Here is a 46806-nt window from a genome sequence, read left to right on the forward strand (position 1 = left end):
GGGGGGGGCCCGACGAGACTGAACGCCAGCACCCCCTCACCCTAGCCCTCTCCCGCCCTCACCCCGACCCTCTCCCGCGAGGGGAGAGGGGGATAGTCATGTCTTTGGCACAACGCGACTGACCCTTGCATTCCGGGCGCCCCCGCGCCAATTCTTGCTACATCATGAACGCTCCCACGCTGCGCCCCGGATCCGAAAGACTGACGGCGGTCCTCGGCCCGACCAATACCGGCAAGACGTATATGGCCATGGAGCGGTTGCTGGGCCACCGGTCGGGGATGATCGGTTTTCCGCTGCGGCTCCTTGCCCGCGAGAATTACGACCGGGCGGTGAAGTCGCTGGGACCGGAGGCTTGCGCCCTGGTGACCGGCGAGGAAAAGATCGTGCCGCGCGGGGCGCGATATTTCTTCTGTACCGTGGAATCGATGCCGCTCGACAAGCCGGTGGCCTTCGTCGCGGTCGACGAGATCCAGCTGGCGGCGGACCCGGAGCGCGGGCATATTTTCACCGACCGGCTGATGCGGGCGCGGGGGCTGGACGAGACCATGTTCATGGGGTCGGAGGCAGCGACCCCATGGGTCAGGCTGCTGGTGCCGGGGATCGAGATCGTCAACCGGCCGCGKTTTTCGACACTCACCTATGCCGGCACCAAGAAGATCACGCGCCTGCCGCCGCGTTCCGCCATCGTCGCCTTCTCGGCCGCCGACGTCTACGCCATCGCCGATCTCATCCGCCGGCAGCGCGGTGGGACCGCGATTGTCATGGGGGCGCTGTCCCCGCGCACGCGCAATGCCCAGGTCGATCTCTATCAGGCCGGCGAGGTCGATTACCTGGTGGCGACGGATGCCATTGGGATGGGCCTCAACATGAATGTGGGCCATGTCGCCTTTGCTGCCCTGCGCAAGTTCGACGGGAGGTCGATGCGGGCCTTAAGCCGCGCCGAGATCGGGCAGATCGCGGGCCGTGCCGGGCGGCACATGACCGACGGCACCTTCGGCACCACGGCGGATGTGGGACCGATGGACCCCGACCTCATCGAGGCGGTGGAGGCGCACCGCGTCGATCCCATCCATTTCCTGATGTGGCGCAATGCCGAGCTCGACTTCCGCTCGGTGGACGGTTTGCTGCGCAGCCTTGATGCGCGCTCGCCGCATCCGGGCCTCGTGCGGCAGCAGGAGGCCATCGATCATCAGTCCCTCGCCGCCCTCGCCCGCGACGAGGAGATCCGCACGCTGGCACAGAGCAAGGCGCGCGTCATGCTGCTGTGGGAAGTCTGCCAGGTGCCGGATTTCCGCAAGCTGATGACGGATGCGCATCTGAAATTGCTGGGGCAGATCTTCCGGCATCTGGCCGGCGGGCGCGGCCTGGCGCTGGGCCGCATCCCCACCGACTGGATCGCCGACCAGATGCAAAGGCTGGACCGGGTCGACGGCGATATCGATCATCTCACGCAACGCATCGCCCACATTCGCACCTGGTCCTATATCGCCCAGCGTGGCGAGTGGCTGGGCGACGCYGGTCATTGGCAGGGCCGCGCGCAGGAGATCGAGGACCGGCTTTCGGATGCGCTCCATGACGCGCTGACGCAACGTTTTGTCGACCGGCGCCACGCCGCCCTGCATCGCCGCATGATCGATGGCGGCAAGCTCGACAGTGCGGTCGGCGCGGATGGCATCGTCACCGTCGAGGGCCATGAGGTCGGGCAGCTGAAGGGGCTCGATTTCTGTCCGGCGGTGGACGCGAATTCCGAGGAAGCACGGCCGCTGCTCGCGGCTGCACGCCGCGTGCTAGGCCCAGCCTTGCGCATCCGTGTCGCCGAACTGGTGGCCAGTCCCGATGGCGATTTCAAGCTGTCGCCGGACGGGCTGATCGGCTGGCGCGAAACACAGCTGGCGCGCCTGGTGCGCGGCGACCAGCCCTTGCGGCCGATGATCGAGCTGAAATCCATCGACCTCATCGACGGGCGGCAGCGCCACGCCATCGACCAGCGCTTGCGGCATTGGCTGGACCGATTGCTGCGCCACCGCCTGCACCCGATCTATCTCGCCCAGGCCGCCCGGCTGGAGCCGGCGGCGCGCGGCCTGGTCTATCAGCTGAGCGAGGGCCTCGGCGCCTTGCCGCGCGAGGCCGTGCGGGCACAGCTTGCCGCCCTCACGGGTGCCGACCGCAAGGCGCTTGCCGCCCTGAGCGTGCGCCTGGGTGCGGTCACCATCTGGATGGGGCGTCTTGATGACCGGCGCCAGCGGCGGCTCCTGGGCCTGCTGGCAGCCCTCTGGCATCGGCTCGCCATCGATGCCGAGGGCAAGCCCGATCCAGCACGCCTCGATGCCATCGGCCTTGCCGCCTGGCAGATGGCTGGCGGCAAGTCTGTTGTCGCCGGCCGCGCCTATACCTTCGGCGAGCTGGAGCGCCTTGCGCTGCAGCTGCGCGAGGCGGCGACGGCAAAGACACTGAGTGCCGACGAAGCCAATGCCCAGAAGTTCAACATGAGCCCCGAGGAGCTGGGCCAGACGATGCGCCTGCTGGGCGTGCGCGCCACGCTGCCGGGCGGTGTGCGGGCGAGGCAACGGCCCAAGCGCGGCAAGCCACAGACCGTGTCATCCAAACCCTTGCGCCCACAGCATCAAGTCCCATTGGCGAAACTCGACCCCAACTCGCCCTTTGCCGCCTTGTCGGTGCTGCAGGAGCGGCTGCTGGCGCGCGATGCGGTCCCGGCGCCGCAAAAGCCGGGCAAGCGCCGGCGGCGCAAGAAGCGCCCGGCAGCGCCGGCAGGTGAACCAGCATGAGCGAGACGCAGCGCATCGACAAATGGCTATGGTTCGCGCGCTTCCTGAAGTCACGCAGCCTTGCCACCACGCTGGCTGCCAGCGGCAGGATCCGGGTCAACGGCACGGTCATCGCGAAGGCGCACAGCCAAGTGAAGGAAGGCGACGTGCTGACCTTTCCGCTGGGTCATCATATCCGCGTCATCAAGGTGCTGGCACCGGGCACGCGGCGTGGTCCCGCCCCGGAGGCGCAGGCGCTTTATGAAGATCTGTCGCCCCCGCCGCCACGGACCAAGGGCGTCACCGAAGTACAAGGCGATCCGCCACAGCGCGATGCCGGCGCCGGGCGCCCGACCAAGCGTGAACGCCGCGCGCTCGATGAGCTGATGGGCGACGATGGGACCGGTGACGATTAAACACAAAAAATTGGCCTATCGGGGGCGTCGGAATTAGGCGCAAGGCCGCCGTGCGTGGCATGCTGTTGCGCCACCCTGAACCCTATGCTAGCAACCCCAGCGACCGATTTATTATTGGCGACCCGCCGTCTTCAGGAGCAGCCGTTATGGCCTATGTCGTTACCGAGGCATGCATCAAGTGCAAGTATATGGACTGCGTCGAGGTCTGCCCGGTCGATTGCTTCTATGTCGGCGAGAACATGCTGGTGATCCACCCGGACGAATGCATCGATTGCGGCGTCTGCGAACCGGAATGCCCGGCCGACGCCATTCTGCCCGATTCCGAGGCCGGAACCGACAAATGGCTGGAGATTAACCGCCAATACGCCGCCGAATGGCCGAATATCACCCGCAAGGGCGAAGCCCCGGCCGATGCCGACGAGTGGAAGGGTGTCGCCGACAAGTTCGAGAAGCATTTCAACCCGGAACCCGGCAAGGCCTGATTGGGTCCAAGCTCGACCTCTAGGATTTCGTTCATAGATTCGGGTCATTCCGGACCAGGGTGATTCTGGGCCAGGTTTCCAGGCGGCTCGACTCCGGGCAAAAACTGATATTCACTTTTTGTTTCTAAGATTATAGTCCTATTGCGCTGCTATGTCGCGCTTGCGATTCCACATTTTGATGCCCACCTAAGCCACGACGCTACAGCCGGTGGTTAAAGTCACTGCGCGCAGCGCATAACTGCCTTTCCTTGAATTCCAGCCCAGTTTTTGGTATAAATCTGGGGAAGGTCGTTGGGGCGGAATTCGTTGGAAAGATTAACCTTTTCACGCCCGTCCAAACCTAAAAGTTAAGATCGAACCAGACTCGGAATCTCACAGGACCCGGGAAAGGTTTGTTGCGGCTTTGAGTCAGGAATTATGACGCTTCAGGGTCCCGCGCGAAGGACCCGATCGAGAAAATGCCGGGTGCGCTGCGGCGATGGCTCGGCAGCAGGCAGTTAGGTGGAGCAACGCCCCCAGATTTGAGGTCGTTGAGCAGTGTGACCCAAGTTTTGTTTTGATACCGGGCGAGGATGCCCCCCATTCGATTTCACCGGGGCGGATGGCCGGATAGTGACGTGAATCAGGATCGGATGACATGGAGCTGGATGTGATCGACAAAGCGAAGAAGGCAGTGGCCGCCAAGGACAAGGATCTGGGTTTCCGCAAGGGCGATTTCGTTGTCTACCCGACCCACGGCGTCGGCAAGGTCATGGGCATCGAGAGCCAGGAGATTTCCGGCCACAGCCTGCAGGTCATCATCATCCTGTTCGACAAGGACCGCATGACGCTGCGTGTGCCGGTCGCCAAGGCCAAGAATTCCGGCCTGCGGAAGCTGTCGAGCAAGAAGGTCATGGAAACCGCGCTGCAGACCCTCAAGGGCCGTTCCCGCGTGAAACGCGCCATGTGGTCGCGCCGCGCCCAGGAATATGAAGCCAAGATCAATTCCGGCGACCCGGTCTCGATCGCCGAGGTCGTGCGCGATCTGCATCGCAATGCCGACCAGCCGGATCAATCCTATAGCGAACGCCAGATCTATCAGGCCGCTCTCGACCGTCTGGTGCGTGAACTGGCCGCTATCGAAGGCATGGACGAACAAGCCGCCACCGAGCGCCTGCATCAGGTGATGAAGGCCGCGTAACCCGCGCCCTTCAGTCGACAAGCTCTCTCCTCAGAGAGGCTCCCCGAGCGGCATGACCGCTAACGACGGATGGTTCCCGGATCCCCTTCCGGTCCATCCGTCGGGGGTGTTCCCTCTTTTGCGCCGCCCCCTCTTCGCACCGCCCCCTCTTCGCGCCGCCCGGGGCACCTTTGCGCTTGAAACGGGCCGGTTTCCGCCAGCGATTACCCAGCCCGCCAGCCACCGCTCACATTCTGTTGCGGTGACCGTCATCACAGGCGGGCCACAAGCGCCGAACCAGCGGTGTGCGCCACCCGACTACTTGTCAATGCGATCACGCAGCAACCAAGTAGCCCGGGAGTTTCCCTATGCTCGAAGATCCGACCAAACGCCTGATGGACCTCAATGCGCTCGATGCGTCCCTCTATGCCGGGCAGATCTATCGCCAAGTCTATTACAGCACCACCCAGGGCAGCGATGCCGCCAACGTGCTCAACGGCGAATCCCATGCCAATGCCATCTATGGCAATGGCGGCAACGACACGCTGAATGGCCTGGGCGGCAACGATCTTCTGGACGGCGGTACCGGCAATGACAAATTGGATGGCGGCACCGGCAACGACAAGCTTTTTGGTGGTGACGGCAACGACACGCTGACCGGCGGCGCCGGTGACGATTATTTCGATGGCGGTGCCGGCTACGACAAGATGGACGGTGGTGCCGGCCATGACACGGTCGACTATTCGAAATCGACCCACGGCGTCTATATCCAGATGAACGGCAGCACCTTTGGCGGCAACGACCAGGTGAGCAATATCGAGGATCTGATCGGGTCCGATTTCGACGACGACATCGACGGCAACAGCAGCAACAACGTCATTTCGGGCGGCAAGGGCAATGACAATCTCGGTGGCGGCGACGGCAATGACACGCTGTCCGGCGGCGAAGGCAACGACTATCTGTTCGGCCAGGGTGGCAACGACACCATCAATGGCGGCGTCGGCGACGATCATATCCATGCTGGCAGCGGCAACGATGTGGTGACAGGCGGTACCGGCCACGACACGTTCCATTGGCAGGTCGATGCGGTGGTGGGAAATGACGTGATCACCGATTTCGATCCGCTGCAGGATGCGCTTGAACTGCTCGATCCCTACGGTGCCGGGTCGCCCAATGTCTTCGTCGGTTCCTCGGCCGATGGCGATGTGATGTTCAGCTTCAATGGCGGCACCGTCGAACTCAACGGCGTGCAGAACCAGGGCTGGTCCTCGGTCCAGGATCTCCAGAATGCCGGGTTCAACATCGACTATACCGTGGTCAACTGAACCCGCTTGCAGCTTGCTTAAGGCACCCCGGCCGGGAAACCGGCCGGGGTGTTTTTTGGCCGAGTGTTTCCAGCTGGGCGTCATCATTCTGTCTTGCATGCTATGATCCGGCATCACGTCCCCGAGTCGCCTTGTCGATCAGCCGCATGCAAGAACGAGACAAATTCGCCATCCTGAAGAAACCCAGCCGCATCTGGGCGATTTCCCCCGTGCATGGCGACATGGCGCGGCTGCGCGCCCTCCACGCCTATCTTGCCGAACAGTTCGACCCCGGCGACCGCATCGTCTATCTGGGCGGGTTCCTGGGGCGGGGCCCGGACGTTACCGGCACGATGGRTGAGATCATCACCTTCCGCCGCCAGATCCTGGCGCGGCCCATCATGTTCGCCGAGGACATCGTCTATCTGCGCGGCCAGCAGGAGGAGATGTGGAACAAGCTGCTGCAGCTGCAATTCGCGCCCAACCCGCGCGAGGTGCTGCCCTGGCTCCTGCAGCAGGGTGTGGGACCAACCATCACCGCCTATGGCGGCGATCCGGCGGAGGGCATCATCCATTGCCGTGAAGGTGCCTTGGCCATCACGCGCTGGACCAATTCGCTGCGCGCCGCCCAGCAGGCGCGGCCCGGCCATGCGGCCCTCATGTCCTCGATCCGGCGTGCGGCCTATACCGACGATCTGGGCCTGCTCTTCGTTCATGCCGGGCTCGACCCGGAACGGCCGCTCTCGGCGCAGGGCGACAGCCTGTGGTGGGGCGGCAGCGCCTTTGGCGCCATGGACCATCCCTATGGCCAGTTCCTCAAAGTGATCCGGGGTTATGACCGCCAGCATGCGGGGCCAGCCATGAGCGCCTTCACCATGACGCTTGACGGCGGCTGCGGTTATGGCGGCAAGGCGCTGGCAGCCCTCCTCGACCCCAAGGGCGAATTGCTGGATCTCGTCGAGGCTTGATCAACGCCGGTAGTCGGCATTGCTTCAGGGAATCGATGGCCGATTTTTCCGTCTCTCCGCAAGACAGCATTTATTTATGGTTACCAAATATGGTTACCAAAATTTAACCGGCTGCGCGGCACTCTCAACTCACATTCATGTCAGGCGTTGGGCCGGTGATTGACAAGATTTTTGCCATCGATTGTATTAGATTCAGTCGTTCTAAATTTGATGCGGCGCTATGCTTCACAGGTATCTCCGCAGGTGTTTCCAATGACTGCCCGACCTGAAGATTGCTGCCGTGTATCGCTTCTCCTTGAGCGCTGCGACCACTTGTTGAGGATGAAGCATGCCGACCCCGTTCAATAGCAGCTCCGTCTCCAATGTCGCGCTTGTTGGAGATGACAGGATCGACGCCCTCATCGCCGGCACGCGCTGGACCAGCAACACGATCAGCTACAGTTTTCCGACCATCGGTTCGACATGGGACACCAACCAATATAAGGCTGGCTTCCAGACGCTCGAGCCGTTCTCGAGCGGCTACCGCGGACTGACGACCGGCGCGGAACAAGACGCCTTTCGTACTGCGCTCGCGGCCTTCTCCAACGTCGCCAACATTACCTTCAACGAAGTCACTGAAACGTCGAGCTCGGTCGGTGACATCCGCGTCGCGTTCAGCAGCTATCCGGGCAATTTCGGCGCAGCAGCCTGGGCCTACTATCCCAGCGGCTCCTCCATCGGCGGCGACATCTGGATCGATCCCACTTACGCACCGAATCTCGACTTGGAGCCGGGTGAATTCGGCCTCTCGACGATGATCCATGAGCTGGGCCATGCGCTTGGCCTGTCTCACCCTTTCAATGACGGCGAGGGCGGCGGCGAGGTCTTTCTCAACGGCAAAGAGAACAGCCAGATGTATTCCATCATGGGATACGATCTCAGCCCCTATGCTACGATCGAAGCCTCCGGCCTGATGCTCTATGACATCCTGGCGATCCAGGCGATCTACGGCGCCAACACGACGTTCCATGACGGCGACGACAATTACAGTTTCAGCAATTCCGAGGAAACCCTGCAGACCCTCTGGGATGCCGGCGGTGTCGACACCATCGACGCGTCCAACCAGATCCGGTCCGTCATCATCGATCTCCATGCCGGCTCGTTCAGCTCGATCGGCATCAAGAACAATGCCCAGACGGCCGTCAACAATCTGGCGATCGCCTTCGGTGTCACCATCGAGAATGCGACCGGCGGCACGGGCAACGACAAGCTTTATGGCAACGATGTCGCGAACATTCTGACCGGCGGTAAGGGCAACGATTTATACGTCGCGAACACGTCCGACACGATTGTCGAGCTTGCGGACGGTGGCATCGACACGGTTCAGTCTGACGAAGACATGACATTGGTCGACTATGTCGAAAATCTTACCCTGACCGGAACCGCGCATGCCGGCGTCGGCAATGCGCTCAACAACATCCTTATCGGGACGACCAACGCCGACGATCTGGACGGCGCCGAGGGCAAGGACACGCTGCAGGGCGGCAAGGGCGACGATCTTTATCGCCTCGATCTGGTGAACGCCGCCGGCATGGCGGTGGTGGAAGACATCATCATCGAGAGTGCCAGCCAAGGCCATGACAGCGTGGAAATCCGCAGCAGCGGCGATTTCGACCTTGCCGCCGCGACCTGGACATTGGCCGCCAATGTCGAGGCCGTCGATGCAACAAACAGCGGTAACAACAAGCTCAACCTCATCGGCAATGCGCTCGTCAACGAGATGACCGGCAACGATGCCGACAATCAGATCGACGGTGGTCTCGGCAACGACATGTTGCAGGGCCTAAAGGGCGACGACACATTGCTCGGCGGCGCCGGTGACGATTCCCTGGATGGCGGGGCCGGCAACGATGTTCTGGATGGCGGGACCGGCAACGATACCTTCGCCGGTGGCCTCGGTGACGATACCTATCTCGTGGACAATCTCGGCGACAAGGTCCAGGGCGAAGACATTGCGGACGGCAATGATGCCGTGAAATCGTTCGTCTCCTACACGCTCTCGGACGGCGTCGAAGATCTTTATCTGTTGGGCACAGCGCTCACAGCAACCGGCAACAGCAGTGCCAACAAGCTTTATGGCAATGACGGCGCCAACCTCATCGATGGTGGTACCGGCATCGATGAGATGGCCGGTGGCAAGGGGGCTGACACCTATCTGGTCGATGACACGAATGATGTGGTGGATGAATCCATCGCCGGTACCGCCGGCGGCATCGACACGGTAAAAAGCTCGGTGAGCTATACTTTGAGCCCGACCGGTTTCGTCGAGAATCTGATCCTGACCGGCGGCAACAGCAACGGCACGGGCAACGATCTCAACAACGTCCTCACGGGCAGTGCCGGGGCGAACATTCTCCTCGGCGGCAAGGGCAACGATACCCTCAACGCCGGCGCCGGCGATGATGATCTGGATGGCGGCATTGGCATCGACAAACTTGCGGGCGGTGCCGGCAGCGACCATTATATTATCGACTTGGCGCTCGCCGGCACGGTCGCGAAGCTGGAGGACAGTGTCATCGAAGCCGCTGGTGGCGGTGATGCGGACGAGATCCAGCTCCGCGACCTTCTCAACCTCAACCCGACCGGCACGACGGTGCTGACCTTGGCCGCCAATGTCGAGAATCTGGATGCGTCGGCTGTCGGATTGACGCGGCTCAATCTCATCGGCAACACCGCCAAGAACATCATCACCGGCAATGACAGCGACAATGTGCTGGATGGCGGCGCTGGTGACGATGCGCTCAAAGGCGGCAAGGGCAACGACACGCTCAAAGGCGGCACGGGCAATGACGCGCTGACCGGGGGCGAAGGTGATGATACCTACATCGCCGGGGATTCCGATACGCTCACGGAAGGCACCAATGAGGGCGACGATACGGTGCTGTTGACCCTGACCAAGGTCGGCAGCTTCGACCTCAACGGCAATCTCGCCGAGATCGAGCATGTGACGCTGCTGGGGAATTTCGCCGGTGATGTGACCGGCAGCGATGCCGACAACAAGCTCACCGGCAATGCCATGAGCAACACGCTGGATGGCGGCAAGGGCGACGATATCCTGGATGGCGCCGCCGGCAACGACACGCTGATCGGCGGCGATGGCGACGATTCCCTCAAAGGCGGCGCCGGCAAGGACGTCATGCAGGGTGGCGATGGCGACGATATTTATTATATCGACACGCTTGGCGAGACGGCCGACGAAACAGCTTCGGACGGGAAGGACACGGTCGTCACCACGCTGCTCACGACCGGGCATTTCGCGGGCGTTGAGAACTATACCTATAGCGGGACGTCCGCCTGGACCTTTAGCGGCGATGGCGCGGACAATATCCTGACCGGCGGCAGCGGTGCCGACAAGCTGACCGGCGGTGTCGGCGTGGACACGCTCAAAGGCGGCCTGGGTAGCGACACCTATGTCATCGACGATGGCGATGATCTCATCTTCGAGGCTGACGGTGCCGGTACGGACAAGATCCTGACCAGCGTCAATCTGGATCTCGGCACCAGGTTCGCCGGCCAGAAAATCGAGAATGTCGTCGTCACCGCCGGCAGCAACGTGACGTCGCTCATCGGCAACGACCTCAACAACAACCTCAATGCCGCGGTGCTGGTAAGCGCCATCGCCATCACGCTGAGCGGCGGCGACGGCAACGATACCCTGACCGGGGGGGCCGGCAAGGACACCCTGGAAGGCGATGCTGGCAAGGACATGCTGCTGGGTGGCGCTGGCGACGATGAACTGACCGGCGGCAGCGGAATCGACAGTTTGAACGGCGGTGCCGGCGACGATGTTTATCATGTCAATCTGATGGTCTCGGGCACCCTCGGCAAACTGGAAGATACGCTGACGGAAGCGGCGGGCGGCGGGAATGACACGATCATCCTGCATGATCCGATTGTTTCGGAGCCCACCGGCATCACGACGCTTACTCTGGCTGCCAATTTCGACAATCTGGATGCCAGCGACAGCAATTGGACCAAGCTCAACCTTACCGGCAATGCGCTCGACAATTTCCTGACCGGCAATGATCATAACAATGTGCTGGATGGCGGCGGCGGCAACGACACCCTCTATGGCAATGAAGGCAATGACACGCTGAAGGGCGGGATCGGCAATGACACGCTCTTTGGCGGCATCGGCGACGATGTCATGACCGGCGGGGCGGGCAAGGACACCTTCGCCTTCGACGCCTTCGGCGAGGGTGATGACAAGATCACCGATTTCAACAAGCTTGAGGACAAGCTGTCCTTTGCCGATGCGCTTGATGCGGACCATGACGGCAATATTCTGGAAGATTTGCTTTTGCTAGCTGCGACCTTCAATGACAAAGGCGCCGGAAGCGATGTCGTGGTCGATTTCGGCAATGGCTCAACGCTGACATTCGTCGGGATCGGAACGGCAAATCACAGCATCAACAGCTTCGACGATCTGGTCAACGATCCGGCAACACAGCTTGTCACACATCTGCTGTAGGAAACGGCACGTCTATTCCAGCCGATAGATCTCGGTCGCCGTCGTGCGGCCTGGCAGGGTCTCTTCACCGAGCGCGGTCAACGCGATATCGGGCGGCAGGAGCTTTGCTGCGTCGGCACTGAGGCTGACGATGACCGAGCGCGTGCCGTCATCGACTTCCTTGCCGAATTGTTCGAGGCGCTGGGCGATGTTCACGGTGTCGCCGACCAGCGTGTAATTGATGCGCCCCGGCGCCCCGATATTACCGGCGATGGCCCGGCCGCTGTGGATGCCGATGCGGATGCGCACGGGTGCGAGGCCCTTGCGGGCGCGCCTGGCATTGTCGGCGGTGAGGCGTGCGCTGATGCGTTGGGCCGCGCGCACGGCACGGAGCGCATGATCCTCCTGCGCTTCCGGCGCCCCCCAGAAGGCCATGATGGAATCGCCGATATATTTGTCGATGCTGCCCCCTTCCGCCCCGATGTGGCTGCCCAGCAAGGTGAAATGCCGGTTGAGGAAGGCCGCGAGACGCCGCGGACTGAGGCGCTGCGAGATGCCGGAAAAGCCGACGATGTCGGTGAACAGCACCGTCACCTCGACCTCGCGCGAGGCCAGCACGTCGCTGCTGGTCGAACTCATGAGATGCGGCACCAGCGATTGCGGCACATAGGTCGAAAACCAGCCAAGCCCGCTACGCATGCTGTTATAGGCATTGGCGGCCACATCGATTTCGCGGAAGCGGCTGCGCTGCAATGTCGGCGCACCACCGAAATCGAGCTCTGCCAGACGGCGTGTCGCATCCGCCAGTGAATGCATGGGATAACCGATGCGGCGCCCAAGGATCAGGGCGAGGATGACGGCGATGAAGATGACGGCAGCTGCACCGTAGAGAGTCAATTCCAATTTCTCGAACACACTGGCCACCACGGAAGATCGCAGATAAACGCCGATCGTTAGCGGCTGGCCGATGAGCTCCGGAAAATGCTTGAAGATGATAAGGTACTGGTCGCCGCCCACCGTGACGTCCTGCTCCTGGAACGCCGAATTCAGCCGATTGGTCGGCGTCACCGTTCGGGCCAGCGATGGATCGAACTGTGCCAAGACCGGGTCGTTGATTTCGTCGAAGCGCGGCAGCGGGCGATCTTCGCTGAGATGGAAATCGCCGCCAAACAATTGCCGGTGCGAAAACACCATGCCATTTTCACCGAGTACGAAGGGCGTGGTTTCGGGCCCACTGCGATCCTTCAAGTTTTGGGATATCTGAGGCAGTGACACCACAGCGGTAAAGACCCCAATCAACTCGCCCTTGTGACGCACCGGTGCCAGTGCCGACATCACCGACTTGTCGAGTTCGGGAATGAAGATGGGAGTGCCCCAGATCGGGTCATGCGCCACAGAGCCCAGCAGCAGCGCCCGCCGATAGCCAGCCTTGCGCAAGCCGTCATCGATCCGCGCAACATAGAGCCTGCCGTCGAGCTGTCGCGCCGCTTCCACGACGGTGAGGTCGGGGTGGATGAAGCTCACCCCTGTCAGCTGCGGCGAAGCGGCGAGGGAACCCATCAGCAAATCGGAAAGGCGCTGATTGTCGTCCACCGCGACCTGGCCACTGGCCACATAACCAGACAGGAAGCGCACTTGCTCCAGCGCCGGGTCGAGCTCGCCTTCTAATGACTTCTCAAGATTGGTGATCTCCCGATCGACCAATATGTTGAGCAGGTCCGTGGTGTTTTCAATGGCGATGTAATTGATCACAGCAGCGACCAACGCAATCGCCAGCGCCGCGAGGCCGCCGAAGGTCGCGGCGAGCACCAGCCAGATCGGGTAGCGCCAAGCCGTTGGGTCGGATACGCGTGCCATGCCGCACTCTATCGCACGGCACCTAGAAAATGATCAATAGGAGACGATCTTCACCAATTGCCCGGCCTGCAGGGGCTGGCCCTGGTCCAGGCGGTTGATAACCTTGAACCAATCGACCTTGGCCTCATCGACCTGCATGTTGGCAGCGAGGCTTTCGATCGTATCGCCCGCCTTCACCGTGACGATCCGGATGCGCTTGGCCTTGTAACCGCCGGCCTCGGCGGCCGTGATCTGGCGGAAGCTGTTGGCCGTGGCGCCGAACTGCGCATCCTGGCTGTTGAAGCCCTGCGAGGGGGCTGCGAACATGAAGCGAAAGACATGGTTGTCCGGGAAGCGCACGGCGATGAGGCGGATGGTTGCCGGCTGTTCGTTGATGGTGCCGTGGGCAATGCCGGTCGCCGCTTCCATGCCGTTGATGTTGATGCGTTGGGCGTCGGTGATCTTCGCCTTGGGATTCCACTGGGTCTGCACATAGTCGACGAGATCGCCCACCGTGCCATCCGCCATATCGAAGATCATGCCGGCATTTTTCGATTGGCCGATGACCGCCGTCGCCGTGTTCTTGAGCTTGAAGCCCGGAGGTGCGGTGAAGGCAAATCGCAGGCCTGGATGGATGAAGTCGCGACCCTTGACGACGCCTTCCTGCGGGTTGTCACCCCACATGATACCGTCAATCTTGGTCAGGAATTCATTGCGTGCGATCATGGCGCCGGGCACCGGCGGGCCGGCCTGGTTGATCGCCTGCTGCACGCGGTCCGCGGTCTGCGGGTGGGATTGCTTCATGCTGTAGGTATCGGCCGCGGCCTCGTTGCCGGCGAGACGCGCCTCAAGATGCGTGTCGGCATTCAGTGCACTGAGGAACGTTGCCATCGCCTGCGGATCATAGGTCGCGCGCTTCAGATAGCGGACACCCAGTGAATCGGCTTCGAACTCCTGGTCCTGCGAATATTTGCCGAGATAGTCGGCGGCGACTTCGTTGCTGACGGCGCCTGCCATCTGCGCACCCTGGTCGCCGCCGAGAATAGCGCCCAACAGGGTGGCAATGGTGGCACCCACCTGCGCCTTCTGCTGCTGGCCCATGCGTTCGGCGGTGTGGCGGGCATTCACATGGCCGATCTCGTGGCCGAGCACACCGGCCACTTCAGCCTCGTTGACGGCAAGGCCCAAGAGACCGCGGGTGATGTAGACATAGCCGCCCGGTAGGGCGAAGGCGTTGATTTCGGCCGAATCGAGGACGGTGAAAGTATATTTGACGTCTTGCCGTTCGGCGGTTGCCGCCACGAACTGGCCGACGCTGTCGATATAGGTGTTGAGGGCCGGCCTCTCGGCGTAGGCACCGCCGAATTCCGCGAGGATCTTGGGATGCTCCTCGGCACCAATCTGGTTTTCCTGCGCTTCGGTGACACTGGTCGAGAAGGTGCGGCCCGTGGCCGGGCTGGTTGCCTGCATGCAGCCGGAAAGCAGCAAGGCTGTACCGGCAAGAAGGAACGTGGGAAGGAAAAGCGTGCTGCGCATGCGGGCTGGCTCCGGGACCGATTCCAATGGACTCATCGGCCGGATACTAACGCGGCGCCTGCCGCGATTCGGTACCTTTTTTGACGGTCCCAGCCGAACCAACGTCACAAATGCGCGATGGTTCCAGGCCGCGATGGGTCCGGGCCTTGTGAGCCGCCGGGATCGGCATGCTATAACGGCGGGCAGACCCACACGGGCCAGCCAGACCTCATCATCCCGCCAGGACATTCCGGAATCATGCCGCCCAAGGATCTTTACCCCGACATCGCACCCTATCGGACGGGGGAGCTTGCGCTCGACGAACCCCATCTCATGTATTTCGAGGAAAGCGGCAACCCGGACGGCGTGCCGGTGGTGTTCCTGCATGGCGGTCCCGGGGCCGGTGCCAATGCCAGCCATCGCCGGTTTTTCGATCCCAAACATTACCGCATCATCATTTTCGACCAGCGCGGCAGCGGCCGCTCGAAACCGCTGGGCGAGATAAAGGCCAACACCACGCCCCTCCTCATCGAGGATATGGAGCGGTTGCGGCGCCATCTCTCCATCGATTCCTGGTTTGTTTTCGGCGGTTCCTGGGGATCCACCCTGGCGCTGGCCTATGCCGAATTCCACCCGGACCGGGTGCGGGGCCTGGCGCTCCGCGGCATTTTCCTGTGCCGGAAGTCGGAAATCGACTGGTTCCTCTATGGCCTCAAGGAACTGGCGCCGGAGGCCTGGCGCCAGTTTTCCGGCTATATCCCGGAGGCGGAACGCCATGATCTGCTGGCGGCCTATCACAAGCGCCTGATGCATGCCGACCCCAAGGTGCATATGCCGGCGGCCCGCGCCTGGAGCATTTATGAGGGCAGCTGCTCGACCCTGTTGCCCAGCCCCGAGACGGTCCAGGCCTTTTCCGGCGATACGCTGGCCCTGGGCCTGGCGCGCATGGAAGCCCATTATTTCGCCAACAACATCTTCCTGCCCGAGAACTTTCTTCTCGAGAATATCGACCGGATCCGCAAGATCCCGGCCTTCATCGTGCAGGGTCGCTACGATCTGGTGTGCCCGATCCGCTCGGCCGATGATCTATCCCGCCTGTGGCCGGAGGCGCGCTATACCGTCGTGCCCGATGCCGGCCATTCGGCCATGGAGCCGGGGACCAGGGCGGCGCTGGTCCAGGGCATGGAACGTTTCAAGGAACTGGGCTGAGGCCGCTTTCCTCCCTCTCCCTTTAGGGGGAGGGCCGGGGCGGGGGCGACGTCCGTTTCGCCCTGTGAAAAATATCACCCATGCCCCCACCCTACCCTCCCCCTAAAGGGAGAGGGTTTATATCTGGCCAAGTTCACGGAACCACATTCCCGGCGGCATGGTTAAGACGGGATGCGCGCGGGCGCATGCGGCGTCACGGCATTCACGCGATGTTGTAACGGGTGCGCCCGGTCTACCCCTTGCAAAATCTCCGGAAAATGGCGATTTTGCATTGCAGTAGCCGAGCGGGCAGGGATGTCGTGAAAACCCGGGCGGCGGATGTGAAACAGGCAATCAATCGGGCAATCAATCGGCCGGGGCCGGGCGCCGCCATATTGGCATGCGCACAGCACCACCGGGATGGCGTTCGGGTTCGGGACAGACATGCGTTTCAGTAACTGGCTCATCGGCCTCGCGGTCGCTGCCATGGTCGCCGCGGCGTGGTTCGTGATGAACCCGACCATCGATGCCGATCCATTCCAGGGCGACCTCAGGGGCGTCTCTTATTCCGCCTGGCGGCAGGACCCGACCTCGCTCGCCAAGCGCGATCCGACGTCCGAAGAGATCCGGCAGGATCTGCAATTGGTGGCAGGCCAGGCGCGCTCGATCCGCACCTATGAAGCAACCGGCATGTCGCAACGTATTCCGGCAATGGCCGCGGAACTGGGGCTCAACGTCACCGCCGGTGCCTGGATCGATACCGATCTCAAGAAGAATGAGGAAGAGATCGCCAGCCTGGTGTCGATCGGCCACGATGTGGGCGGCGTCAACCAGCTGATCGTCGGCAACGAATTCCTGCACCGGTACCGCATGAACCGGGACCGTGTCGTGGAGCTGTCCCGGAAGGCCAATCCGGCCCTCAAGGAGGGCGAGACCGATCCGCAATTCAAGGAAGGTTATGCCGATCCGGAACTGAAGGCGGAACTGATCGGCTATCTGCGCCGTGTGCGCGCCAGCAGCGATTTGCCCGTCTCCACCGCCGAGCCGTTCGACATCTGGCTCAACAATCCGGACCTCGCCAATGAGACGGATTACATCGCCATCCATATCCTGCCGTTCTGGAACGGCATCAGCATTGACCAGGCGATCAAGTGGACGCTCGACCGCTATCACACGGTGCAGGAGAAGTTTCCCGACAAGCGCATCCTCATCGCCGAAATCGGCTGGCCGAGCGAAGGTCTCACCCGCTCGACCCTGCCGGAGGAAGGCCCGGAATATCAGGGCAAGGGCGGTGCCGTGGCCTCGCCCGTCAATCAGGGCCTGTTCCTGCGCAAGTTCCTGCTCGAAGCCAAGAAGGCTGACATCGATTACAACGTGATCGAGGCCTTCGATCAGCCGTGGAAGATCGCAGTCGAAGGTGGCGTTGGTGCCTATTGGGGCCTGTGGAACGCCGACCGGCAACCCAAGCCCGCCCTTCAGGGCAACCTCATCAACTTCGCCAACTGGCCGGCCTTTGCCATCGCCTCGGTGGTGATCGGCCTGCCCTTCGTGCTGTTTCTCATGCGCACCGAACTGGGCATGAAGCGGCGCGGCCGTTTCTTCGTGGCACTGCTGGGTTATGGCGGCGTGCTGACCGGTGTCCTCATCTACGCCCAGTACAGCCAGCTTTACCTCACCCTCTACGACATCATCGCCATGGTCGCCGTGGCGCCGGCGGTGTTGCTGCTCTTGGCCATCTTCCTCATCGAGGGGCTGGAGATGGCGGTCAATCTGTGGTTGGGACAGACCAAGCGCAGCCTCATCCCGCCGCCCATCCACAGCAGCTGGAAACTGCCCAAGGTATCGGTGCATGTGCCCTGCTATAACGAGCCGCCCGATATGATGATCGAGACCATCCAGGCACTGGAGAAGCTCGACTATCCGAATTTCGAAGTCCTCATCATCGACAACAACACCAAGGATGATGCTGTCTGGCAGCCGGTCGAGGCTTATATCAAATCATTGAACCGGCCGAACTTTCGCTTTTTTCATCTGCCGAAATGGCCGGGCTTCAAGGCGGGTGCGCTCAACTATGCACTCACCGAAACGCATCCCGAGGCCGAGATCATCGCCACCATCGACAGCGATTATATCGTGCGCGCGAGTTGGCTTTCCGACCTGGTGCCGCATTTCACCACGCCGCAGGTGGCACTGGTGCAGGCGCCGCAGGATTACCGCGACGGCCATGAAGACCTCTTCAAGCGCATGTGCTTCTGGGAATATGCCGGTTTCTTCTATCTCGGCATGAAGAGCCGGGACGAGAAGAACGCCATCATCCAGCATGGCACCATGGCGCTCATCCGCCGCTCGGCGCTGACGCAGGCCGGTGGCTGGGCAGAATGGTGCATCACCGAGGATGCCGAGCTGGGCCTTCGCTTGTTCGAAGCGGGACACAAGGCGGTCTATACCGAGAAGAGCTATGGCCGCGGCCTGATGCCGGACAGCTTCGACGCCTTCAGGAAACAGCGCTATCGCTGGGCCTATGGCGCGATGCAGATCCTGAAAAGCCATTGGCGCGACCTTCTGCCGTTCCGCGGCAAGAGATTGGAGCCGGCACAGCGCTATCAGTTCCTGGCAGGCTGGCTGCCCTGGATCGCCGATGGCTTGCAGATCTCGTTCATTGCACTCGCCATCGCCTGGACCATCGGCATGATCGTGTGGCCGCAATTCATCGCACCGCCGCTCACCGTCTATCTCTTCGTCACCATCGGCATGTTCGTGTTCAAGGTCGGCAAATCCTTCTGGCTCTATGCCCAGAAAGTGCCGTGCAGCCTGCTCGACAATATCGGCGCGTCACTCGCGGGCCTTGCCCTCTCCTACGCCGTCGGCAAGGCGGTGTGGCGCGGCATCTTCACCTCGAACCTGCCATTCCATCGCACGCCGAAGATGGAGAACGCACCGGCGGCCCTGCGTGGCCTGGTGGCGGCGCGCGAAGAGACCGCGATCTTCCTGGCGCTGGTCGGATGCGGCATCTGGACGCTTGAAGAGCGCAGCCTGGAACCCGCGGCCTTCCTCTGGGCCATCCTGCTGTTCGTGCAGTCCCTGCCCTTCTTCTCGGCACTGGTTCTGTCCATGATCAACGCCCTGCGCATCGGCCAGCGGCCAAGCAGCCCAGAGACGTCGTTGACCGCAGCCCTGGCCGTGGCCAGCGGTGCGGCACCCGATATCGAGACCGCAGCTGAAGCCAAAGAAGCCGCATAAAGGAAATTGGATGCTGCGCCCGCTTGGTCTTGACCAGCTCGGTTTGAAGCTGTGGGGATTGCCGCTGCTGCTGGCGATCATGCTGTCGATCGGTTTCTGGGCCTGGCTTGGGCGCAGTGTCGACCTGCCGCCGGCACCCGAGCCGAAGCTCCATTGCGTCAGCTACACGCCGTTCCGCGGCGACCAGACGCCTTACGATCGCAGCCTGATGATCCCGCCATCGCAGATCGACGAGGATCTGGCGCAGCTGCAGCCGATCACCGATTGCGTGCGCATCTATGCGACCGATCAGGGGCTCGATCAGGTGGTGCCGCTGGCCGAAGCCCGCGGCATGCAGGTGCTGCTCGGCATCTGGATCAGCAGCGACCCGCTCAATTTCGAACCGCAGATCGACAAGGCCATCGCCCTCGCCAACGCGCATCCCAAGGCGGTGAAGGCGATCATCGTCGGCAATGAGGTGCTGCTGCGCGGCGAGCAGAGTGGGGAAGCGCTGGCCGCCCTGGTCAAGCGCGTCAAGGCTGCGACCAGCGTGCCCGTCACCTATGCCGATGTCTGGGGCTTCTGGCAAAAGGCGCCGCAGGTGCTGGTGGATTCCGTCGACTATCTCACCATCCACATCCTGCCTTATTGGGAAGATGATCCAGCACCTTCGAGCGATGCCGTCGTGCACATCGAATATGTCATGGAGGAAATGCAGCGCCAGTTCCCGGGCCACCGGTTGATGATCGGCGAGACCGGCTGGCCGTCGGCCGGCCGCGCACGCGAAGATGCCATTCCCAGCATCGTCGACCAGGCCCGCTATCTGCGAGATTTCCTGGTCTACGCCAAGGCCCATGATCTCGATTACAATTTCATCGAAGCGTTCGACCAGCCCTGGAAGCGGCATCAGGAAGGTGCCGTCGGCGGCTATTGGGGCCTGTTCGACGGCGCGCGGCACGCCAAATTCGATTGGTTCAAGCCGGTCAGCAATCACCCGAACTGGCCCTATCTTGCCGGTACCGGGATTCTGATCGGTCTGCTGGCTCTGGCCCTTGCGCGGCCGCCGGCGCGGAATCTGCGCGATGCATTCGGCTTTGCGTTCGGTGCGTTCGCCGGCGGTGCACTCATCGTACTCGCGGTCGATCGGGCACTGCTTATCGCCGTCACCAGGATGGATTATGCCGTTGAGGGCGGGCTGGTGCTGCAATCGCTGGCGGTGCTGCTGCTGGCCTTGCGTGCGGATGCGGGCCTCGCCACGGCGCCGCTCGGCCAGGCGGTTTCCTGGCTGATCGCCTTCCGCACGAGACCGGTGCCGTTTGTTGCTTTGCTGCGCCTGGCCGTGTTGCTCGGCGCGGCGACGGTCGCCCTGGCACTCGCCTTTGATAGCCGCTATCGCGGCTTTCCGCTGGCAACCTATGCGCTGCCGGCCTTTGCCTTCCTGCTCCTGCAGATGCGCGACCGCCGCTGGCTGCGGCCGATCGACGATGGCCGTGAGGAGCGGGCCTTGTCCGTGATCTTCATCGGCTGCGCGCTGTTCATCGCCTGGAACGAAGGACCGCTCAACTGGCAGGCGCTGTCCTGGTGCGGCCTGCTGCTGATCTTCGCCTTCAGCATTGCGGGCGCGTGGCATGGGGCATTCCGTTCGCACTCAGCAGATCAGCGTGTCGCCAGGCTCTGACCGATCCGCGCCCAATCGGACGACCAATAGATAAAGGCGGCGCGACCGATCACATCCTGCGCCGCAACGGTGCCAAAGTTTCGGCTGTCGAGCGTATGGTCGCGATTATCGCCAAGCACGAAATAGCTGTTGGTCGGCACTGTAACAGTCAAATCGTCGTACTGCGTAGGACCCGGCCTGAGCCGCTTGATTTCGTGAACGGCGCCGTTTGGCATGGTTTCGAGAAAAAGCGGGAAACCCTTGCCCCCTTTTTCTTTCAGTGGAGCGGGGGTATCAAACCCATGAGCCGAGAGACGCATGCCGACGTTATTGATCACCAAATTGCCGTCATAGAATGAGATTCGATCCCCCGGCAGGCCGACCACCCGTCTAGCCCAATTTGTTCCGTCGCGCTGGAAGATGACGATATCCCCGTAGGTGATGTCCTGCCGGAAGCGCGGTGCCGTCGCCGCGTAGAACACGTCACCTACCCGCAGGGAAGGTTCCATGCTGCTGGCCGGGGTGTCGAAGGGTCGAATGACATTGGTATGAGGCAGCCAGGTCGATTGAAAATATGACAATCCCATGGTGCCAATGATGAGAAGAAAATAAGCCCACCAGGGCGGTGCCGCCAGCACCTGGCCTGCGGCCCGGCGCGCGCAATGCCAGGTATCAATAAGGCAGGTGGTGGTGATGGCGAGCTGCGTCAGGCAAAGACCGATCACCCGCAAGGGTGTCGGCCAGACGAACAGGAAGGGGCTGAAGCAGAGTCCAATCGCAACCGACCAGCAGATCATCCAAAAAAAGGCGCGCGGCGGATGTCGGGCATAAAGCTGGCCAAGACCCGGCACAACCAGGCTGAGCAGCAAGGCCAGCCACCGTCGCGGCGGCCGCACAGGTTCTGCCAGCGTCGTGGATCCGCGCGGTGCAAAAGCGTCGTCGGACATCACCAATTGTCACTATTGATTGAAATTTGCCCCGCAACGCTAACTGCTAGTGCCGCCCCCGTCAAATTTAGTGCGTCAATTTTTGRGGCGTCCGTTTCTTATGAAGTCAGCGCCGGACCAAGCGCATCAGCGCGAGCAGGAAACCGAAACCAGCTGGGCCGGCATTGTAGAGCACCAGGCCGGCGGCGCCGGCGGCGATGCCCAAGGCGATGGCGGGGCGCCAGCCGAACAGGATCGCCAGGGTGCCGCCAGCCAGTGCCGCCCAGCTCCAGCCATTCAGGAAATTGAACTGGATCACCCAGAGGCGCGGGGCGCAGAACCAGGCAGGATCGCTGCCTTGGCACATGAGGCCGGTCGGCGTCGATTCGATGAGGCCATAGCGCACGTAGAAACCGGCCCCCAAGGCGGCCAGGGCCAGAATCATCCAAGGGCCGAAGCGGCGCAGTATGGTTGAGACCGGCGACACGGATGATGTGCCAGGGGCGGATTGGGTTGGCGAGGCGTTCATAGAGAGTCGGGCCTTTCCGGCAGGATCGGTCGATTGGCCACAGTGGCCGCTGGTTTTAACGCCGGCCATATGCCGTCGGCAAGCGGTCCGAATGACTTACAGCGTTCGTCGTTCATCCTCATAGACCACGCAACCGATGAGATGGGCGATCGTTCCCCCGCCGCCAGCCGCGTTATCTCCGGCAAGAGGCAGCAGGATGACCTTATAGGCGATGTGATCCTTGATGCGCGCCTCCCATAGCAAGGTGGCACTACGCACATAGATGCGACAGGCCATGGCATCATGATATTGGCGTTCGATGTCGGCGAGATCCTGAAGAGAGCCGAATTTGTCGAGACAGTCCCCAGCGCGCACCTTTTCCCGGGCGGTAATTTCAGCGCCCAGCAGACGGAACCGGAAGCGGATGCGCGCGACCTCCTGATCTGCCGGCAGGATATCGACGAGAAACAGGCTGGGCAGCAAGGCGGCGGAGATGGCGACCGGATCGAGATCGCGGCGGGCGGGCATTCGCCCCAACCGTGCCGCCAGATCCTGCCAATAGCCGAGAAAGGTCGCCCAGCGACGGTCCGCGTGACCGGCGACCCAGGACGCTGTGTCCGGATCGATCTCAAGAGGCTGAAACGCTGTCACCTGCGACATTGATTCCTGGCAAACGCGCGCACTGCCGACGCCACGGCAACTCGATGATAGCGCAACACCGGCAGCCGCCACGAGGAAATCTGGCGCTCAATCCGGCTGTTCTATAAATGATAGAAAACAAACCACTATTGACATTGTGATAGAAAACTAGCGAAACTTACCCAAGCGCCGAGACAATATGGCGGCAACAGGGTTGGCAATGGGGACGGAGAGACATGCGCGATTCGGTGCGTGAGCGGCTGAGCGCGTCCTTGACGCGCGCCACCAAAACGGAAAAAGCCATCGCGAGCTTCATGCTGGCCAATCTCAATGGCCTGCCCTTCGAGACGGCAGCGACGCTCGCTGAAAAAGTCGGCGTCAGCGAGCCGTCGGTCGGGCGCTTCTGCCGTGCGATCGGCTATCAACATTTCAAGGATTTGAAAGCCGACCTCAAAGCCGATATCGGCGACAAGCCCTGGCTGATCGGCGACCGGCTGAAGGATTACCGGGAGCGCAGCCGCAAGGGCGACGATGAGCTGGCGCGCGGGCTGGAAATGGAGATCGCCTCTCTGGTCAGCAATTACGAACTGGCCCACAGCAAGGAATGGAAGCGCGCAGTCAAGCGGTTGGCGCGTATTCCGGATATCTATGTGACCGGCTTCCAGACCGAACGGGGCCTGGCGCAATTTTTCGTCAACCAGCTGCAATATCTGCGTGGCGGCGTGCATCTCCTGGATCTGGCCGGCGGCAATTTTTCCGAGGTGCTGCTCGCCGATCCGCGCAAGGTCAGCCTGGTGATGATCGAGGGGCGGCGCTATTCGCGCCTTGCCCGGCTGCTCGCCACTGAGGCAAAGGCCGCCAAGATACCGTCAACCCTGATCACCGATCCCTATTGCGATTGGGGCCGCGACCTGGTCGACGAGATGTTCGTCGTTCAGACCGATATCAACCAGTTCTGGGATGCGACGGCGCCGGCCGCCAGCCTGATCTCGCTGCTCATCAACAGCATCTTCAACGAGCTCGGCCCATCGGTTGAAGCGCGCATGAACAAGGTGTCGGCGCTCTATTCCAGATTTACCGGCTATGTCGGCGATACGTCCGGACCTCTTCCGTAAGACGCATCACCACCCGGCTCATCCCACTTTCCAAGAACGACCAGATAATAATTAAACAGCAAAATGGAGGCTTTCTTGAAACAGCAGTTGCGCAAAGCATTCCTCATCGGCGGGACGGCGCTGATGACCCTGGCCGGATCGGTCTCGATGGCCTGGTCGCAGGAAGCGACCTTCGTCATGGCCACCAACGAAGTCGGTGCCCCCACCTATAACCCGGTCAAGGGCGCGATGCTGAACATCGCCACCTCGCTGATTTTCGACCGGCTGGTGGTGCAGGATGCCGATCAGAGCTTTCATCCGCACCTTGCCGATTCCTGGGAAGAAGCGCCGGACGGCATGCAGTGGATCTTTCATCTGAAGAAAGGCGTCACCTTCCATGACGGCGAGCCGTTCAACGCCGCTGCCATCGCCGCTTGGATTCCCGATTTTGCCGGCACCGATAACGAGTATCTGGTGGGCGCCATCGACAAGGTGGAAACGGTCGACGACTACACCGTGAAGTTCGTGATGAAGCATCCGGAACCCAATCTTCTGTTCAACCTTTCCAGCGTGTTCATGGGTATTCCGGCGCCCAAGGCCTATAAGGAGCTGGGCGATAATTTCGGCGTCACCGCCGCCATCGGTACCGGCCCCTACAAGCTGGAAAGCTTCGCTGTCGGCCAGGAAACCGTGCTGGTCCGCAACGAGGATTACAAATGGGGCTCGTCCCTGTCGGACAATAAAGGCCCGGCCAAGATCGAGAAACTGACCTTCCGCGAGATTCCGGAAGAATCGACGGCCTTCCTCGAATTGAAGACCGGCGGCGTCGACCTGCTCCTCGGCGTGCCCACTGATTTCCTAGGGGAGCTGAAGGCGGAACCCAATGTCTCGGTGCTGACCTTGCCAGGTCTCGATGTGGCCTACATGCCGATCAACGTAACCCAAGCACCTTTCGACGATATCAAGGTGCGCGAAGCGACGGCGTTTGCCATCAACCAGAAGGAAATCCTGGCCAGCATCTATGGCGGCGTCGGGTCGGAAGCGCATAACTTCCTGATCAGCGCACTGCCTGAGTCGAAGGTCGATCCCAAATACGAGATCAGCTATGACCCGGCGCGCTCGGCGAAACTGTTCGACGAAGCTGGCTGGAAATTGGCCGACGACGGCATCCGGGTGAAGGACGGCAAACCCTTGACCGTCAAACTGTGGACGCAGTCAGACACCGAATTCAAGCGGCTGACCGAAGCAGTCCAGGCGCAGTTGAAGGCGGTCGGCATGAATGCCGAGATCACCGTCTTTGATTCCAGCGCCATCAAGGATCAATACAAGAAGAATGAGCACCAGCTGGCGGTGCGTTCCTACAATTGGAACAATGCCGACATCCTCGACTGGTTCTTCAGCGGCGAGCGTTTGGGCTATCCCAACATCTCGATGTGGAACGATCCGAAATCCGAAGAGCTCGACAAGATCGCCCTCACCGGCTCGAAGACGGTCGATGAGCGCATCGCCAACTTCAAGACCTATCACGAATACCTGCTGTCGCAGTTCGTCTTTGCCCCGATCTACCAGCCGGTGCAGAACATCGGCTACAACAAGGAACGCCTGAAACTGCCGGAAGCCATCCACTCCACCCAGATCGATTCGGTGTCGATCATGGATATGGAAGTGGCTGAATAAGAGTCGGACGGCACGGTCGATTTGTCACCAAGTCCGTCATTGCCGGACTTTTTAGAGAACAAGAGACTGTGTCAACGGTAGATGGGAGAAGACCGGGATGCTGAGCTATATCGTCAGGCGGCTGTTGCTGCTGATCCCGGTCTTCTTCACCGTTTCCATCATCATTTTCGCGATCATTCACCTAGTGCCGGGCGACCCGATCGACAATTTGCTGCGCATCGGCTCGACGCCGGACCAGAAGGCCGTGATCACCGCGCGCTATGGGCTGGACAAGCCACTGGTCGAACAATATCTCATCTGGCTGGGCAAGATGGCGCAGGGCGATCTCGGCGATGCCATCGTCATGCGACGGCCGGTCTCGGCACTGCTCGCCCAGAATATTCCCTTCAGTCTGCGGCTGGGCGGCAGCGCCCTGCTCTTTTCGACACTGCTGGGCATCGCGGCTGGCACGCTGGCCGCGATCTATAAGGACAGCAAGATCGACCAGGGCGTCATGGCAGGCATTCTGCTTGGTTCGACCGTCCCCAGCTTCTGGCTGGGACTTCTGCTTATCCTGCTCTTTTCCGTGCAACTTGGCTGGCTGCCAGTTTCCGGCGCCCGCACCTGGCAGGCACTCATCCTGCCGGTGATGACCATCGGCCTCGGCGGCACGGCCCTGGTCGCGCGCGTGACACGCATTGCCATGCTGGAGACGGCGCAGAAGGATTTTGTACTGCTGCTCCATGCCAAGGGCCTGCCGGCACGGCGCATTCAGCTTCGTCACGTGTTGCGCCACGCCTTGATGCCTGTGGTCACGATCCTCGGCCTGCGCATCGGCTGGATCCTGGGCGGCGCCGTCACGGTCGAATTCGTCTTTGCCCGGCCGGGCCTTGGCACGCTGCTGATCAAGGCGCTCAACCAGCATGACTATCCGGTCATGCAGGGTTGTTTGCTGATGCTGGCCATCGCGGTCATGCTGGGGACACTTGTCGGCGATCTGGTGCAGGCAGCAATGGATCCTCGTGTGCGGCACGCCATGTCATGAGCATGACCATGATTGCCACACCCGGTTCCTGGGAGAGTTTCCGGCGCAGCACGGCCGGTAAGGTCCTGCTGACGTTGAAAGGCGGCATTGCCGGCGGATTCCTGCTGGTCGTCGTGCTGGTGGCGCTGCTCGCCCCCTGGGTCACACCCTATCCCTATGACGTGCAGGATTTGAAGATTGCGAGCCAGGCGCCGAGCCTGCTGCATTGGTTGGGGACCGACGAATTCGGCCGTGATGTGCTTTCGCGCATCATGTATGGCGCGCGCATCTCGCTGTCAGTCAGCATCACGGCGATCAGCGTCTCGGTCCTCATCGGTATGACCCTGGGTGCTGCCGCCGGTTATTTCGGCGGCATGTTCGACCGGCTGGTGACGGCAGCGGTCGACCTTTCCTGGTCGTTTCCGGAAATCCTCATCGCACTCATCCTGGTTGCCATCATCGGGCCGGGCCTTCATTCCACCATGCTGGCGATCGGCATTGCCTATCTCGCCCAGTTCACGCGCCTCACCCGCGCGCAGATCCTGGGCCTCAAGAACGAGACCTATATCGAGGCAACCCGCAACCTCGGCGCCAGCCACAGCCATATCGTGTTCCATCATCTGATGCCCAATGCCCTGGCGCCGGTCATTGTCTGCGGCATGCTGGCGACGGGCGATGCCATCATCCTGGAAGCGACCCTCGGCTTCTTCGGCCTGGGCGCACAGCCGCCGATGCCGAGCTGGGGCGCCATGATGAGCAGTGGGACAGCACAGATCTTCAAGGCACCCTGGATCATCATCTTTCCGGGTCTTGCCGTCGCCATCACCGTGATCATGATCAATCTCTTCGGCGATGCTCTCATCCGCGCCCTCGATATCCGCGCCAAATTGCGGGAGGGCTGAGGCTATGGCCCTTCTCGACGTCACCAATCTCAGCATTGATATCCATGGCATCCGGCCATTGGACGGCATTTCCTTCCATGTCGACAAAGGCGAGATCCTGGGGATTGTCGGTGAATCCGGGTCAGGCAAGTCCTTGACCGCTTTGTCCGTCATGGGATTGCTGCCACTCATCGGCGGGCGCATCGAACGCGGTGCAATCAATTTCGACGGCATCGATCTCACCACCCTGCCGGAGCAGGATTTCCGCAGGTTGCGGGGGCGGCGCATTGCTTTCATCACGCAGAACCCGATGACCTCGCTGGATCCTGTGATGCGCGTCGGTGCGCAGATCGACCAGGTGTCGCGCCTGCATCTGGGTCTCGATGCCAAGGCCGCTCAGGCGCGCAGCATCGAGATCATGGAGAAGCTGCGCATGCCGGAGGCAGCGACGCTTTATCATCATTATCCACACCAGCTCTCTGGCGGCATGAAGCAGCGCATCGTCATCGCCATGGCGCTGGCGGCGGATCCAGACCTCATCATCGCCGACGAGCCGACCACCGCCTTGGACGTCACTATCCAGGCGCAGATCGTCGATCTGCTGGTGGAACTGGTGCGCGACCGGGACCTGGCTCTCATCCTCATCACCCACGACATGGGGGTGGTGGCACAGACCTGCGACCGGGTAGTGGTGCTCTATGCCGGCCGTGTCGCGGAAAGCCACGATGTGCAGGCGATCTTTGCCAGCCCCCGCCATCCCTATACCAAGGCGCTCATCCACTGCATCCCGCGGGAGGAAACACCGCCCGGCAGCCTGACCGGTATCCCGGGCGCGGTTCCCAGCGTATCTCATTACCCGGCTGGCTGCCGCTATCACCCGCGCTGTGCCCAGGCGGGTGACCCCTGCAGCCGCATGGTCCCGCCGTTAGACCATCCCTCCAGCGGTGGCGAGATTGCCTGTCATTTCCCTGATGCCGTGGGAGGTGCACATGCGTGATCCCTCTCTCGTGGAGTTGCGTGGCCTTGGCAAGCGCTTTGAAAGCCGCAAGGGATTGTTCGGCAAGATGCGCAGCATGATGGCAGTAAGCGACGTCAACCTCGACATCCCGCGGGGGAAAGTGACCGGCGTGGTTGGCGAATCGGGTTGTGGCAAATCGACACTTGCCCGGCTGGTGCTGCGGCTGCTGGAACCCAGTTCCGGCAGCATCATGTTCGACGGCACCGATCTCCACCGCCAGCCAGGTCCCGCCCTGCGGCGCCTGCGCCGGCGCATGCAGATGGTGTTCCAGGACCCCTATTCCGCGATCGATCCGCGCTACAGCATGGCGGATGCCTTGCTGGAGCCGTTCAAGATCCAGGACATCAAGCTCGGTGCTACTGAGGCCCGCGCGAAGGTCGAGGTCCTGCTCGCCATGGTCGGTCTCGGTGCGCAGATGGCGTCGAGCTATCCACATCAATTGTCCGGCGGCCAACGTCAGCGCATCGGCATTGCCCGCGCCCTCGCCTTGGAGCCGGATTTCCTGGTGCTGGACGAGCCCACCGCCTCACTCGATGTTTCGATCCAGGCACAGATCATCTCGCTTTTGGAAAAGCTGCAGGCCGATCTCGGCCTCACTTATCTTTTCATCTCTCATGATCTCGGCCTGGTGCGCTATTTCTGCGACCGTATCGTGGTGATGTATCTGGGCCGTGTGGTTGAGATCCTGCCAGATCCGAAGTCCGCCCCGCGGCACCCCTATACGCGGACCCTGCTCGAGAGCAATTTTGCCCCCGATCCGACCAAGCGCCGCACGATCCAGCGGCTGACGGGGGAGATCGCCAGTGCTTTCGATCTGCCGCCGGGCTGCGCCTTTGCCGCGCGCTGCCCGCATGCAGACGGCACGTGCCGCAGCGAGCGGCCGGAGCTCATCACCGATACAGGCGGCCATGCAAGCGCCTGCCACCACCCCCTCTGAGTTGGAGCCATCATGACCTTTACCGTGCTCACCGCCGAATTCGCCCATGAAACCAACACGTTCAACAAGAACCTGACCGAATATCATTCCTTCATGGACCGCTATGGCTTCTTCGGTGCCGAGGCGATCAAGGAGCGCGGCAGTGCCAATACTGAGCTTGCTGGCTTCCTGGAGACCGGCCGCAAGCATGGCTGGGAGGTCATTCATGTGCTGAGTGCTTCGGCCGAGCCCGCGGGCTATGTGACGCGCGACGCTTTTGACCGCCTGGCAGGACAGATCGTCGAGGCGGCAAAGGCAAACAAGGACAAGCTCGGCGGAATCCTGCTGGGCCTGCACGGCGCCATGGTGACGGAATTCAACCAGGATGGCGAAGGCGAGCTGCTAGGGCGCTTACGCGCCGTCGTCGGCCCGGACCTCCCCATCGCGATCACGCTCGACCTCCATGCCAATGTGACGCCGGCGATGTGCGCGCTGGCCAATATCATCGTGTCCTACAAGACCTATCCGCATATCGACATGCGTGAGCGGGCCATCCAGGCCGGCGAGATCCTGCAACGGGCCATGAAGGGCGAGATCAAGCCACGGACACTCCGCGTCCATCGGCCGATGCTGGACGAGGCCAATGGCGGGCGCACCGATATCGGCCCGATGATTCAACGTATCGCCCAGGCCGTCACCTATGAGCGGGAACCTGGCGTGTTCGCAGTCAGCATCAATGCCGGGTTCGGCAACGCCGACATTGCCGATGTCGGCCCCACCGTGCTGGTCACCTATGATGGCCGTGATGAAGTCAAACACCGCGCTTTTGCAGAAAGCATCGCCGAGGACATGTGGGAAAAACGCTTCGAGGTCCTTAACAATTATATGCCGGTCGAAGAAGCAGCCAGCATCGCCAAAGCCTATACTCGTACCTTTGGGCCAATCATCGTCGCCGACTACGCCGACAATCCGGGTGGTGGCGGCTATGGCGATTCCACCAATCTGCTGGCAGCGTTCCTGGCGGCGGGGCTGACCGACGCCGCGTTCGGGCCGATCGTCGACCCGGAAACAGCACAGCTGCTGCACCGTCATAAGGTCGGCGACAAGGTCGCGATGAAACTGGGCGGCAAGACCGACCCGCGCTTCGGCGGTGCCCCGCTGGATGTGACGGGCGAGATCAGGCTGATCAGCGACGGGTCTTATGTCGGTGACGGACCGATGGTGGGCGGCCTGCGTCTCTCTTTTGGCCCCTCCGCGGTGATCCAGCTGGGCGGCATCGAGGTGCTGGTCGTGACCGAACCGGCACAGATGCTGGATCTGCAGCAATTCCGTGCCTTCGGCATCGATCCCGCGGCAAAGACCGTGGTCGGCCTCAAATCCATGCAGCATTTCCGTGCCGCCTTCGAGCCCATCGCCGGCAAGGTAATCGTCTGCGACAGCGGTGCGCTCTGCACCACCTATTACGACCGCCTGCCCTATCGCCATGTGCCGCGGCCGATCTATCCGCTCGATAAGCAGATGGCGCGGTGACGACCATGGCCACAACCTATCAACTGCCACATCACCTCGCCGCCAAGGGCGCCCATCTCGCCATGGATGGCCATGATCTGGTGGATCTTGCTACAGAACATGGCTCGCCACTCTTCGTCTTTTCAGAACGGCGCCTGGCCAGCAACGCGGCGGGCTTCCTGAAAGCCGCTCGTAGCGGGCATCCGCGCGCGCGCATCTTCTTTGCCAGCAAGGCCTGTTCCAATTTGCATGTACTGAAGGTCATCCGTGGCCAGGGCCTCGGCGTCGAGGTGAATTCCGGCGGTGAATTGTGGAAGGCCCTCGCCGCAGGCTTTGGCCCCGACGAGATCGTCTTTAACGGGGTCGCCAAGATGGTGCCTGAACTGGAGCAGGCCATCCGCCATAATATCCAGTCGATCAATGTCGATTCCGCCTTTGAACTTGCCCGCATTGCCGAGGTGGCGACGCGGCTTGGCAAGCTGGCGCGCGTGGCCTTGCGCGCCGTACCGGGGATCGGCGGCGGGGCCACCGCCGGGATCCAGACCGGCTCCGACAGCAGCAAGTTCGGCATGACGCTGGAGGAGCTCAATGCTGCCATCGACATCGCCCGTGCCTATCCGCAGGCGATCGATGTCGCCGGCCTTCACATCCATATCGGCAGCCAGGTCCTCGACCTCAGTGATTTCGAGAGCGGTGTCGGCTTTACCGCACGCCAGGCCAGAGACATGGCAGCAAGGCTGGGGAAGCCCCTGCGGCACATCAATCTTGGCGGTGGCTACCCGATCGACTACACCCACCAGCGGCCGGGCTCGAACAACGCAGATGGTTTCGACCTCAGCGCCTTTGCCGCAGATCATCCAGCGGCAGATATGATGCACACGGTGGCCGCACGTGCCTCCAAGGAAGTGGGAACCGAGACCGAGATCTTCTTCGAGCCAGGCCGCTCGATGGTAGCCGATTGCGGGCTGCTACTGAGCCGCATCGAAAGCCAGCGCAGCCGCCGCGACATGCCCTGGCTCTATCTCGATGCCGGCTACAATCTGCTGATGGATTCGGCGGCTGTGCGTTGGTACTACCATATGCTGAATGCCAGCCGCATGGACGTGCCGGCCGAAACACCGTTCCGGATGGTCGGCCCGCTCTGTGATTCCGCCGATTGCTACTTCGATGTCGAAGGCGAATATCTGTGGAAGTCGGTTGAGGCGAAGCTGGCCGGCGCATCCGGTGTGACACCGGAAATTCTGGCAGACTTGCAAAGCAAGATCGTGCGCCTGCCCGGCACACGCAATCTGCCCGCCGCCACGGCACCCGGCGACCTCATCGCCCTCCTCGACACCGGCGCCTATTCCCTCGAGGAAATGTTCCAATATTGCGGTCGCCAACGCGCCAAAGCGATCATGATTGGGACAGATGACCGGATCGTCACCCTGCGCGAACGGGACCGGCCGGAGGATCTGCTGGATCCGGCGGAACGCCGCGTCGCGGATTTCAAGGCAGCAGAATAGCAATCACGCTTCATCAAAAGAAAAGGGGCGGCCCGAAGGCCGCCCCGATAGATCAATCGCGATTTGCGATCTCCTAGACGACGTCCAGCCCGACCTCGATGGCAACCTTGATGTTGCCATTCTGGTAGATCGAGTAGGTGTGCGACGCACCCGTCACATCGTCCGTGTAGTTGAACGTATCGGGTGTCCCGCCAGCGGCGCCGTTGAGATCGGCGATCTTGGCGAAGCCGGCACCGATATCGACGTTGTCGGTGTTGCCGGTACCGTTGTCGCCGATCACGAACAGGTCGATCTGGTGGTTGGTGCCACCGACATTGACCGTCACCGGGTTGGAGTCCAGCACGTCCGCCACATTAATAACCACCGTACGGTTGCTATTATGGTTGGTGTCACCGAGGTCGACCATCTCGACATTGGCAAACTGCGCATCCGAGCCGACATTGTCGAATGTGAAGGTCGAGGCCGTGGTCTGGACCCGGTCGAAACCGGTGCCGCCATCGACCAGATGATCTACCGCGTCGAACACCAGGGTGTCGTTGCCGCCACCGCCGATCAGGTAATCGGCACCGCCATTGCCGGTCAGCGTTTCATTATCAGCATCGCCGATGATGATTTCGGCATTGGCACTGCCGACCAGGCTCGTGCCCGATTCATAGGTGACCGTGGCGAGGACATTGTCGGCCGTCCCGCCATTGCCATCCGAGAGATCGTAATGGATGCCGGTTGCCTCGCCATCGGCCACGAAGACCGAGTGGCTGGTATCGGTGTCCAGGTTGAAGGTTACCGTGCTGCCGGAATGTGCCGGGACGGTGTCGTAATCGGAAGCATCGAAGCCAGAAGCCGTGTCGGCATCCGTGATCGCCAAGCTGCCTGGTGTTTCGGCATCGGTATCGTTCTTGAGCAACCAGGCGTCCTGGATGATGACATTGCCGGTGTCGCTGGTGAGGATGAAATCCGCACCGCCGACCGGGTTGCTGTTGCCAACCAAAGTGACCGTATCCGAACCACCGGACGCAGCGGCATTGCCAACCAAGTCGGTATAAGCCGTGCCGACTGTGACCGAACCCGAACCGTTAAAGTTGGCTTCCTTGGTGAAGGTCGCCGTCCAGGTCTTGCCGGTCGCATCGACACCGAAGTTCTGGGTAAGCCCAGAGATCGTGCCATGGGTCGTGGTGATGTCGCTGGCATCGAAGTTCGAGACCAGTTCGCTGAAGACGAAGCGGACTTCAGAGGTTGGGTCTGCGTTGTTCAACGAAGCATCGACAATGTTGACCGCGACCGTCGGGTTGCTGCGGTCGATCGAGACCGTATCCGAACCGCCCGAAGCCGCGGCGTTGCCGACCGGATCGTTCCAGCTGGTGCCAACCGTCACCGAGCCGTTGGCGGAAACACCGTCCGTGGCCGTGAAGGTTGCCGTGTAGGTCTTGCCGGTTGGGTCGATACCAAGGTTCTGCGTCAGGCCGGAGACAGTGCCATTGCTGGCAGTGATATCGGCTGCCGTGAAGTTGCTCGGCACTTCGCTGAACACGAAGCGGACTTCCGAGCTGGTATCGCCATCGTTGAGCGAGGCATCGACGATGTTGACCGCGACCGTCGGGTTGACGCGGTCCACGGGCACCGTATCCGAGCCGCCAGCACCCGCATTGCCAACCGCATCGGTATAGCTGCCGTTGAGCACCGATACCGTGGCGTTGCCTTCGAAATTGTCGGCAGCGTTGAAGGTTGCGGTCCAGGTCTTGCCGCTGGGATCGCTGCCCAGATCCTGGGTGAGGCCCGTCACCGTGCCACCCACGACGCCGACATCCACCGCCGAGAAGCCAACCGGGACTTCCGAGAAGATGAAGGTCACGACCGAGCTGTTGTTGCTGTCGGTCTGCGACGCGTCGACGATGTTGACGGCAACCGTGGGGGCCGTCGTGTCGATCGTAACGTCATAGTTGGAGGACGGTGCCGAGGTGGTGCCCAAGGTCGCCGTGGCGTTGAAGTGATGATCCGTACCATTGGCCAGCGCCACCGTGGTGAAGGTCCAGTTGCCGAGACCGTCCGAAGTGGCGTTGCCGAGGAAAGTCACACCGTCATAGATCTTGACCAGCGACCCGGCGTCGGACGTGCCGTGCAGCACGAGGACCGTGTCGTCGGTCGAACCGTTATCCGGCACCACGCCCTGGATCGAGCCGACATTGTCGTCGATCGAGGTGATGGCAGGCGGTGCCACCACATTGTGGATCGTAATGACCAGATCCGCACCACCCGGGATGGTGTTGGCATTGTCGCTATCGGTGCCACCCGCGGCGTCATGGTCGCCATCGGAATCCTTGGTCGTGTAGTGGAACTTCACATCGGTGTCGGCAGCGACCGACCCCGGTGCCAGGCTGTAGGCGCCGGTGTCGAAGTTGAAGGTCATCTTGCCGAAGCCGGTATCGAAGCTCACCAGATGGCCGTTGACGACCACATTGGTGCCACCGATCGCCGTGACGTTCGCAGCGACACCATTCCATGAGAAGGTGACGTCGAAGGCGTTGTTGGCGCTGTCGTAGACGAAGCTGTCGACGAAGGTCGTGCCGGTGCCAGCCGCATCCGGCGTGGTGTGCAGTACACCCGTATCACCAACACCCGATGTATCGACACCGGTCAACACGTTGCCGGCGATCGGCTGATTGGCGATGGTGCCGACCAGGCGGTCCGCAAGGGCCGTGGCGTCGTTGACATAGAGCACCTGGCCGTCCGGCGAGTCATTGCCATCGGGGTCGGCGACGTCCTTGAGGTCGCTGTCCGGGTTGGCTTCATTGCCGCCGATCCCGTCACCGACCGCAACCGCATAGACATGGTCGATATCGTTGGCCGGGTTTTCGAGGAACGCGTCCCAGGTATCCTTCTGGCTCTGGGTCAGATGGTTGCTGCCGTCACCACCGATGGTAGGATTGCCATCCGAGAGGAAGTAGACGACGTTCTGGGCACCCGGGATCTTGCCTGCCGCGACCCAGGCGTCATCTGCCGTTTCCACTGCCGCCTGATAGTTGGTGTAATCCTGCGGGTTAAAGGTGTTGATCTCAGTGATCGCCGCCGCAACGCTGCTCCAGGCGAGCTGGATCTCGGCACCGGTCGTGAACGACACGATGGTGACCTTGACTTCGCCCAGGGCGTCATAGGCATTGAGCAGCTGAATGAGTGCCGCCTTGCAGAATTCGAGACGCGACTGCGTGCCCGCCGTATTGGCATCTGCGTCGTCGGCCATCGATCCAGAGACGTCGAGGATCACCATGATATTGGTGTCCTGCGTCACGTTCTCATTGCTTGCATTGGCGTCGTTGTAGTTGATCGGCGCGAGATCGTTCACCGTGGCGATGTGGAGAACCGCCGTATCTGTGTCGCCGTCAGCGTCTTTCAGCGTGTAGGTCACGTTCATCGTGCCGGCAGCGCCCTCGGTCTGGGTGAAGGCGTACGAACCGGTCGCGTTCATGCTCATCGTGCCGTGGCCCGGGATATTGTGAACCGCGCCATTGGCGGCATAGTCGATGCCGTCGATGGTGAACTTGGTCACTTCGCCCTGCGGGAAGCTGCTCTTGACGTCGGCGCCCGAACTGTCGTTGGCCGTCACATTGCCGGTGATCGGCGTACCTGTCGTGACCACGGCATTGTTGTCATCCACCGCATCCGGACCATCATCCTTGAACACCAGATTCTGGCCGATATTCAGTGTCGCGATGGCACTATCGCCATCCTTGTCCGTAATCGTCGCTGTCAGCTTCACCAGGGTGTCGCTGCTCAGCGTCTTCGATTCGTCCGGATTGGTCGTCGGATGTACGACGGCACGGATCTGATCGAGCGTCACATTGCCGGAACTGTCCGTCACCACCGTGAATACCAGCAGGTTGGTGGTCGCCGTGCGACCCTCGACCGTGCTGCCGTTCATGACCAGATTGACCGCTTCATTCGTCGCCGTGTCGACCAGGCCAGAGGCGCCGGCCGTCACACTCAACGCGTAAGTGGTCGTCCCAGCACCGTCCGCCCCGTAGATCGGCGTGAAGGCTGAGGCAAAAGCCTGCGTCGCATTGGTGGCAAGGATCGTCTCGTCCACCGTCAGCGTGTTCTCCGTCCCGGAGAGCGTGATCGACGGGCCATCATCCTTGAACACCAGATTCTGCCCGATGTTCAGTGCCACATTGCTGGTGTCGCCATCCTTGTCCGTAATCGTCGCTGTCAGCTTCACCAGGGTGTCGCTGCTCAGCGTCTTCGATTCGTCCGGATTGGTCGTCGGATGTACGACGGCACGGATCTGATCGAGTGTTACATTGCCGGAACTGTCCGTCACCACCGTGAATACCAGCAGGTTGGTGGTCGCCGTGCGACCCTCGACCGTGCTGCCGTTCATGACCAGATTGACCGCTTCATTCGTCGCCGTGTCGACCAGGCCGGAGGCGCCGGCCGTCGCACTCAGCGCGTAGGTCGTCGTGCCGGCTGCATCCGCCCCGTAGGTCGACGTGAAGGCTGAGGCAAAAGCTTGTGTCGCATTGGTGGTGAGGATTGTCTCGTCTACCGTCAGCGTTGCTTCCGTCCCAGAGAGGGCGATCGAGGGACCATCATCCTTGAACACCAGATTCTGGCCGATATTCAGCGTCGCGCTGGTGCTGTCGCCGTCCTTGTCCGTGATTGTTGCCGTCAGGCGGACCAAAGTGTCGGCGTTGAGCGAAGTCGGCTCGTCGGGATTGTTGGTCGGATGCACCACCGCTCGGATCTGATCGAGCGTCACATTGCCCGAACTGTTCACTGTCACCGTGAACACCAGTTCGTTGCTGATCGCCGTCCGGCCTTCCACCACGCCGCCATTCATGCTCAAGACGACTGCCTGGTTGCTCGCCGTATCGATCAGACCAGAGGCACCGGCCGTGACAGCGAGCGCATAGGTGGTTGTGCCCGCAGCATCTGCCCCGTAGGACGAGGTGAACGCTGTCGCAAAGGCCTGCGTCGCGTCGATGGCAAGGAACGTCTCGTCCACCGTCAGCGTGTTCTCCGTCCCGGAGAGGCTGATCGCCGGACCGTCGTCCTTGAAGATCAGATTCTGGCCGATGTTGAGCGCCGAACTGGTGCCGTCGCCGTCCCTATCCGTGATCGTCGCCGTCAGCTTGACCAGTGAGTCGGCACCGAGTGTCACCGAATCGTCCGGATTGAGACTGTTCGGATGGACCACGGCACGGATCTGGTCGAGCGTCACATTGCCCGAGCCGTCCGTCACCACCGTGAACACCAGCAGGTTGCTGATCGCCGTGCGGCCCTCGACCGTGCTGCCGTTCATGACCAGATTGACCGCTTCGTTCGTCGCGGTGTCGATCAGGCCAGAGGCACCCACCGTCACGCTCAACGCGTAGGTAACTGTGCCCGCACCATCCGCCCCGTATTCCGACGTGAATGCCGCTGCGAAGCTCTGCGTTGCATTGGTCGTCAGAATGGTCTCGTCCACCGTCAACGTCAGGCCGGCATCCGAACCAGCTGTGACCGTCGGCGTGTCATCGTCGACATCGACCTGGAAGTCATGAACGGTACTTTGGTTGTTCGAGTTGGTTGCCGTCACCGTGATGGCAAAGCCAAGATTGTCTTCGAACGACGTCTGCGTTCCGGCGACATCCGGGTTGTCGTGGCCCGGATGCTGGATCGGCTGCAGCAGGTTGACGGTGAGCAGGCCGCCATTGGTGATATCGATCGTAAAGATGGGGGTCGCCCCACCAGCGACAACACCGCCGACGACGTCCGCATCGGCATAGCCGGTGAGCGTCTTGCCGCCATTGGTCGCAACCACTTCGATTTCGTCACCCGAGATCGTCTTCAGCAGATTGCCGTTGCTGTCCTTGAGGAAGCCGTTGCCGTCGACAGAGCCCACCGCAAGGGTGAAGCTGCCGCTGGCGGGACCACCCCAATCGACGACCAGCTGCTGCTGCCAGATGGATTCAGAGTTGCGCGAGCCAGCGCCGTCCGGATCACCCAAGCCTGCACCGCTGTCGCCGCTGTCCTGATTGTCGTCGCCGTTGCTGGCTGCCTCGCCGGTCTGCAGTTGCAGACCATCCTCGTCGACCTTGGCATCCGTGACTGTGAAGGACGGATTTTTGGACACCGCCAGGGCAACGTTAAAGGTCGCCGTGTCGCTGTCATTGTCGCCGTCGGTCAGCGTGTATGTGAAGGTATGCGTGGTGGCCGAGCCGGCATAGTTAGCCTGGTCGAACGACCAGGACCCATCGGACCCCTTGACGACCAGCTGGCCACCGGTCGCGTTGATGACGATGTTGCCATTGACGTCCGGCGTATAGTCGGTGCCGTTCCAGGTGATCTTGCTGATCGCCCCGCCATCGGCACCGAAACCGTCACCGTTCGACAGGAGATTGCCGGATACCTCGGCGCCGGCCACGAGCGAGCTGATCACATAGGTGCCTTCGCCCACCGCCTTCGGACCGTCGTCCTGGAAGCTGATGCCAAGTGCGTTGGCGCTGGTGGCGTCAGTATAATCACCGTCCTTGTCGGTGACGTGTTGTACAACACTGATCGCAGCGGCCCCCGTCAGGGACAGGCTGTCATCATGGGCAGCACCCGGGCCACCATCGACGGTGTGCTCAAGCGTCGCCGCCTGGGTCACCGTGACCGCACCCGTTGCCGGATCGATCTCGACCGTGAACGCCTTGGTGCCGGCAGCCGTGCCTTCGTGGCCTTCGAATTTGGTGTCGGAGATCTTGACGAGGATAATCTCGTTGGCAGCACCTGAATGGCCGGTCAGCCACATGCCGGTCTTGGCACCGTCGGTGGCCGAGAGCTTGTAGCTGGTCGAATCCAATCCATCCGCACCGCCGTTGGGCGCGTTGAACAAGGCCTGGACCGCCGCCGCATTGATCACATTGGGATTGATCCCGTCATTGCCGCTGCCGGTACCGTTCGATTCGTCCAGAATGACGCTGGCCGTGACACCGTTCACGGCGCTCGCCTTCGGACCATCGTCCTGGAAGCTAAGGCCAAGCGCGTTGGCGCTGGTGGCTTCGCTAAAATCGCCGTCCTTATCGGTCACATGCTGCACGACACTGATCGCAGCAGCCCCCGTCAAGGACAGGTTATCATCATGTGCCGCACCCGGGCCGCCGTCTGTGGTGTGCTCGAGTGTTGCCGATTGCGTCAACGTCACTGCACCCGTCGCCGGGTCGATCGACACCGTGAACGCCTTGGTGCCGGCAGCCGTGCCTTCATGGCCTTCGTATTGCGTGTCGGAGATCTTCACCAACACGATCTCGTTGGCAGCACCCGAATGGCCGGTCAGCCACAGGCTCGTCTTCGCACCATCGGTCGCGCTGAGTTTGTAAGTGGTCGTGTCCAAACCATCGGCACCACCCGCCGGGGCATTGAACAAGCCAGCCACCGTCGCTGCGTTGATCGTGGCTGGATTGATGCCATCGACCCCACTGCCCAGACCTGTCGATTCATCGACAAAGGTGCTGGCCGAGACGCCGTCCTTGGCGCTTGCCTTCGGGCCATCGTCTTGGAAGCTGATGCTGAGCGCATTGGCGCTGGTGGCCACGCTGAAGTCACTATCCTTATCGATGACAAGCTGTACGACCTTGATACCAGCCGCAGCACTGAGGCTGAGGCTGTCATCATGGTCTGCCACCGTGCCGCCATCTGTGGTGTGCTCAAGCGTCGCCGCCTGGGTCACCGTGACCGCACCCGTTGCCGGGTCGATCGACACCGTGAACGCCTTGGTGCCGGCCACGTTGCCTTCATGGCCCTCGTATTGCGTGTCGGAAATCTTGACGAGCACGATCTCATTGGCCGCGCCTGAATGGCCAGTCAGCCACAGGCCGGTTTTCGCGCCATCGGTCGCCGACAGTTTGTAGATCGTCGAACCCAGACCGTCCGCACCGCCGGCAGGTGCGTTGAACAGACTGGAAATGGTTGCCGCGCTGATCGTGCCAGGATTGATCCCGTCATTGCCGCTGCCGGTACCATTCGATTCGTCCAGAATGACGCTGGCCGTGACGCCGTCCTTTGCACTCGCCTTCGGACCATCGTCCTCGAAGCTGATGCTCAAGGCATTGGCACTGGTGGCGTCGGCATAGTCGCCATCCTTGTCGGTGACGTGCTGTACGACATTGATCGCGGCAGCACCCGTCAGGAACAGGCTGTCATCATGCTCGGCACCCGGGATCGTGTGTGCAAGCGTCGCCGCCTGGGTCACTGTGATCGCACCCGTCGCCGGATCGATCGAGACCGTGAACGCCTTGGTGCCGGCTGCGTTGCCTTCATGGCCTTCATATTGCGTGTCGGAGATCTTCACCAACACGATCTCGTTGGCCGCACCCGAATGGCCGGTCAGCCACAGGCCCGTCTTCGCACCATCGGTTGCCGAGAGCTTATAGGTGGTCGTGTCCAAACCGTCCGCACCGCCGGAAGGCGCATTGAACAGACCAGAAATGGCTGCCGCGCTGATCGTGCCGGGATTGATCCCGTCATTGCCGCTGCCGGTACCATTGGATTCGTCCAGAATGACGCTGGCCGAGACACCGTCCTTCGCGCTCGCCTTCGGACCATCGTCCTGGAAGCTGATGCCAAGCGCATTAGCACTGGTGGCCTCGCTGAAGTCGCCATCCTTGTCGGTGACCTGCTGCACGACCTTGATACCAGCCGCAGCACTGAGGCTGAGGCTGTCGTCATGGTCTGCCGCCGTACCGCCATCCGTTGTGTGCTCAAGTGTCGCCGACTGGGTCACCGTGACCGCACCCGTCGCCGGGTCGATCGACACCGTGAATGCCTTGGTGCCGGCCGCGTTGCCTTCATGGCCTTCGTATTGTGTGTCGGAGATCTTGACGAGCACGATCTCGTTCGCGGCACCCGAATGGCCCGTGAGCCACAGGCCCGTCTTCGCGCCGTCGGTAGCCGACAGTTTATAGGTTGTCGTACCCAGCCCGTCCGCGCCGCCGGCAGGCGTGTTGAAGAGGCTTGCCACGTTGAGCGTGAGTGGATTGACCCCGTCATTGCCACTGCCGGTACCATTCGATTCGTCCAGAACGAAGTTCATGATGATGCCGGTCTTGGCGCTCGCCTTCGGACCGTCATCCTCGAAGCTGATGCCAAGCGCATTGGCACTGGTGGCGTCGGTATAGTCGCCATCCTTGTCGGTCACATGCTGCACGACACTGATCGCAGCAGCCCCCGTCAATGACAGGCTGTCATCATGGGCGGCACCCGGGCCACCATCGACCGTGTGCTCTAGCGTCGCCGCCTGGGTCACCGTGACCGCACCCGTTGCCGGATCGATCTCGACCGTGAACGCCTTGGTGCCGGCCGCGTTGCCTTCATGGCCTTCGTATTGCGTGTCGGAGATCTTCACCAACACGATCTCGTTGGCAGCACCCGAATGACCCGTGAGCCACAGGCCGGTCTTCGCACCATCGGTCGCCGAGAGCTTGTAGGTGGTCGTGTCCAATCCGTCCGCACCGCCGTTAGGCGCGTTGAACAGAGCCTGGATCGCTGCCGCACTGATCGTGCCGGGATTGATCCCGTCATTGCCGCTGCCGGTACCATTGGATTCGTCCAGAATGACGCTGGCCGAGACACCGTCCTTCGCGCTCGCCTTCGGACCATCGTCCTGGAAGCTGATGCCAAGTGCATTGGCACTGGTGGCATCCGTATAGTCGCCGTCCTTGTCGGTGACCTGCTGCACAACACTGATCGCGGCTGCTCCGGTCAGGGACAGGCTGTCGTCATGCGCCGCACCCGGACCACCATCAACCGTGTGCTCAAGCGTCGCCGCCTGGGTCACCGTGACCGCACCCGTCGCTGGGTCGATCGAGACGGTGAACGCCTTGGTGCCGGCTGCGTTGCCTTCATGGCCTTCATATTGCGTGTCGGAGATCTTGACGAGCACGATCTCGTTCGCGGCACCTGAATGGCCGGTCAGCCACAGGCCTGTCTTCGCGCCATCGGTCGCTGATAGTTTATAGGTGGTCGTACCCAGACCATCCGCCCCGCCGTTGGGCGCGTTGAAGAGACCGGAAATGGCCGCCGCGCTGATCGTGCCGGGATTGATCCCGTCATTGCCGCTGCCGGTACCATTCGATTCGTCCAGAATGACGCCGGCCGTGACACCGTTCACGGCGCTCGCCTTCGGACCATCGTCCTGGAAGCTGAGCCCGAGCGCGTTGGCGCTGGTGGCTTCGCTGAAGTCACCGTCCGTGTCGGTCACATGCTGCACGACCTTGATCCCGGCCGCAGCGCTGAGGCTGAGCGAGTCATCATGCGCCGCACCCGGGCCGCCATCCGTGGTATGCTCAAGTGTTGCCGATTGCGTCAACGTCACCGCACCCGTCGCCGGGTCGATCGACACCGTGAACGCCTTGGTGCCGGCAGCCGTGCCTTCATGGCCTTCGTATTGCGTGTCCGAAATCTTCACCAACACGATTTCGTTGGCAGCACCCGAATGGCCGGTCAGCCACAGGCCGGTCTTGGCACCATCGGTCGCGCTGAGCTTGTAAGTGATCGAGCCCAAACCATCGGTACCACCCGCCGGGGCATTGAATAAGCCAGCCACTGTCACCGCATTGATCGTGGCTGGATTGATGCCATCGAGCCCACTGCCCAGACCTGTCGATTCATCGACAAAGGTGCTGGCCGAGACACCGTCCTTGGCGCTCGCCTTCGGACCATCATCCTGGATCTTGAACACACCCTGGCCGAGATTGATCGACGCGGAATCGGCATCGCCATCCGCATCCGTCAGAGTCTGGACGATCTTCAGCAGGTTCGCATTGGACAGAGTCAGAGTCTGGCTGTCGTCATCGTTGCCAGTGTCGCTATGCCAGATATTGTTGGACTGGCTGAACGTCACCACGCCATTGGCGTCGACACTGATGCGGAAATATTCCGTGCCGCCGACCGAACCGACGATGTCGTTACCGACCTTGTTCAGCAGGATCTCGGAACCCTGGCCGATGCCATCGCCATCGCCGGCTGATTTATCTGAGGGTTGCAGCGCAAAGAGGCCCGACTGGACGTTCGATCCCGTGAGGTTCAGTGCATAGGCAACCGAGCCCGGGCCGTCGGTACCGTAATCGAAGCCAGCCACCGAATTGAAATTGTCGGCAAAGTTCGCCGTCACCGTGTGGATGCCGTCACCATTGGGCGACAGCGGTGATTCGTCGAGAGTCAGCGTATCTGCCACCGAGCCCGGCTTCACGATCGCATCCGGACCGTCATCCTGGATCTTGAACACACCTTGGCCAAGGTCGATCGATGCCGAATCCTTGTCGCCGTCCGCATCGGTCAGCGTTTGGACGATCTTCAGCAGGTTCGCGTTGGACAGAGTCAAGGCCTGGCTGTCGTCATCATTCCCGGTGTCGCTATGCCAGATATTGTTGGACTGGCTGAACGTCACCACGCCATTGGCGTCGACACTGATGCGGAAATATTCCGTGCCGCCGACCGAGCCGACGATGTCGTTGCCGACCTTGTTCAGCAGGATCGCGGAGCCCTGGCCGATACCGTCGCCATCGACGGCCGATTTATCAGAGGACTGCAGCGCAAAGAGGCCCGACTGGACGTTCGATCCCGTGAGGTTCAGCGCATAGGCAACCGAGCCCGGACCGTCGGTACCGTAATCGAAGCCGGCCACCGAGTTAAAGTTGTCGGCAAAGTTCGCCGTCACCGAGGCTAGGCCGTTCGGTGCACTACCATCAGTGTCCGTGCCCAGCGGGCGCGTTTCATCGAGGGTCAACGTATCCGCGACCGAACCCGGCTTCACGATCGCATCTGGGCCGTCGTCCTGGATCTTGAACACGCCCTGGCCAAGGTCGATCGACGCCGTATCCTTGTCGCCATCCGCGTCCGTCAGAGTCTGGACGATCTTCAGCAGGTTGGCGTTGGACAGCGTGAGAGTCTGGCTGTCGTCGTCGCTGCCGGTGTTGCTGTGCCAGATATTGTTCGACTGGCTGAACGTCACCACGCCATTGGCGTCGACACTGATGCGGAAATATTCTGTGCCGCCCACGCTGCCGACGATGTCGTTGCCAACTTTGTTGAGGACGATCTGGTCGCCCTGGCCGATGCCGTCGCTGCCGTCGACGGTATCCGACGGCTCCAGTGCATAAAGGCCGGAGCCCACGTTTGTGCCCGTCAGGCTCAACGCATAGGCGACCGAGCCCGGACCATCACTGCCGTAATCGAACCCAGCGGCCGAGTTGAAATTGTCGGCAAAGTTTGCCGTCACCGTATGGATGCCGTCGCCATTGGGCGACAGCGGCGATTCGTCGAGGGTCAACGTATCCGCGACCGATTCCGGCTTCACGATCGCATCCGGACCATCGTCCTGGATCTTGAACACACCCTGGCCGAGATCGATCGACGCTGAATCCTTGTCGCCGTCCGCATCCGTCAACGTTTGCGTCAGCTTCAGCTTGTCCGCCGTCACCGTGTTCAGCGTCGACGTGTCGTCATCGTTGCCCGTGTCGCTGTGCCAGATATTCTTCTGTTGGCTGAACGTCACCACGCCGTTGGCATCAACACTGATCGTGAAGTAGGTCGTTCCGCCAACTTGGCCGAGAATGTCGGTACCGACCTTGTTGAGGACGATTTGCGAACCCTGGCCGATCCCGTCACCGTCAACGGCCGACTTGTCCGAGGCATCCAACGCATAGAGGCCGGAGCCAATGCCGTTGGCGCTCACCGACAGCGCATAGGCAACCGAGCCCGGACCATCGGTGCCGTAATCGAAGCCAGCCGCCGAGTTGAAATTGTCGGCAAAGTTCGCCGTTACCGAGGCCACGCCGTTCGGCGCACCACCGTCGGTATCCGTGCCCAGCGGGCGCGTTTCATCGAGAGTCAGGATATCTGCCACAGAACCCGGCTTCACGATCGCATCCGGACCATCATCCTGGATCTTGAACACACCCTGGCCGAGATTGATTGAGGCCGAGTCAGTGTCGCCATCCGCATCCGTCAGCGTTTGAACGATCTTCAGCAGGCTGGCGTTGGACAGAGTGAGAGTCTGGCTGTCGTCATCGCTACCGGTGTTGCTGTGCCAGATATTGTTCGATTGGCTGAACGTCACCTGGCCAGTGTCTTCATCGACGCTGATGCGGAAGTATTCCGTCGAACCCACTTTGCCAACGACATCGTTGCCGTCCTTGCTCAGCAGGATCTGTGAGCCCTGGCCGATACCGTCCTGGCCGTCGCTCGTATCGCTGGGATCCAGGGCATAGAGGCCCGACCCGATGCCGTTCGAAGACAGCGAGAGCGTATAGGCCACATGGCCCGGGCCGTCGCTGCCATAGTCGAAGCCGGCCTGGGAGTTGAAATTGTCCGCGAAATTCGCCGTCACCGAGGCAAGGCCATTCGGCGCACCGCCATCAGTATCCGTGCCCAGCGGACGCGTTTCGTCCAGAGTCAGGGTGTCGGCCGTGGATCCGTGCTTCACGATGGCCGTCGGGCCGTCATCTTCAATCTTGAAAACGCCCTGGCCGAGATTGATCGAGGCAGAATCATGATCACCGTCGGCATCCACCAGGGTCTGGACGATTTTCAGCAGGTTCGCGTTGGACAGAGTGAGAGTCTGGCTATCATCATTGTCGTTCGTGTTGGCGTGCCAGATATTGTTCGACTGGCTGAAGGTCACCACGCCATTGGCATCGACACTGATGCGGAAATATTCGGTGCCGTTTGCCGTGCCGACGATGTCATTGCCGACCTTGTTGAGGACGATTTGGTTGCCCTGGCCGATGCCATCGCTGCCGTCGACAGTGTCTGACGGATCCAGCGCGTAAAGGCCGGAATTGACGTTCGAGCCGGTCAGCGTCAGCGCATAGGTCACGCCACCGGGGCCATCCGCGCCATAGGTAAAGCCGCCATCTGAACTGAAATTGTCCGCGAAATTGGCCGATACGGTCTGGCGGCCGCTCGGTGAATCGCCGTCATCGGTATCCGTACCGACCGGTCGCGTTTCATCCAGGACCAGCCTGTCTGCGGACGCGTTGCTGACGCAGGCGATCGGCCCGTCATCGACGACTTTGACGGTGAGGCCGCCGCTGGCCTGGGTGTGGTCGCCGTCTTCGACGGTGTAGGAGAAGCCGAGTTCCTTGAGGATGTCGCCGACATTGACCGTGGGGTTGACG

The 46806-nt window shown here is 61.6% G+C and carries 25 protein-coding genes; 18 read left to right on the forward strand and 7 right to left on the reverse strand.

Annotated elements, in window-relative coordinates; translation table 11 throughout:
- Positions 1–164 precede the first annotated feature (164 nt).
- From AC1DWZ_RS23705 to AC1DWZ_RS23735, 7 genes are all read left to right on the forward strand, one after another.
- Positions 165–2786: a helicase-related protein gene (locus AC1DWZ_RS23705; RefSeq protein ID WP_477171433.1), complete on the forward strand. Its 2622-nt coding sequence runs from the start codon at positions 165–167 to the stop codon at positions 2784–2786.
- Positions 2783–3181: an RNA-binding S4 domain-containing protein gene (locus AC1DWZ_RS23710; RefSeq protein ID WP_477171434.1), complete on the forward strand. Its 399-nt coding sequence runs from the start codon at positions 2783–2785 to the stop codon at positions 3179–3181. The genes AC1DWZ_RS23705 and AC1DWZ_RS23710 overlap by 4 nt, the downstream gene beginning before the upstream one ends.
- A gap of 146 nt (positions 3182–3327) precedes the next feature.
- On the forward strand, positions 3328–3663 hold the full coding sequence (fdxA, locus tag AC1DWZ_RS23715) for a ferredoxin FdxA (protein ID WP_477171435.1): 336 nt from the start codon (positions 3328–3330) through the stop codon (positions 3661–3663).
- A 637-nt stretch (positions 3664–4300) separates the two neighbouring features.
- Positions 4301–4843 (forward strand): CarD family transcriptional regulator, encoded by a 543-nt coding sequence (locus AC1DWZ_RS23720; protein WP_477171436.1) that lies wholly within the window; start codon positions 4301–4303, stop codon positions 4841–4843.
- A gap of 347 nt (positions 4844–5190) precedes the next feature.
- The gene (locus AC1DWZ_RS23725) at positions 5191–6147 is read left to right on the forward strand and encodes a calcium-binding protein (protein WP_477171437.1); all 957 of its coding nucleotides are present in this window, start codon (positions 5191–5193) and stop codon (positions 6145–6147) included.
- 146 nt (positions 6148–6293) lie between these two features.
- Positions 6294–7094 (forward strand): hypothetical protein, encoded by an 801-nt coding sequence (locus AC1DWZ_RS23730; protein ID WP_477171438.1) that lies wholly within the window; start codon positions 6294–6296, stop codon positions 7092–7094.
- A 328-nt stretch (positions 7095–7422) separates the two neighbouring features.
- Positions 7423–11604: a M10 family metallopeptidase C-terminal domain-containing protein gene (locus tag AC1DWZ_RS23735; protein WP_477171439.1), complete on the forward strand. Its 4182-nt coding sequence runs from the start codon at positions 7423–7425 to the stop codon at positions 11602–11604.
- Between the two features lie 12 nt (positions 11605–11616).
- Here the strand turns inward: AC1DWZ_RS23735 and AC1DWZ_RS23740 are convergent, their stop codons facing one another.
- Together AC1DWZ_RS23740 and AC1DWZ_RS23745 are read right to left on the reverse strand one after the other, a co-directional pair.
- Positions 11617–13440 (reverse strand): adenylate/guanylate cyclase domain-containing protein, encoded by a 1824-nt coding sequence (locus AC1DWZ_RS23740; RefSeq protein WP_477171440.1) that lies wholly within the window; start codon positions 13438–13440, stop codon positions 11617–11619.
- A 33-nt stretch (positions 13441–13473) separates the two neighbouring features.
- The gene (locus AC1DWZ_RS23745) at positions 13474–14955 is read right to left on the reverse strand and encodes a M48 family metalloprotease (RefSeq protein WP_477171441.1); all 1482 of its coding nucleotides are present in this window, start codon (positions 14953–14955) and stop codon (positions 13474–13476) included.
- 237 nt (positions 14956–15192) lie between these two features.
- Here AC1DWZ_RS23745 and pip point away from each other — a divergent pair, with 237 nt between their 5' ends.
- Complete coding sequence (pip, locus tag AC1DWZ_RS23750) at positions 15193–16143, forward strand: prolyl aminopeptidase (RefSeq protein ID WP_477171442.1); 951 nt, start codon at positions 15193–15195, stop codon at positions 16141–16143.
- Between the two features lie 161 nt (positions 16144–16304).
- Here pip and AC1DWZ_RS23755 read toward each other — a convergent pair whose 3' ends face one another.
- Positions 16305–16589 carry a hypothetical protein gene (locus tag AC1DWZ_RS23755; protein WP_477171443.1) on the reverse strand — a complete coding sequence of 95 codons (285 nt, stop codon included), beginning with the start codon at positions 16587–16589 and terminating at the stop codon, positions 16305–16307.
- Here AC1DWZ_RS23755 and AC1DWZ_RS23760 point away from each other — a divergent pair.
- Together AC1DWZ_RS23760 and AC1DWZ_RS23765 are read left to right on the forward strand one after the other, a co-directional pair.
- Positions 16567–19362: a glycosyltransferase gene (locus AC1DWZ_RS23760; RefSeq protein WP_477171444.1), complete on the forward strand. Its 2796-nt coding sequence runs from the start codon at positions 16567–16569 to the stop codon at positions 19360–19362. The two genes, AC1DWZ_RS23755 and AC1DWZ_RS23760, sit on opposite strands and share 23 nt — an antisense overlap.
- 10 nt (positions 19363–19372) lie before the next feature.
- Positions 19373–21019: a glycoside hydrolase family 17 protein gene (locus AC1DWZ_RS23765; protein ID WP_477171445.1), complete on the forward strand. Its 1647-nt coding sequence runs from the start codon at positions 19373–19375 to the stop codon at positions 21017–21019.
- On the opposite strand, the gene lepB is transcribed toward AC1DWZ_RS23765, so the two are convergent.
- The 3 genes from lepB to AC1DWZ_RS23780 all read right to left on the reverse strand — a co-directional run bounded on the left by lepB (position 20998) and on the right by AC1DWZ_RS23780 (position 23083).
- Complete coding sequence (gene lepB / locus AC1DWZ_RS23770) at positions 20998–21867, reverse strand: signal peptidase I (RefSeq protein ID WP_477171446.1); 870 nt, start codon at positions 21865–21867, stop codon at positions 20998–21000. The two genes, AC1DWZ_RS23765 and lepB, sit on opposite strands and share 22 nt — an antisense overlap.
- 184 nt (positions 21868–22051) lie before the next feature.
- On the reverse strand, positions 22052–22411 hold the full coding sequence (locus tag AC1DWZ_RS23775; protein ID WP_477171447.1) for a hypothetical protein: 360 nt from the start codon (positions 22409–22411) through the stop codon (positions 22052–22054).
- A 138-nt stretch (positions 22412–22549) separates the two neighbouring features.
- Entirely contained in the window at positions 22550–23083 is a 534-nt protein-coding gene (locus AC1DWZ_RS23780) for a PAS domain-containing protein (RefSeq protein WP_477171448.1), read from the reverse strand.
- Positions 23084–23307: 224 nt separating this feature from the next.
- Here AC1DWZ_RS23780 and AC1DWZ_RS23785 point away from each other — a divergent pair, with 224 nt between their 5' ends.
- The 8 genes from AC1DWZ_RS23785 (at position 23308) to AC1DWZ_RS23820 (ending at position 32674) form a co-directional block, all read left to right on the forward strand.
- Positions 23308–24186, forward strand: a complete 879-nt coding sequence (locus AC1DWZ_RS23785; protein ID WP_477171449.1) for a MurR/RpiR family transcriptional regulator — start codon at positions 23308–23310, stop codon at positions 24184–24186.
- A gap of 75 nt (positions 24187–24261) precedes the next feature.
- On the forward strand, positions 24262–25842 hold the full coding sequence (locus AC1DWZ_RS23790; RefSeq protein WP_477171450.1) for an ABC transporter substrate-binding protein: 1581 nt from the start codon (positions 24262–24264) through the stop codon (positions 25840–25842).
- 97 nt (positions 25843–25939) lie between these two features.
- Positions 25940–26866: an ABC transporter permease gene (locus AC1DWZ_RS23795; RefSeq protein WP_477171451.1), complete on the forward strand. Its 927-nt coding sequence runs from the start codon at positions 25940–25942 to the stop codon at positions 26864–26866.
- A gap of 8 nt (positions 26867–26874) precedes the next feature.
- The gene (locus AC1DWZ_RS23800) at positions 26875–27747 is read left to right on the forward strand and encodes an ABC transporter permease (RefSeq protein ID WP_477171452.1); all 873 of its coding nucleotides are present in this window, start codon (positions 26875–26877) and stop codon (positions 27745–27747) included.
- A 4-nt stretch (positions 27748–27751) separates the two neighbouring features.
- A complete protein-coding gene (locus AC1DWZ_RS23805; RefSeq protein ID WP_477171453.1) occupies positions 27752–28723 on the forward strand; it encodes an ABC transporter ATP-binding protein in 972 nt (323 codons plus the stop codon).
- Positions 28716–29681 carry an ABC transporter ATP-binding protein gene (locus AC1DWZ_RS23810; protein WP_477171454.1) on the forward strand — a complete coding sequence of 322 codons (966 nt, stop codon included), beginning with the start codon at positions 28716–28718 and terminating at the stop codon, positions 29679–29681. The genes AC1DWZ_RS23805 and AC1DWZ_RS23810 overlap by 8 nt, the downstream gene beginning before the upstream one ends.
- A 12-nt stretch (positions 29682–29693) precedes the next feature.
- Positions 29694–31190: a M81 family metallopeptidase gene (locus tag AC1DWZ_RS23815; RefSeq protein WP_477171455.1), complete on the forward strand. Its 1497-nt coding sequence runs from the start codon at positions 29694–29696 to the stop codon at positions 31188–31190.
- 5 nt (positions 31191–31195) lie between these two features.
- Positions 31196–32674, forward strand: a complete 1479-nt coding sequence (locus tag AC1DWZ_RS23820; protein ID WP_477171456.1) for a diaminopimelate decarboxylase family protein — start codon at positions 31196–31198, stop codon at positions 32672–32674.
- A gap of 73 nt (positions 32675–32747) precedes the next feature.
- Here the strand turns inward: AC1DWZ_RS23820 and AC1DWZ_RS23825 are convergent.
- Positions 32748–46806: DUF5801 repeats-in-toxin domain-containing protein (locus AC1DWZ_RS23825; RefSeq protein ID WP_477171457.1), on the reverse strand; the 14059-nt coding region annotated here is incomplete at its 5' end.

Source organism: Dongia sp. P2_B8 (genome assembly GCF_056404715.1).

Bases quoted from the DNA above. Each gene is read 5' to 3' on its own strand.
- AC1DWZ_RS23710 (WP_477171434.1), top strand. From the start codon at position 2,783: ATGAGCGAGACGCAGCGCATCGACAAATGGCTATGGTTCGCGCGCTTC.
- fdxA (WP_477171435.1), top strand. From the start codon at position 3,328: ATGGCCTATGTCGTTACCGAGGCATGCATCAAGTGCAAGTATATGGAC.
- AC1DWZ_RS23720 (WP_477171436.1), top strand. From the start codon at position 4,301: ATGGAGCTGGATGTGATCGACAAAGCGAAGAAGGCAGTGGCCGCCAAG.
- AC1DWZ_RS23725 (WP_477171437.1), top strand. From the start codon at position 5,191: ATGCTCGAAGATCCGACCAAACGCCTGATGGACCTCAATGCGCTCGAT.
- AC1DWZ_RS23735 (WP_477171439.1), top strand. From the start codon at position 7,423: ATGCCGACCCCGTTCAATAGCAGCTCCGTCTCCAATGTCGCGCTTGTT.
- AC1DWZ_RS23740 (WP_477171440.1), bottom strand. From the start codon at position 13,440: ATGGCACGCGTATCCGACCCAACGGCTTGGCGCTACCCGATCTGGCTG.
- AC1DWZ_RS23745 (WP_477171441.1), bottom strand. From the start codon at position 14,955: ATGCGCAGCACGCTTTTCCTTCCCACGTTCCTTCTTGCCGGTACAGCC.
- pip (WP_477171442.1), top strand. From the start codon at position 15,193: ATGCCGCCCAAGGATCTTTACCCCGACATCGCACCCTATCGGACGGGG.
- AC1DWZ_RS23760 (WP_477171444.1), top strand. From the start codon at position 16,567: ATGCGTTTCAGTAACTGGCTCATCGGCCTCGCGGTCGCTGCCATGGTC.
- AC1DWZ_RS23755 (WP_477171443.1), bottom strand. From the start codon at position 16,589: ATGAGCCAGTTACTGAAACGCATGTCTGTCCCGAACCCGAACGCCATC.
- AC1DWZ_RS23765 (WP_477171445.1), top strand. From the start codon at position 19,373: ATGCTGCGCCCGCTTGGTCTTGACCAGCTCGGTTTGAAGCTGTGGGGA.
- AC1DWZ_RS23785 (WP_477171449.1), top strand. From the start codon at position 23,308: ATGCGCGATTCGGTGCGTGAGCGGCTGAGCGCGTCCTTGACGCGCGCC.
- AC1DWZ_RS23795 (WP_477171451.1), top strand. From the start codon at position 25,940: ATGCTGAGCTATATCGTCAGGCGGCTGTTGCTGCTGATCCCGGTCTTC.
- AC1DWZ_RS23800 (WP_477171452.1), top strand. From the start codon at position 26,875: ATGATTGCCACACCCGGTTCCTGGGAGAGTTTCCGGCGCAGCACGGCC.
- AC1DWZ_RS23805 (WP_477171453.1), top strand. From the start codon at position 27,752: ATGGCCCTTCTCGACGTCACCAATCTCAGCATTGATATCCATGGCATC.
- AC1DWZ_RS23810 (WP_477171454.1), top strand. From the start codon at position 28,716: ATGCGTGATCCCTCTCTCGTGGAGTTGCGTGGCCTTGGCAAGCGCTTT.
- AC1DWZ_RS23815 (WP_477171455.1), top strand. From the start codon at position 29,694: ATGACCTTTACCGTGCTCACCGCCGAATTCGCCCATGAAACCAACACG.
- AC1DWZ_RS23820 (WP_477171456.1), top strand. From the start codon at position 31,196: ATGGCCACAACCTATCAACTGCCACATCACCTCGCCGCCAAGGGCGCC.